Origin of the sequence: Trichocoleus sp. DQ-A3 (assembly GCF_039961975.1) — a bacterium.
Lineage (GTDB): Bacteria > Cyanobacteriota > Cyanobacteriia > Cyanobacteriales > FACHB-T130 > FACHB-T130.
In genome coordinates this window covers 1-57671 of record NZ_JAMPKC010000028.1, presented here as the reverse complement: position 1 = coordinate 57671, position 57671 = coordinate 1, and the positions used below count along the sequence as shown (strand labels likewise).

The window sequence follows — 57671 nt, the reverse complement described above, 5'->3', positions numbered from 1 at the left end:
GCAGCAGAAGACTGCACCCCATCTAGCATTTAACTTTGTTGCGGTAGAGTAAGAGACAGTTCTTCTGCTCACTTCGCATCTTCGTCCCGTTCAAGAACATCCAACGCTTGCTGCAACGGCTCTACCGTTAGCAGTTATGACTACTATTTCGATTGACGGCAAAACTTAGCTTCATCTCAGGAGAATGAGGGATGTCGTCTTCCCTCCCTAACACGATAGGATAGCCATCCGCTAACTCTCTTTTGTCAGTTTATCCAACTCATCCAACAATCTAGCAATCCGCTCTCTCTTCTTTCTCTCACCCCAAGTCTTGCTCTTCTGTAAACGCTTACTGATTTCACTCAACCGCTCAAGCATAATCCTCTGTGGAGTTGATTCTGATTGAGGCTTGAGTTCTTTAATATGTGCCTTGATTTCGTTGAGCGATAAGTTCTCAGCAATTGCCAACGAAAGCAAATCAGACCGAAGCTTTTCATCCTTCACCCGTGCAATCGCCATCGCTTTTGTGTACTCAAGCTCTCCCTTCCGTAGCGCTTCTAGCACATCATCAGGAAGATTCAGTAGGGGAAGACGACTAGAACGAAAGGTTCCAGCATTGAAACGTCCTATTGAAGATAGGAGCGACTCAATCTTCTCCAACTGAATCAGAACGTTCTGATTCAACTCAATTCCTCGTTGTTTAGCGTTATAGGACTGGTGGAGAACAGACACCACCTCGCGAGTGTCTAATTCCAGAACAATCGCCAGCAGCTCCAGCACAGCCTCCGTCTCTTCCAATGGGTTCAGGTCTTCTCGCTGAAGATTCTCCATTAAGGCAATTTGGAGAGCCTGCTTATCATCCAGAGCGCGGGAAACGATGGGAACTTCTGTTAATCCGGCATCGCGAGCAGCTCGGAGCCGTCGTTCCCCGGCAACCAGCTCGTACTCCCCAGCCTCAAGAGGACGAACTAACAAAGGTTCTAAAATGCCATGCTCCTTAACTGACTCCACGAGCTGAGCCAGCTTGTCAGGTGCAAAATAGCGACGGGGTTGCTTCAAGGGGTGGCGAATCTTATCGATTGGCGCTTTTGAAGTGGATGGCTCTGGAGGTTTACTAAGGTAAGCATCCAGCGTCTTTAGCTCTGGAGCCGTTCGCCCGGACTTCTTGACAGCCATTAATCTTTCTCCAATCTCTGAGCAATAAATTCAAGGAGCGGCACAGCCGGATGCTTAGGGTCATAAACGGCTAGTGGTTTTCGCTCCATCGAAGCATCAGCAAAAGCGATCGCTCTGGGAATAGCCGGAAAGATGGGCGCTACCCTGCCGAGTTGCTCTTTTATACCATCTAGAATGACTTTCCCCTGGCTAGTGCGGCTCTCGTGCATCATCGGAACTACACCAATAATAGCCAGTTCTGGATTAATACGTTCTCTTACCTGACGAATAGAGTCGAGAAGGAGTTCTACACCCAGAAACGCTTTGAAGTGAGTCTGAATCGGGACAAGTACATGGGTTGAAGCCACCAGGCTCACAATACTGAAAATTCCCAGTGTAGGAGGGCAATCAACCAGTATGAAATTATAGTTGTTCTGAACAGACGAGAGAACTTGCTTAAGTCTCCATTCACGAGCGAGCGCGGAGTGAAGCTGTACCTCGACGGCGGAAAGGAGAATGTTTGAGGGAACTAAATCCATGTCATGAAGCTGTCGATGAACTGGGAGTGGAGCATCTTTAAGTAATGCGTCCGCGATCGTTTGCTCCAACTCAAACGGTTCTAAACCCATGAATGCAGTTAGCGATGCCTGTGGATCAATATCAACTAGCAACACATTATGCCCCCGTTGGGTAAGCTGATAACCTAAGTTCTGTGTCAGGGTGGTTTTACCTGTTCCACCCGCCTGATTAAACAGGGAGATAATCTTGGGCACAGGCTGATACAGTAGCAACACAGGGTAGTTTAAGGCAGTTTCCCCCCTTTCCTCTATTATTAGTTACGCTTCTTTAGCATTGATATCTACCTCTCCCCAATTTCACAATAATCGGCTATTCAGAAAGCCCCGGCAAGTCCAAAAGTTCCACCGCCCGTCGCTTCACCGCTTCAGGTCTTCTGTCGTAGCGGGAACTGGTACTGGGGTCGGAGTGCCCCGCAAGGCGTTGAACCGTTACCAGGTCCACACCCGCATCTAGCAGGTCAGAGATAAAAGTTCGGCGGAAATCGTGGGTGCTGAAATCAGCAATACCCGCCTCTTCTCCCCGTTTTTGCAGAATGAATAACACGGACTGAGAGGTGAGCCGTCTGATGGTGACTCGCTTGCCTTTATTAACCGGACACAACAGCGGTCCAGGGGCGTCGCCCCGAACCGTTAGCCAATTTAACACCACCTTCAGCGCTTGACTCGACAGGTACACCGTCCGGTCTTTCCCTCCCTTCCCATCGCGAACTTCAATCGCTCCCTTTGAGGAGTAAAAATCACTCAAATCCAGATTGACTAACTCCCGGCGACGCACTCCAGACCCCCGCAAGATGGCAATCAATGCCGCGTCCCTTGTCCCAGTGGGCGTGGAATCGTTTTGGCAGACTTTAACAAGAGCCGCAATCTCGTCCCGACTCAAAGCGCGACCTCTCAAACCTTTGCTGCCGGGAACTGGGCGCAGGTCAGTCGCTAACTTATAGTCTTTTTCCGAGAGTAACTCCAACTTGAGAGCCTCCTGCAACACTCTTTTCAATGCCGTTAGCATTTTGTTGACTGTGGCGGGGCTATACTTCTCTATTAAAACAGCCCTCACAGCTGCCGTATGGTGGTAGCGCAACTTGGTCCAATCGAGAGTCATCGCATCACACTCTCCAGATGTCAGGATTGATGCGATCGCCGACAGAGACCCCCGCATCGTCTGTCTTGACCCCATCCCCAAAGAAGCCAGGTATACATAAGCTGGGTGTCGGGTGAGCGGCAGCGGTATCGTCAGTGCCAATTCTGACTCATTGGGTGAAGAAGCAGTTTCAGAAAGGTGACTCATAATTACTTGCTCGGAAAGCCTTTCTAGAAAGCTATTTAATCATGGAGTTAGTTCGCTTGGGATAACTCTATTGAGTGCGATCGCACTCTAGAATCTTTGACATAGTGCTACAGCAGTTTATTCAAGTTTCCCCTAGAACTCCTAAGACTGAGAGCGATCGCACTCTCCATCTGTCACTTTTTTTCTAGGGGATTTATCATTAGCTGGTTGGTATGCGCGGTAGTGCTAAGTAAGTAATGATGCATTGTAATAATGGATGAAATACTAAATAGCACCGGTATTGGTTATCTAACGACTTTAAAAATGACTCGGTTTTCCACACCAAGCAAGACACTCGTTGTCTCAAGGTGTTATTGAAGCGCTCTTCGGTAGCTGGTGAGAGCCTGTTTCCTTGCCGACTGCTCAATGGCGTTTGCTCGACAGAACTGCCCCATAGGCTGCCCAAAAGTCTGTGTATGCGATCACGAAGACAGTGATCTTGGCGGAGGCAAAGATTCCCATAATTTGTTTATGGTGAACTGCATCCTCTGTTCGCATGGCACTCTAAATAGTTAAAACTGCCGATCATCTTATGCTAGCAGTAAGTTCATTATCAGAAGAATGGCGAAATACGCCATTAGAGCCGATGGCTTTAAGAATTTCACCCTGAACTTGCAGGGGAGCCATCGCAGCTAATTTTACTACATCTAGCTCCTCCTCAGCCATGAGGCAGTGCAAGTGAAGATAGGCATGGGGGGAAACTTGCCTTAGTCCAGAGCGAAGTTTATCAAAAATTTCGATTCCAGCGTTCTTTTTGCCTTTTCTGAAGCTGCTAATTGTTGAAGTAGGTATGCCAGCAGCCTCAGCAAGCTCTTTTGCCGTGAATTCATCCTTGTATTTGTTAAGAATCCAGTCGAAGCACTCGTGAGTCTGCATCGCAATTAATTTGTCGATTAGGTAATTTTTTGCACTATAATTCGCGGATTGACTAATTTGAGCAAATTTAATTAGTCAATACGCAAATTATAGCTCGATCTTATGGCGCAATACTACCCGTTAACCCTAGAGGATGCGATCGCTAAATATACCAGCGGCGACATTACAGCTAAGGGGTTACTTCATTTTTACATCTTGATTAGATGCAAACCTGGCTGGCAAATCAAGCTTGAGCAGGAAAAAACTTGCAACCTTTTGGGGATTAGCAAGGCAGCCTTTTATAGCGCTGTCAGCCGATTAAGAACAGAGGGCGCAATTAAATGGGAGGCACCGAGGGGAATCCTAGTGTCAATAAGCAGCTTAGTCTGCGAACGTGGACAAGAGTCCACGATCGTAGAATCAGAGTCCACGATCGTAGAATCAGAGTCCACGATCGTAGAATCAGAGTCCACGATCGTGGACTCTGAAACTTCAAAAAGCCTGCTGGGTAAAGGTTGCAGCAACCCTCCATATTCTTATCAACTTTTTATCAACTCTCTCTCAGAGGCAGAGAGAGAAAATTTTTTGGAATTTGGAAGAAAGAGGGCGGCACAGATGCCGAAGCCTCCAGAGCTTCCAGATAAATGGATCGCCGCCAACTGGGAAGAACTTAAGAAACTGTGGCTCAAGCAGCTGACACTGGCACAGATGCCAGCAGTAAATGAGGAGCGCTGGGCAAACGACCCCCGTTGCGACGAATGGATCGCCCAAATTCGGCTGGGGAAACCGCGCTGGATTGCTCAAGGAGAGCCAACACTTACCCGTGAGGAACGTAGAGCATTTGCAGACTGGGCTGATGCTAACGGGTTAATATGGGGGGCTAAATCATGAATCTCCCAAAGTTACCCCGCGACATCATTCGTCCTGAAGATGAGCCAGGACGTGACAAGGAACTATGGCAACCAAACTGGAAATGCTTCTGCTGTCATGACACCGGCACGGTTCAACCCTACCTAGCGCGGATGGTGATTGACGGCTATCGCTGGGAGTCAGACAAAATTCCCGTTTGCCAAAATCCCAGTTGTATTGCTGCGTCGGGCATTAGCCAGGGTCTGGAACCTTATTTGGATTATCGGCTAGATGCTGCTATTTGCCAGCAGCTTGATTTAATCGACCGCGACGGCTGGCGCGAGACGCTGCGAGATGCGAATCAGCGGCGGCTCAATACTCAGGCTTTGGCTCAAAAGATGAATCTGAGGCAGCGCGATCGCAGTTCAACGGAAGAAATGGAAGCACGACAGCGCCACGCCTCGGCCAGAGAGGGTTGGGGGAGTGAAGCGCAGTCTGAAGAGGAGCGGCAGTGGCTTGTTGGGAGGAATGCAGAGTGAATCCTTTTTCAAGCCCAAATGAGTATGAATTGTGCCTAAATTGTGGCGGCTTGGGCATTGTACAGGATGAGAGCGGTTGTCTGCATCAATGCGATTCCTGCGGTGGAAATGAGCTAGTTCTAAATCCTTTTTATGTAGATGAGGGGCTTGAGTGCAGCTGTGCTGATTGGGTGATTCGCCCTGAAGAGTGGGAGGTTGATGGTGATTAGTTCTGGCGAATTGAAAGACTTAAAAGTGGATTATCGCGTTGAGGGGTGGTGTCCTCCCTCACGTCACTGAGTGAAGGTTTCGGTTGTTTCTGTTGCAGTCAAATCGTTTCAGGACGTTGATAAAGAGTTTTAGGAGTGGACAGGGTTAACACTCAACTATTGTCAATACTTACTCAGCAGTCAAATTAACGGTAGTGCTGAATAGTAATGGTCACGAGCGAAGAGAAGCATTGTAGTCATGGATAAAATACCAGATGGCTCCAATGTGATTGCTTAATTTTTTGGAGAACGATAAGGTTTTACGAACCAAGCGGCCAACTCGTTGCCGCAGGGTGTTGTTGAATCGTTCGATATAGCTAGTTTTGCCTGTTTCCTTACCCACAGCCCTATGCCGTTTACTGGGCAATACTTGCTCATAGGCTGACCAAAAATCGGTGTAACAGACGGCACACTGTCGGTAAACCGCAGGTAATGATTGCCATAGCTGTTTTGCGGCTTGACGAGAGCGCTCGCCAATGAATACCCCGACAATCTCACGGGTATCCGCATCAATGGCTAACCATATCCATTGTTGGTTCTGTTTGCAGCCAACAAATGACCACATCTCGTCTAATTGAATTGTCAAGCGACCAGGTTTTTTTTAGTGACTTCCACTCTCTTGGGGGTTTGATAGTATTTCTGATTGACGTACATCTGCAACCAGCGCTTAGATACACCCGTTATTCGTGCAATGGCTGCTAATGCTAGACGTTCGAGTAAAAGTTTATCTATCGACTGACGAGTTGCTTCATCGATGGGCTGTCGAGTTGCATTTTCTACAAACTGTCGTTCACAAGCTTGACAGCGAAATCGAGGTTTACCGTAGTGAGTATGTCCGTATTTGATAATTTGGGTTGATTGGCACTTAGGACAATTCATAGACTGGAGTGGAATCCTTCAGAACACTAGCCTCCACCCTACCATTACTATGCACTACTACCAAATTAACTATACTCTTACTAATTTAGCAGAGCATCTAGGAAACATTAGTTATGAGCAAATAAATCGTTATTTGAGACGAGGAAAACTAACGCCCGCCTACTGTAGGCGAGTACTAAAAATCTAATCCAAATCTATGAAAATGCTTATGTAATTTTTGACGATACAGATTAAAAAAAAATATATAAAAATATTAAATTAGCCAGGCAACAATATAGTGGCAATGAACACAAAAAGATTTGGGAAATCGGTTTAGTTAACTGTGTTTATGTTAACCCAGAAATGTGTTGGTTTTGGGTGATTGATTACCGCATTTACAATCCAGATGGAGATAGAAAAAGTAAACTCAACCATATAGCAGAGATGCTTTAAAGCCTCGTTTATTATAAGATGCTTCTTTTTCGGAGCGTTGTGATACATAGCTGGTATGCCACCAATGACTTAATTCAATATATTGACGATATAGGCAAGTATTACTATTTTCATTTGAAGAAAAACTGCTTGGTTGATGATACAGCAGGTGTTGAAAAATACAAATTAATTGAATCACTAACTTGGAGTGATGAAGAATTTAAACAAGGTAAAACAACTAAGATAAAGACTTTTCTCAAAATAAAAAGGTAAAACTCTCCCTGGAAATTGTCTCTACCAACAAAACGGAATATATTGCAAGCAACAATTTAACTCAAGATTCTACGGATGCTGTATGAGAGGTGTGCGGTGTGCGTTGGAAAATTGAGGATTTTAACGCCCGAAGTAAAACAACTAACTGGTGTAGAAGCGATGCCTTTGTCGCCAAACCCGTATCTAGAGAAATCATATTGCTTGTGCCATCCTGGTCTGGCTAAGACTTAAAGATTTAGCATATCAAACAGGCCAAAGTGTTTATCAACTTAAACACGGATTGCTCTCAAACTATTTAATTGCTCAACTCAAGCGTCCTTCGCTAGCCATGTCCTTGGTCTACAGCTAAAAGCGCGATCGCGTGTGACATTTGCGTAAGTCCTGTTCTAAGTTCTTGAGGAGAATAGAATTGGGTAATTATCGGATTTCCAAGGCAACTTCCCTATATGCTTTATCGGCGAGGATACCAGAGCCATTAAACGATGTCTTGGATGGTACCGTAAAATAGACCCGCCGTTGTATGGGGCGGAAGATTCGCAAGGAAGTCTTGGTGTCGCTACGCTAGCGATAGAAGCTATGTTGGAACGTGTCGAGGCCACTGGAGGGTGGAGAGAACTCGCATCCGAAGAAGAACTACGAGAGTTGCTAGGATTGCAGAACGAGTGACCCAGCTCCTATAGCAACTTATCCCACACTGCTCTAAAGCATGACCAGCGTAAGAAACTAGAAACTCGAAATAAGAACCCAACTTTACTTTATTGGGAGCCAGGAAATTAACTCAGCACGTTGCCAACCAGAACAATTCCCGACCTTAACCATGACGAAAGATTTTGACGATCCCAAGACCCTAATCGATGACTGCACTCCGGTTCCTGAAGAAACTTTAGACTGGGTAACAGCTTTACAAGGTAAACAGATTACGGTGCGGGAGTTGGAGTTTGGAGAGGACATTCAGAAGCTTCTGAAACCAGCTCACTTTGAAGCGATTAAATTTTCCAACTTAAGGATAGGAGCTGATGAAAACGGAATTAAGATTGAAATCCGCGTTCGCGAGCATCTTTCCTGTCCAAAGTCAGCAAGGAAAGCTTTCGCGTTAATAAATCAAGCGAGGCAGCAGCCTATTCATTACAAGAAGGTTAATGGTGTCGATCGCCTATCTTGCAAAGGGGGAAAGCCCAACAACAAGGATAGCGATCGCGCCAAGGCAAACAGTAACGTCGCTCGCGTTGGGTGCAATGGGAAAAATTCTAACCGCAATCCCAAGAAGAATAAAAAGGCGGAAAACTACATAACAGCAGCCAAGTACCTACCAGACCTACTACGAGAGAACGGCGACATTCTGGTTAAGCCCGATCAACAAGAGAGATTTGCCCAATTCAAGAAAAAATACAGAACCCAGGCTCTATGGATGGAGTATTACCTTTTAGGAAGCTCAGACATTCTAATCGAGTCGGGGTTAAAACCTCCCACTGAAAGGCAGCATAAACCCGGCAAGATATCTGCGAATCTTCATGGGCTTATCCAGGATATGTGGTCAGAGGCAAAAACCAAGCAAAATTCACTGTGCGAATGGATATTGGCTTTCGATTGCCCATCTCAAGCCTGGTTGACTTTGGAAGCTATCTTACTACTCAAGCAATGGGACGAACACACCCCCGAAAATGGGTTCCAGCTATATCAAGCGGAGCAGACTACCCTGAAGCGGCTTAGAGAATCTGAAGGGATTAAAGCTAGTTTGCTCTACTCAGACAACGAAGACGAAAACGTTTTATCTCTTGAGGAAGCTTTGTCCGTTACCCTCATCCAATTACTGGAATCTGGAGTTGAGCTAGTCCACTACAAAGCCTACATGCAAGCCAGAACAGCACAAGCCAATGTCGCACGTAAAGGCGAAAAAGGCAAGCGTTCAAACAAAGGGTTTGGTACGTCAAAATAATTTAATGAATGCTGGTTCTGTCATTAAACTTCATATTGTAACGGTAAATTTACACAAAACTCGAAAATTGTACGCTTCTAAGACGAGCCAAAAATAGGCTGATAGTCTGAGCCAGTAACTAAAAAGAAGAGCCAATCCCTAGCTTTAAAGCCAAACGAATAAGCCTCGTTACTAGGAATTCAACGCAACCGGACTAGCAAAGTTCGGCAGAGTTTAATGCCTAGTTGCAGGGATACCCATTGGTTTGCCTTCCTAGCTCACTTGATTTGGGTGTAGGGTAGAAAACTTTGGCTCTTCAAAACCCTATTGAAGCGTACAGATAACTATGAACAAGCCAAAAAAAATCAAAAGAAAAGGTAGAGCCCGCTTAGAACACGAGAAAAAGCCAAGTTGTAAAGGAAGGAAATCAATGCGAGGTCAGCCTGAAGCCTATGACGAACTCAAAAAAATTGTTTCTTTGAGTCTTACCCCAACTGCTTTGGCAGGATTAGATGAGTCCAGTGCCCGTTTAAATATTTCTCGCAGTGAATTGGTTGAACGGATTGGCCGGGGTCTGCTTACAATCGCTGAACTAGCAACGAAGACCGAGTGAGACTTGCGTTTCCACTTGAACTAGAGGTCTGGAGCTACTAAGTAAGAGCTAAATGACTCGTCTTCCCTCGATGAGTAAAAGGTTGCTTCAATCCAAAGCCTTTAATAAACCCGGGAAAGCAGATGATTAGGATTTATTTAATACCTAAAATTTATTGGGTATTCATTAATTATTTATTAATAAATCCTAGCATTTTGGAGGTAAAACTAATACTCGAAAAGGGCTGAGCATTTATATAACTAGTTGCCGCAGGCACCGATGAATTCGATCGCTTCGATGGTAAGCAGCGCTGTTTATAATAAATAAGAGGTGAAAGGAAGCTAGAGATAAAAAATTGAGGCATTCTTAAATCATTTAAGCCATAAATTCGGAGCTTTTAAATAATAGCTCAATGGCAAGCTTAACTTTTTTGTGTACCATCAGAGGCATTTATTATGCAAGAATCTCTTACTTGTTGGTCAGTATTCGAGATGTATGAAGAACAAGTTCGAGCGATATATCCAGAGTCAAAAGCTAAACGAATTATTAATGAATTTCGTTGCGCTACCCTACGATTTTGGTTATCACAATTAGGCTTTACTCGGGCAACATCAGGTCGAAAGATGACAAAAGCCGAGGTCGAGGCAGCTAAGGAGTTTTTAAAAACGTTAAAAGTTGAAGTATTGCTCAGCGCCCGTCAAACAATACAGCAGGCTTTCCAGAGCCAACAAGCGTCTATTGCCAGCCAAAACACTTACGGAAATCGATTTAACCAATTTTTGAGTTGGAGCGAACAACAACAGTGGTGGCCAGCTAGAGGTTCGCGGCGGGCGAGAGTGAAACAGCAATCCTGTCCATCCATGAAGAGTCTTTATGGCGATACCTCCAACACTCCCTTGACCGAGCGAAGGACAATACATCAGGAATACATGCTCAAGCCTCAAGACACGCCTGCTGCTTTACAAAAGGAATTGGATGACTTTTACCGATATTTAACTGACCCAGAGTACCCGTTCCGTGTGATTGACCCAATTAGCGAATCATCCGCATTACAGTACGTCAATGATATACGTCTAATGCTTGGCTGGTTTTGTTACTGCTGCACCCCGCCAATTGCGTTAGAGCAAGTGCGTTTGTCACATTTGATTTCTGTGGTTAGGCAAGAAGACTTAGAACATCTCAATAGCAAAGAACAGGTAAAACTGTGGAAACAGCATAAGCAAACCTTTGAAACTTGGCTGTGCAGTTATTTTCGTTTCTTGAGAGAAGTCCTCCACTCGAAAAGTCCTTCTACCAAACGCAATAAGTTAGGGGCGCTTTTAGCACTGGCCAAGTTTCTCTACACCAGTGAGGTGGAGGAAGACGCGGATTACCAGCAGATTCCTCTGTTCAAATCGCTCAACAACCACTTAAGTTCAGTAAGAAAGGACATCAGCGAGTGGGTCAAAAATCGGCAGTCGGTTTCAGATTTTGAGAAGAAGTGGCCGGATACGGCAGAGGGCGAGACAGCTCTAGCAGTTGTTAGAACCAAAATTGTAGAACCGTTGCGTCTGGAGTGCCGACCTAGAAACATCCGAGGTCAATTTCGGGTCGGCTTTGCCATTGCCAAAAGCTATCAAGATTACTTAAAGTGGTCGCTGCTTGCCGACATCCCCGCAAGGCGACAACAAGAATACCGTACTTTAAGAATTGCGCTGACTTGTCCTGTCAAGCGTCCAGAATCCCTGCCGCCTGATGGCTTGTACCATCCCCTACCGCCTGCACAAGTACGTGAAAAACATTGGGATGGCACAATCAAGGACAATTATCTCTATAAAACCTATGTCCACGAGAAAAAGCACTACCCTCAAGGGGTCTGGGTACTGGACATTCAGCAGTACAAAACCCGCTCGACTCACGCCGCTCAATCGATAGTAATTCCCAACCGCCAGTTGGCTGACGGGAGTTGCTTCTATGATTACCTAGAAGGCTATTTGTACGGCAGTTGGCTCAGTGAGGGTTACAAAAATCGACAGGTCTATGATTGGTGGCAGCCGGAGTTAAAAGGGCAGCGGGGACGCTGGGTGACAAGTGGGCGAGCTGAATTCAATCCGGGGGATGCTTGCTGTCTGCCCACGGGGGTCAATTCGCCTCTGTGGTCTTGGGGCTATGTGTTTGTCCTCCCCATACTTGGCATCAAAGCGGATGGTCCGGGGTTTGGTTCCTCGTTTGAAACTACATCTCATCGTTTCCTGGGTAAGCGGATTTCACCCCATACGATGCGCTATATCTGGGCAACTTGGGCGTATCAAGTCCGACTGGATGACGCCCAAACTCGGTCATTAGCTTATGCGATGGGACATAAGGTGGAGACATTACGGGGAATGTACGAGCGCTGTACCCCCGAAGAGAAGCGCCGACCGATTGAGGAGGCGATTGAGGAGCTGTTGTTTAAGCAGCCGCCATCCCCTGAGTTGAACCAGAAAGCGAACGCCCAATGGGAAACTTTGCTTGCCCAGTTGCAGAAGTTAAGCCCGGTCGAGCGAGAGCAGCTGATGGCCATGCTGGAAAAGTAATGGGATTAGCTATCTTGACGGATGGTGGGTATTCCAGGGGGCAGGCTTGAGCGTTTGGATTGTCATTCCAGCCCCGACTTTTTTTCGTTATTGTTGGGCGTGGGCGTACTAGAAGTAAGTCCCTGGTTGGTGGGATTGAAGGCGAGCGCGCTGGTTCGCCCTTTGTATAGCAAAGGAGAAATTTGAGCCGCAGGGGCAAAGGAGCAGTCATGAAAAGCTTCTCAAATAAAGCATTCCAGCGCTCACCATCAGTTGATGTAGACTTATGCACCAAGTCAACTTAACTGTCCCGCTATCAACTGAAAATGGGACAGTTGATGTTGAAACAAGCTTGATTTTGCGTTGATATCGCCCACTGACTGTAGCTACCTCAATCACCAAAAATCGGATAGTTGCTTTTAGCGACCATTTTTCCCCCCTGCTATACAAAGGCGTAGAGGAAAAGATGCCAAGGACGAGAGCGATCGCTTACAGAGTATCATCTACCTACCCGCACTCTTAGCAATCCCAATGCACGAAGGGTGGCTTCTTCATCTCAAAGGGCATCTCACAGCAGGGACATCTGCCCGTAAACATGGGGTGATAATCTAGCAGCTCTAGCTTTGCCTCTGGTGTGAATCGTTGCTCCAGCATGGGCACTGGTCTGCCGTCATAAGTTGTCCGGCACGAGATCGGGATCGTCATCAACAAACGTTGTTCCCTTTTGTATCGACATTTCAGGAGGTTCAACAGAGGATTGAAAGTCCAGATAACGGGTGAAGCTACAATTCGGTGTACCGAATTGTAGCTTCACTAGCCAGGAGGATCGGAAGTCGAGAGGGCGATCGCCGTCTGGTTCCGTCAGATGCATGGCACAAACTATCAAAGGATTGCGAGGAGGGAGCTAGAGCGCGATCGCGCTAGAGCGAATCCCCTAGAACTGGGTAGATTACTGCTTCTCCAGATCCTTGGTGGTGTCAAACTGCTTAACGGGACTTAAACAGATATCAAGCCCAAATAAAGCCCAAAGCTGCTTTATAAGAGAAGAATACGTCCCGATTTCGATTCAGCCACTCCACAAAACGGAAAGATATTGCTGTGCGAAACGCCTCTAATGCCTCAGGAAAGGTGTTTAACGGTTTAGAAGCCCAACGTCTTCTTAATCCTCCAGTTTTGGTGTGCCATAAAATAAATGTATAGGCGCAAAAGACAAGAATGAAATGTCTGAGTAGACTTGTGTAATCTCTGACTTGATATTCAGATAGTCCTAACCATCCTTTGGCTTCCCGATAGAAAACTTCCACCCAATTCCTTTGAGCATAGGTAGTTACTATCCATTCTGCTGTGGCTTGTGTTGACTCAATATTGGTAATCAAATAGTCAATATCACTAGCTTCGTTAAAGGTTGAGGCATTCATGACGATAGCAACTCTTCTTGTTCCTTCAACCTGCGACATTTCAACTTCAACCGTTGCCACCCAAACGGTTTTTGGTTTATCTAAATTAAGTTGGATAGGAGTAAAAGCCTCAGCAGGCATTGAATCGGCTAGCTTATCTAAGCGAATCTCAACTCGTTTGTTTGCCTCTATTCCAGTTATCACCTTCCGATTTTTAGCTAATCCCCCTAGATACTTTAGTCTCCTTTTTTCTAGCTCAAGCAGAAATATTGTGTTATTGCCATACCCAGCATCAATTAATACGATACCCGGTCGATATCCTCTCTGTAAGCTGCGGTCAATTAATTCTAGCGCCAGCTCTGGCTTTTTCTTGAATTCAATGTCTTTTTTTCCCCCAGGCAAAGAACTCGCGTGTTGATATAACTCTATATCTAACGGTAGGCTTTTTTTTCCATCATATAGATGAGTCGTTACCACCACTACCCCATTCTCTGTTTTCCCGATTTCCCCTATGTATTGCCGTCCCACTCCCGCTGTGAAATTTCCACTTTTCCTATGCCCTGAATCATCGACGATTAACGTGAATCCTCTACTGATTCGAGTTTGAGAGCACTGATTCATCACGCTCAGACGACGCTCATTTACCTCTTGGGCTGACCAAGGCGCTTCCGTTAAAAAATGATGTAATCGATGGTAAGTCACTCCTACAGCGTTAGAAGCGATTTGAGATAGGTTTTTTCGTTCACTTTCCCCTAATAATCCCCCGATATAGTTCCTAAACTCTCGTTTTTGTGCTTGATGCGTCCAGAGATCATCAAAGCGTTTACACCATCTATCAAAGCATGGCGGCATAGCGGCTGGAGTTGTCTCTTTCATCCAAAAAGTCTAAACGTGAAATCTTTGCCCTACGCAGATTATACCTTTATTGCTTCTCTATTTTCGTTTAAGTCCCGTTAATCAAATTTGTAATGATACGCGGGTGATTAGTCCTGAAGCCCGCCTCTGGCTCTGTGCTTTGGGTATCTGAAAGCAAAAAGTTGGACTTCTGGGCAGTCTATGAGCGATCGGCCGAAGGTGACAAATGCGATCGCTCAGATGCTGAAGCGCGATCGCGTCTCACTCCACGAGCGGTGCCTCTTTTGGCTCCTTTGGCTCTTTTGGCTTTTTCTCGAAAACTTGGATGTTTGGCTCTACTAGCACAAAGCCGTTTTCACTCGTTTGACCCATCTTTCCGGCGATCGCCGCCACCCACATGGGGTACTCGGCTTGTGCCTGTTCTAGCTTCTTAAAGACCTTCGGTTTAACAGTAACGCTGACAAGCCGCCCGTCACAGTCAATTTCAAATGACTTCCAGCCGTTCTCAACCGTTTTTACATCGGCTGGAAATTCGCTGATTTTAATGGTGATTTCAAGCTTTCCTGAAGTTGTCATCTATCCTCCACTGATGCTGTAGGGGGTTGAACGTGCGATTTGTTCTGGTTGAGTAGCCGGGTGCGGTGAAAGTCGCAAGCTCGGTTTCGGATGGGAGGGGAGAAGTAGTAATACTCCTCCTCGACCCTACCCTTGTAGGAAGTGCAGCAAACCCGTGACTTCACCCGGAGATGCCATAAGGGCTGAAACACGAGATTTCGGCGCACCGAAATCACTGCCAACTTAGTAACTATACCGAGAGATGCCGTAAGGCGTTGAACACACTTCAGTTGTTCGTTCCTCTGTCCCATCTCCTTGCTAACGGGCTGGCATTTCTCTCACAACTAATGCTAGCCGCCCAAAAACTTCAGCCGAAATCTCGCTGATAAACCTATCCAGCGCTGTTCCTCATCCCTGTTATTTGTTTGATATCCTCAAGAGATGCCCTGGAACCTAATTAGCTTGAACTGTTCTTGGCACATCAGCTTAGTTCCGCCTGTAGACCTAATGTGCTGAAGATCGACGCTCTCCTATTTAGCCTTGCTCGCTTAAGTGAGCGATCGCCCTTCTTGGTGGTAAAACCTGGAGATTCCGGATTGGAAGAAGATCCTCTCTCAACTCCAATTGAAGGTTTTAGCTTGATCGAGCAGGATTCCTGAATTGCTGCCAAGAATTTGAGGTTTTAGGAATGCTACCAGAAGCAGAAGAGGCACGTACCTTAACGTGAGTTCGGATAAGGAAAGGACGAGCAGGTAGGCTGAAAGTGTGAAGTTCCAAGCCACCGATACTCGTCCTATGCTTAGTCTAGAAGACCTCTTTTGCTGCGTCGATGATTTTTGCCAGCAGTTTGAACCTCTTTGGCATCGCTAACTGCTTAGCAACGAATTGTCGCATCGCAATCGCCGACGCAGCTTGTGCTTAAGCGAAATCATGACGATTCTGATTGCTTTCCATCAATCCTCAAGAGCGCAATTTCAAAGCCTACTACAACAAAAAGGTGCGAGCACAGTGGCAGAGCGCTTTTCCAGGCTTGGTCAGCTATGGACGCTTCGCCCTTGTGGATGCCCAACACCCTGTTGCCCCTGAGTGCTTACTTGCGCGCTTGTTTTGGCAACTGTAGCGGCATCAGTTTCCTTTATGGCGACCAGTCTCAAGGTCTGCCACAACCGCCGCATCCAGCAGCATAAGGTGTTTAAGCACTTGGCAGCACGAGGCAAAACCTCAGTCGATTGGTTCTTTGGCTTCAAGCTGCATCTGGTGGTCAACGACAAAGGCGAGTTGCTCAACTTCACCTTGACTCCAGGGAACATCGACGACCGGACACCTGTACCCAAACTGTTGCAACAGCTATTTGGTAAGGTGTTTGCGGACAAAGGCTATGTTTCTCAAAAGTTGGCGAAGCAACTGTTGGCAATGACAGGGGTGCAACTGATTACCAAGCTACGGCGCAACATGAACAACCGCTTGATGGCGTTGAGCGACCGCCTCATGCTCCGTAAACGGGCGATCATTGAGACGGTGATTGACCAGCTCAAGAACATTTCTCAGATTGAGCATTCTCGTCACCGTTCTCCAGTCAACTGTTTGGTGAACGTGGTGTGTGGCTTAATCGCTTACTGTCACCAGCCGAAGAAGCCCTCGATTGCGATTGACCACAATTTGCTCCCCTCCGCTTAACCCGAACTCACGTTACCTTAATCCTTCAGGGGGCGACAAGCGCCCCAAAACGAGGATAAATAAAGGGTTGTAGGATTTAGACCGGGTGAAAATTTTCCCAGCTTATTGAGAACAAACTTTGTTGAGAGAAAAATAAAACTCTACTCGGTTGCCAGATTGTGGTAAAAAATAACGGTCTTATTATTTCAACAAGACCGCGATAAAAATGCTGCCTCAATTCTATCAAACCCACCTAGAAAAATATTTGAGCCAGTCTCAGCTTATTACATTAAAACTGTTAATCTGGTTACTCCAGAATCAGAAACAAGTAAAAATAGAAAGGTTGGCAGCAACGCTACCGTTACCAATTCAACAGAACAGTCGCCGTCGCCATATACAACGTTTTTTGAACTTGACGCTTGTTAAGTGTGGTTCTAGTGTGGTTTCCCCTGATTAAAGAAATTATTACTCAACACATTCACAGAGGAAAACAACTGATTATTGCCTTGGATAGAACCGCTTGGCAAGACAATAATATTTTCATGGCAAGGGCAATTTATCAAAAACGAGCTTTCCCCATTTTTTGGATTTTATTATCGAAAAAAGGGGCTAGTGATTTGAGAGAACAACAAATTGTTCTGCGACCAGTAATTAAACTATTTAAAACTTACCAAATAGTGATTGTAGGAGACAGAGAATTCCACAGCGTAGACCTAGCACAGTGGATAGACCGTCAAGGTGTCAAGTTCGTGTTAAGGCAAAAAAAGTCCACGAGTTTTCGCCAAAAGAGACGGAAATTTAATTCCTTATCAAGCGTTCAGATAGCGCCCGGTCACCGAGAATTTTTGTCAGAAATTAACATCACCCAAAAAAAAGGATTTGGTCGATTTAACTTAGCTGTCTATTGGCGAAGGAAATATAAAACTAAACAAGAAAAATCTCCTTGGTATCTGCTTACTAATTTAGGAGATTTATCAACGGCTGTGAAAGCTTATAAACAGCGATGGGGAATTGAAGCCATGTTTAAGGATTGTAAAACTGGTGGTTATAATCTGGAAGGTTCTCAAACAACACCTGCTAAATTAGTCCGTTTAGTTTTATTAATTGCCCTGGCGATGACCAGTGCTTGGTTACAAGGCGAAAAAGCCACTATTTTAGGAAAATATCCTTATATTTGTCGGACAAAAGAACCCGGACGAACTAGGCGAAGACATAGCAATTTTTGGGTCGGTGTGTATGGTCACAATTGGATAGTCGCCTTTCATGAATGTCAGGAATGGGTAGCCGAATTAGTTACTTCTGTTCGCAATAAGCGCACATTTTATCAACGAGGGTTAAAAGCCCTAAGCCTTATTCAGCAAGCTTTCTAGCTCCCTTGTTGCCCCCTCAGCCTTAATCCTCACTCTCGATACAGCTCTTTCAGGAGGCAGCTAACATTCTGGAATTTAGCCCTTCAGTTTCATCATCATTGCTGCTTCATCCCAGTAGGACGACACCTTTTGAATCTTGCCGATGTCATTAATCTCAAAGACACTGATTCCTTCAGCTGTGGCATGGCGACCGCTTTTTGCAACTACCTGCATCGTCCATTTGACGGCTGCCCCATTCTTCACAAAGAAAATGTTGTCTTTTGACAGTTCCATTTTTTCAAAGAAGTTAGACAATATTTTAAAAAACTTCTGAGAATCCTTGTGTACAAGTCTAGGGGGGTTTCCAACTGGGTCATGGATGACAGCATCCTCAGAAAAAATCTCTAGCCAGCCCTCTGTATTCATAGCTGCCATGTTGTCGAAGTAAATGGTTAGCAACGCTGCAATTTGTTCTGTAGACACTTTGTTTTTCTCCACGTTTGTGTTTCAGTAGGTTACCAATTTGAGCTGGGGTATTTGAGACTAGCTATTCTTCACTCGACAAGGTAGCAATAGGGCTTGAGGAAATCTTTGTGGCACAAATCATGCGATAGGATATGGGGTTGATCGTTCGTACCTGCCTTTAAAGTTTTACAAATATTGATACGACAACTCTGTATTTGTCCAATCGGTTTCTTTTCTAAAATCGATATTACTCTTTATCCTTCAAACATTTCGTTCACAATGCTTTGTGGCTGATTGACTTGAGAATACTCTGGCAGTGGATGTCATTGGGCTTGTAAAAACAGCCCTAGTAACGCTTGCAAACTATCGCGTTTTCCGTTCCCGATAAACTGAAGGATTTCTAGTAAGGAAAAGTCTGTTAAAGAGCCTTGAGTACTTATGGTTTTTAGTTGAATGCTAGGAGTATTTCGCAGGCAGCAGGGGCTGAATGACCCATTGCACCTCGACCAAAGGTTTTTTCAAACAGTTGTTTCGTGCGAGCGAACACCTCAAGCCATTCTGCGCGATCGCCTCGCGTTCCCAGTCCCGGAGAGTGATGTACAAAGCCACCAAATAGAGTTTGACAATCGTCCTGATATTGTCGATCAGTGGCAATATGAGCGTGCAGGACCGCATCAATTTCTTCGGTGGGTACCAGTCACATACCCGGATATTGCTGTGCTAGGAGCAGAAACAAACTGTACTGCTAGATAGCACGCGCTGCTTGCGCTGGAGTGAAGTCTCGACCCTTGTCAGAGTTGAGCAGATGATAACGGATGGTTTGCCAATTGAGGGATTGAAGCTTCTTCAGGAAACTATAGTCCACAGCTAATTGCTTGTAATTCATCATCGGTCATATCCTCTTGAACGGTGATTCGGTAATCTTGCGGTGTCCAGTTACATCTGCTCAGCTAGTCTGCATTTAACTTGTATACGAGCAACAGCTCAAATACTGAGCCATCCTGAGGTTTCTTTTTTGACTTTTGACTTATTTAGGAGTTCTCTATTCTGGCGAGCGCAGCCAATAAGCTCTCAATGTTCCAGGCATCGTTGTAACGAATACCGTTGATAAATAACGTTGGAGTAGTGGTGACACCACTGCGTAAGCCACTTTCAATGTCTTCGTTGACGCGATTGGCATAAACGTGTCTCCACATAGCTTGAAGGAACTGGGGCATATCGAGTCCTAGTTCATTGGCGGCAGCGCAGATAGTCCAAAAGAGCTTCGACCAAGCAAGTTCGCTGCGGCTTGCAGGCTGCACTATTCTGGGTGCTGGCATGGTGTTCTTGACAAACAGTTTGTAATGTTTAGATTTTAGGAAAAGCATGGTTTCTCAGTTTGGTGGTTGTTCAAAGGAACCTAACCCTGATTGCAAGTACAGAAATGGAAGGCTATTACTCAATCGATTCTCATACTCACGTAACAGGCGACCAACCAACTTACCTGTTTCATCGGTAAACACAACCATCCACACAATCTGACAAGCAGGAATTTGCTCCTCTCAGAATGACAACCACTCAAGCGAACTTGATATTATTAGTTGCTCCTTTCTTACATATTGGGGCAGGTTGGCATATCATCTCCAACGAGTAGCCTTGCGAGACTGGGCAATGCTTCACCGTAAGTTGGGTGAATGTGAACCGACTGTTCGAGTACCTGCCACGTTGCTCCAGCTTCCATCAGCGACAAAAAGACATGCACGAGTTCAGCCGTTTCGTACCCAACCAGCGTTGCTCCTAAAATCAAATTTGTGTGGGTGTCGATGACCATGCGGTAGAAGCCTAGATCGTGCCCCCACTCAATGCTGCGAGCGATATGAGCCATCGGCAGGGTGACTTCGCGGGCAGCAATGCTCTGTTTCTGAGCCTGCTCTAACGTCATACCGACTCGACCCACTTGCGGCTCTGTATAAACGGCATAGCCTAACACGCGATCGTTGCGTGTCCGCTGTTCGCCACACAGAATGGCTTTCAAGCGGCGATAGTCTTCCCAAGAAACATGCGTAAAAGCAGGCTGTTTGGCAGCGTCCCCGATCGCATAAATTCCAGAATGAGTCGTTTGAAATTGATCATCAATTTTAATAAAACCCTGTGCATCTAATTCAACGCCTGTCACAGCAGAATTTAATGCCTGAGTGTTCGGTTTGCGCCCGATCGCAATCAGCAATGCTTCCCCATCGAGTACCTCACCATTGTTTAGCGTTAGGGTAAACACACCGTTAGTATAAGCAACCTGCTGAACCGTCACATTGAAATGCAGTCCAATTCCGTCTTGCTTAAATGCATCCAAAAGCACAGCACTGACATCGGATTCTTCTTGAGCCAGCAGGCGATCGCCCCGCACAATCAATTCGGTTTGGCTCCCTAAACGCGCCATTCCCTGCCCTAACTCCAGGGCAATATAGCCACCACCGACCACGAGCAACCGGGGCGGAATCTGCTGCAAATCAAAGAAATTTCGGTTGGTGAGATAAGGCGTTCCAGCTAAACCAGGAATGTCAGGAATAGTAGAGGATGTTCCTGTATTGATGACGACAATTGGAGCTTGCACCGTCACACCGCCGCCGCTCACCGTTCGCTCTCCGGTAAAAGCAGCTTCAGCACAGACAACTCTAACCCCTGCACTCTCTAATCGCCGTTTGGTACCCTGGTTAAACTGGCTGCGAATGCCACGCACCCGCTCCATCACTGTAGAAAAATCGACTTTAACCTGCGCGTGTATGCCGAGCTTCGCGGCTTGTCGAGCGCGACCTGCGGCATGAGCAGCGGCTAAAAAGGCTTTAGAAGGAGTGCAACCATAGTTTATGCAACTGCCACCCAATGCATCGCGCTCAAATAAAACGACTTTCTTCCCTGCTTTGGCAAAGTCAGCCGCGATCGGAACTCCGCCCTGACCGCTTCCAATCACAATTACATCTGCTGTTTCCATTGTTACCTCTGTTGATAGCTGGTTATTAGAGTTTGTCGAGTACGACTGGCTTTAATTAAATCGGCTGCCTTCTCGCCAATCATGAGGGTCGGTGCGTTCGTATTGCCTGTCGTCAGCGTTGGCATGATGGAGGCATCGATGACCCGCAAGCCCTCAATTCCATGTACTCGCAGTTCAGGGTCTACCACTGCCATTGGGTCAGTACCCATTTTGCAAGTGCCCACCGGATGGTACATACTATCGCAAGCTTCTCGGACGTAAGCGGCGAGTGCCTTATCGCTAGTCACGTCAATACCGGGAGCTAGTTCCTCTCGTCGAAACTCATCAAAGGCATTCGCTGTAAATATTTGGCGGAGTCGTTTAATCCCTACCACTAGCTTTTGCACATCGATTTCACTTTGAAGATAGTTCAGTCGAATCAGCGGTGGATCTTGAGGATCGGACGAACGCAAACTGACACTCCCAATATTGTGAGGATGGGTCAAAGAGACTACTCCAAAGAATCCTGGACCAGAGCGGTTAGAGCCAGGCGGTGCCCACAGAATCGGACCTGAGAAACACTGTAAATCTGGCACAACATCCAAGTTGCTCTCACTATGCAAGAACAATCCAGCTTCAGGAATTCCGCTACTGGTGCCTACAGGGTGTACATCCTCAGTTGCCCGGTAAGTGATGGGAGCCTGAACGTGGTCTCGGAGATTTTGACCCACCCCAGGCAGATCAGCTACGACAGGAATGCCCAATGCTTGCAGGTGTTCGGCATCCCCAATCCCGGAAAGTATGAGCAGCTTGGGCGAATCGAACGCACCAGCACTAACAATCACTTCCTGGTTGACCTTGACTTGGTGCAGCGTGCCCTCGTGCAAATATTCCACCCCAACAACGCGAGTTCTCTCAAACAACAATCGAGTGACAAACGCCCCAGTTGTTACAGTCAGATTGGAACGATGGAGGATTGGCAAAAGGAAGGCAGCGGCAGCACTGTGTCGTTTGCCATCCTTGACAGTCAACTGATAGAGTCCTACACCTTCTTGTTGAGAGCCATTGAAATCAGGATTGTAGTCATAACCCAGTGCCACCGCTGCATCGACAAAGCGTTGAGACGTTACAGCAGGAGAGGCAATATCGGTGACGCTCAACTCCCCCTCATATTCAGAGGTACCGTGTTGTCGATGTTCCAATTTTTTGAAATAGGGCAACACATCCTGGTAACTCCAACCGGGATTCCCCAACCCCTGCCAATGGTCATAATCATGAGGATTGCCCCAGATATAAATCATGAAATTAATCGCACTGCTGCCCCCCAAGGCTTTGCCACGGGGAAGAAAGATTTTGCGATTATTCAGGTAGGGTTCCGGTTCAGAGAAGTAGCTCCAATCCACCTCAGAACCTAGTAAGCTCAGGTGCTCTGACGGAATTTGAATTTCTGGTTTCGTATCTGGATTACCCGCTTCGAGGAGTAACACGGTTGTTTCACGGTCTTCTGTGAGGCGATTGGTGACCACACAGCCCGCCGACCCTGCACCAATAACGATGTAATCATATTGAGTCATCCTATTCTCCTTGTCTGCTGTCCGTAGTGGATTAAGTGCGTCGCGAACGAACGAGAATTGATTGGTTTCAAGACCATTCGCTGAAACTTGTTGGAAGTGAGACCTGTAGGATACAAACACTCAAGTTGGCACCCTGTCCTAAGTCAGAATCAAGGGTTTAATTCTTTGTTTTGGGCTGCAAGGATGGTTATGTTCTTACAGCCTGTGCAAAAGATAAGGCTCCGGGTGGACCCAAAATTTCGTCACCAATTTCGGCAGAAATGCGTTCAAATAGTGCCATATCCGGTGCTGCTGTCTCATCCTGTGTGCCGACTGCTGCAATCAGCCGAGCAAAGCCACTGGGCGCAGCCACAACCAATCCACGAGCTGGTTGATTGTTGAATACGCCGATCGCATGCGGTGTGCTAGGGGAAATCAAAAAACTTTCACCAGCACTGAGTAAAAACTTGTTTTCACCTGCCCAGATCGTGAACTCTCCTTCGAGTACATAGAGTTGTTCTGAATAGCGTGTGTGACGATGGAGAGGTGTTTGTGTACTCGGTCGGAAGTAGCCTTCGATTAGATCGTACTGACCGTTAGTTGTTGTGTGGTCGGCAATGATATTGAGGTGAGAACCAAAAAGCCAGAAAGATTGTGTCATGAGATTGCTACCGATTAATGCGTAAGTTATTTATTACAGTTGCTAGATCAGCCTCAACGTTTGAGTGAGAGTACTTAAGCTTTGAATCCGCCGTTGGTCGTTAGCGTGCAGTGATTTTTTTTTATCTCTCCAACTAACGCAGTGACCTGAATGCTGCGCGGATCTCTTTGGCGAAGAGTTCCGGCTGTTCCCAGGCCGCGAAGTGGCCGCCCTTGTCGGCCTCATGGAAATAGCTCAGGTTGCGATAGGCGCGCCGAGCCCACGTCTCTGGAGCTCGATATATCTCCCCCGGAAATACCGTGATGGCCACTGGGAGCAATATCTCGGCGGTCTTCTGCGCGACTGCGTTCAAGAGGCTGTTCTTGTTCTCCCAGTACAGCCGAGCTGACGAGACTGCGCTGTTCGTCAGCCAGTACAGCGTGATGTCGTCCAGCACCTCGTCTTTCGTTGGGGACTTTTCGGAATCGCTGCTGCTTGTCCACTGCGTGAAACCTGGATGCCCGAGCAGCCACGCCGCGAGACCGATCGGCGAGTCCGTCAGTCCGTATCCGAGCGTCTGCGGCCGTGTGCCCATCATCACGGCGTAGGCCCGTTCCCTCTTATTGAACGTGTCGAGTGAGTCGAACGCCGCGCGTTCCTTCTTGGAGAGCCCTGCTGGCGCGGGTCCGCCGCTGGCGAGCACCACTGCCACGTCGGGCGGTATCGTCGCCGGCAAGTTGATGTGGATGCCGAGTAATCCTGTCGGTGCCTGGCGCGCCAGCGCGCTAGAGATGGGGGACCCCCAGTCGCCACCCTGGGCAACGTAACGGGTGTAGCCGAGGCGCTGCATCAGCTCTGCCCAGGCGTGGGCAATGCGATCGGGGTTCCAGCCGATGTCTTTGGGCTGCTCAGAGAAACCATAACCCGGTATCGACGGGATCACAACATCGAATGAGTCTTCAGTGCGTCCGCCGTAGGCTGTTGGGTCTGTCAGCGGGCCGATGATCTTCAGCTGTTCAAATACCGATCCGGGCCATCCGTGCGTGACGATCAACGGCAAAGAGTTAGGATTTTTGGAGCGGACGTGGATAAAGTGAATGTCCAGTCCGTCGATATTCGTTACGAACTGCGGTAAGGCATTCAGCTTCGCCTCGGCTTTCCGCCAGTCGTACCCCGTTGCCCAGTAACGGACGAGTTCCTTCATTGTCGCCAGTTGTACGCCCTGCGACTGGTCGGCGACAGTCTCCTTGTCAGACCAGCGGGTCGCCGCAATGCGCCTGCGGAGATCGACGAGTGCCTCTTGCGGGACGTGGACGCGGAAGGGGCGGATGGCGTTGTCTTCGGTCGCGATCGCCTCGGACAGTATCTGGGTTTGTGCGCGAGTCTGGGCGAATTGCTGCGCCAGCACGTGAACGGGCAGTGCCAGCAGCACCGTTGCTGCAAAGAGCGCAATGAGGAGTCGCGATAGTAGGACAAAGGCACCTGCGGTGCGGGCTTTGGTTGTGTAATGTACTTTTTTCAGCTTGGTCATGTGTTTTCTCTTTGCTGCAAATTGTCCGTTCCACGACTCAGGCTAAACACGATTAATAACCGTCAACTTCAACGACGGCATTGGCAAACTCCCGTGGCGCTTCCTGCGGGGGGTTGTGCCCAACACCACCATTGATGACCCGGTGTGCGTATCTGCCCAAGAATTTCCTGGCATAGGAACTGGCATCCGGGTGTGGTGCCCCGTTGGCGTCACCTTCAAGCGTGATGGTGGGCACGGTGATTACTGGAGCTTCGGCAAGACGCTTCTCAAGATCGTCGTATTGTGTCTCGCCCTCGGACAGCTCGAGCCGCCAACGGTAGTTGTGGATGACAATGTCAACGTGATCCGGATTATTGAAGGACGTGGCGCTGCGATCGAACGTCGCGTCATCAAAGTTCCATTTCGGTGAGGCAAGTCGCCAAATGAGCTTGTTGAAATCGTGTCGATATTTTTCGTAGCCAAGCTTGCCGCGTTCCGTCGCAAAATAGAATTGGTACCACCATTGGAGTTCGGCCTGCGGTGGCAGCGGCATCTTATTGGCTTCAGGGTTACCGATCAAATAACCACTCACGGAGACGAGCGCCTTGCAGCGTTCGGGCCAGAGTGCTGCGATAATGTTCGCGGTGCGCGCGCCCCAATCATAACCAGCAAGGATTGCCTTCTCGATCCTGAGCGCATCCATCAAAGCGATAATATCGACTGCAAGTGCAGACTGCTGCCCATTGCGGAACGTCTCACTTGAAAGAAAGCGCGTTGTACCATAGCCGCGCAGATACGGGATGATCACCCGGTATCCCGCCGACGCTAACAAAGGGGCGACATCGACATAGCTGTGAATGTCGTAGGGCCATCCATGCAGGAGAATTACCGGACGACCATTCGCGGGACCCGCCTCAGCGTATCCGACATTCAAGACACCGGCATCGATCTGCTTCAGTGAGCCGAACGACGTGTTTGTCCCCGACTTCATCATGGACAGAACTGCTGGTTTTGTTTTGCTCGACTGTGCGATCGCAGAACCGAATCGACCGAGCTGTGTAGTCGCAATGGTCATAGCCGCAGTGGCTAAGAAGCGGCGGCGCTGACGGTTGATTTTTTCGGACATTTATCTTCTTCCAATAGGATTCAACTCAACTTGCTTGTCTTCCGGCGACAAAACTCTATGCAGGATATTCCAGAGAGAGTCCAGCCCACAGAAACAGCAGATTGCCCGTCTGCATGACTTCCACATCGGCACCGAACGACTCAGGCAGCGCCGGAAGCTTGATGCCAAGTGCTTATCAACCGCTGCTCGGTGCTGACCGTCCCAAAGCTTTTGCGGGTTGCCATCTGCTCTTTCAAATCCATTTCTAATCCTGTTCGCCGAGCGTTTGGGCGTAGGTTTTGCCATACGGGTAGAAGAGTTCTTTGCGTCCTTCCTGCCACGCCGCTTTCAGTTCAGGTGTTGTAACGTCCCAGTCCGGTCGGCATTTCCTGAGAACAGCGCGCAGATCCTGGCGGAGATCTTCGAGAGTGGGTCGCCCGAAGAACCAGTAGCCCATGTAGATCTTATAAATGACCAGACCCGGTTCGAGGACAATCGTGTAGGGGATCATGGGATTGTGGAGAGGGTCCGTGTATTCGGCGATGTCGAGGTCTTTTTGGATTCTGCGTCCCGCGTCGGAGAGGAACGGCCAGTGGGCACCGACGCCACTGCGATATTCATTCGTCTCGGTGATGTTGTCGGTGCTGATCGTGATCAGCCGGCAATAGCCGACCTCAAGCTCACGATGGAATTGGACAAGTCCTTCAGCCTGTCGGCGGTCTTTGGGGCAGTACCCTCCACGGCTGAGGACGAGAATCATCGGATGTTGGCTTTGCAGCTCGGAAAGCTTCCGGCGCTTCGTGGTGTGGTCGGGCAGTTCGTAGTCGGGGAAGACCGCCCCTGGAACAATGTCAGATCGCATTTAAAAACTCCTTTCTTGTTGCAATTGACCACCTCAGCCTGAGGAATCGACAAAGTTCCTCAAGCCGCAACTGCACTGGGCGTGAATTCAGCAGCGTGCAATTTCACGAAGTCATACATACTCGTCGGCGTCTTGCCAGTAAGCTTGAACAGGTCATCTGTCAGGCGGTCATACCGCCCCTGCGCGTGAAGTTCGGCCATCACCGCGACGTGGTTGACGAGGTGCGTTGGCACCCCAAAATTACGAAGCATATCAACCCATCCAGAGAGCGGCACGTCACGATAGCGGATCGTTCGACCGAGTGCCTCGGAAAACGCGCGCGCATAGTGATCCAGATCGGCCGACTCAAATCCGGTCAGATTGTAAACCTGACCAATGTGCGAGGCAGGATCATCGAGGAGCACAGAGACGGCACGCGCTACATCAACAGCCGAGATAGGCGAAGTCTTGCCGTTACCCAGCGGCAGCGCCAGTTCGTCACTATCCCGGATACCAGCAGCGGTGAGACGCAGGAAGAAGCTCTCAAGGAAGACCGTCGGCCGCACCGTCACGACCGGCAGCCCCGACCACGCCAATGCCTGTTCCGCCAGCCAGTGCAGCTTGTGCTGCGGGCTGTCAGTGGTCTCGGTGATGCTCATCTGCGTTACCGTCATCTGCGACATATTTATGAAGGCCTCGACCCCGTGGTGACGCGCTACTGCGGCGACGTTGACCGTGGCTTCGAGATAAGCCGCCGAGACCGACATGCTGAAATAGATGCGCGCCACCCCTTCGATCGCCCGGTGCATCGAGGCAAGGTCGGTTAGATCGCCCTGCACAACCTCGGCACCGAGCTGGCGCAGGCTCTCAGCGCGTTCATCCTCCCGCCGGACCAAGGCGCGCACTTTATGCCCTTTGGCGAGCAGCATTGCGGTGAGGTGGCGGCCGATGCCACCGATATCGCCAGCCGCTCCGGTTACGAGGATTGGGCTGCCATGTGGGGATTTCATCGTCATATCATTTACCTTGCGTTCACTTTCTTGTGGTTCGTTGCGAAGGCGTATCTGTTTGCGTGATCAACCGAACGTGAACGCAAAAGCCTCCACCCCGGAATCCAGAAACTCGATCTCGAACTGTCGATCGCTGATGGGCTTCGGCTGTCGGACTAGTTGGTACAACCGCTGTGCGGTAGCCGTGCCTTCGCCTCGCTTATTGATGTCAAGTCCGCGCGCCACGACAGGCGGCTGTCCGTCTATGAACAGGCGAAACCGCACGGACGTTCCTCGCTCAGTCGGCCCCATGACGAGATGAAGGTCGCGTGCGTGGAAGCGGTACGCGAGCCGTCCGCCGGGCTTATTCAGTACAATGGCTTGTCGTCCGATTGTCCAATCGCCCGAAAGTGCCCATTGATTAAGTTTCAATTGCGCGGGGGGCGTATATAAACGAGGCTTGTTTATCACCGCACCGGGAGACGCAAAATTCTCCGTTCTTTGGTAGCCGAGGTAGTTTTCAGGCGATTTCAGGCTGTCCCAATCGGCAGCAACCTCAAAACCGCGAGGGTCAACTTCGACCATTTCCTGACCGACACGGTCAGTTCCGGACTCAGACAGTAGCTGTTGAATGACCCTTTCCGATTGCTCGTACTCGCCCTCGCCGAATTGGTGATGGCGAATGCGTCCTTGCGTGTCTATAAAATAAAGGGCTGGCCAATAACGGTTTCCGAAAGCACGCCACACAGCATAATCGTTATCTACGGCGATCGCATAGTCAATTTTCATTTCTGTTGAGGCTCGGCGGACATTATCGATATTCTTCTCGAATTCAAACTCCGGCGTATGTACACCAATTACTACTAGTCCCTGATCCTGATACTTCTCGGCCCACGCGCGAACATAAGGGAGTTGGCGCAGCCAATTGATGCAGGTATAAGTCCAGAAGTTGATAAGCACGACTTTTCCACGCAGTTCGTCAACTGTTAATGGCTGTGAATTGAGCCACGCGATCGCGCCGACAAGAGACGGTAGTTCGCCTTCAATCGGTAACTCAGCCGTTGCCGGTGTAAGGTGCTGTTTGGTGCCGCCGAGCAGGCCGAGCTGGGTGGCAGCAATAGTTGTAAGCATAGTTGTTAGAAAGTAGCGGCGATTATGATTGATTTTTTTGAACACGTGCCGACCTCCCTGTAGTTGCGTTCCGATAGGTCCGGTGGCATTAGAGTACCTCGACGGTCTTCTCCTCACGGACAGCCGCACGCGAGCTATTAGTTTTGGGGTGTGCGGTGCGTTCATGGACGGGTGACGCGGGCGTCCGATCGATCAACAGGCTAAGCAGTTCGGGGCGGCTGTAATGACCGCGCGCGTCCATGAGCCGCTTGCGGGCGTCGATCTGGGCAAAGTCAAGATCGGCAATCACTTCGCCTTCGCCCACTTTGAGAGGTTCGCCGAGCATCTGGCCGTCCGGACTCACAATGGCACTGAAGCAGCCGCCAGAAATCGGCTCGATCGCGCAACCCGTATCCTTCATGAGCTGGGACTGCTGATCGGCATCGAGCCACGCCGTCGCGCTGACGACAAAGCAAGCGGATTCGAGGGCGTGCTGGCGGATGTTAATTTCCGTCTGCTCCGCGAACAGCGGGCCGGCGAACGATCCGGGATACATCGCCGAGTGGATCTGCTCACCATCGGCGATCAGTGCGTAACGGGCGAGCGGCAGGTAATGCTCCCAACAGGCGAGTTGCCCGATGCGCCCAACGGCACTATCGACGGCACGTAGCCCCGAACCGTCACCCTGGCCCCAGATCATCCGCTCATGGTAGGTTGGCGTAATCTTGCGGCGGCGCTGGATCAGCGTCCCGTCTGCATCGAACAGAAGCTGCGTATTGTAGATTGAGCTGCCGTCGCGCTCATTGACGCCGATCGAGACGACCATGTTCGCCTCCTTCGCGGCTTCGGCGATCGCTTGGGTCTCGGCAGACGGAACCGTAACCGACTCTTCGAGCAGGCGCTGATGTTCCTTTCCCATCGCGAACGGGGGCTGCACGAAGGAGAAATAGGGGTAATAGGGAATGACGGTTTCGGGGAAGGTCGCAAACTGGACGCCTCGTTTACCCAGCTCACGGATCTTCTTCACGACCTTCTCAACGGTAGCTTGCCGGCTGTACAGCACGGGGCTAATCTGCACGGCGGCAGCTTTAATAATCTTGCTCATGGTGTTTTCCTTTCAAAAGGATGTTATTTTCTTTCTTACAAATAACCTTGTCCGTCTCAACGGCTTCCGTTCCGAAATTGAGTAACGAACAGCTGGCTGGTCACGATGGGGGATTTGCTGTCCCACGGACGAAGTCATTGCCCAGGCTGTCATTTGGACAACCGCAGGGACTTGAAGGCCGCCCGCAGTTCCTGAGCAAAAATCGTTGGCTGCTCCCACGCCGCGAAGTGGCCGCCCTTTTCCGCTCGGTTATAGTAGATGAGCTTGGGATAGGCCCGCTCGGTCCAGCTCCGCGGAGCCTGATATTGCTCGCCGGGAAAGACGGTCACCGCCACCGGAATGGAGACGCCCTTGGTGTTGAAAAAGCCACCCTTGTATTCCCAATAGAGACGGGACGCAGAGACCCCCGTGTTTGTCAGCCAATAAAGCGTGATGTTGTCGAGGATCTCGTCTCGGATCAGTTCGCCCGTGGCGCTCGTGGTTCGGTTCAGAGCCGAGGCGACCGCCGCCGCTGGCTGGCCGTCAGCATCATTATGATCCAGGAGCCAAGCGGCCAGTCCGACGGGTGAATCCGCAATGCCGTACAAGGTTTGCGGGCGCGACGCCATCAACTTGGCGTAGTCAACTTGCTTGAACGTTCTGACTAGCTGCTCATAGGCGCGCTGTTCGTCAGAGGAGAGACCCGATGGCGCTGGACTGCCTGCTTGGAGTGCCTTGTCAACGTCAGCTGGAACGGTGGCAGGCATGTTGGTGTGGATGGCGAGCAATCCCGCAGGTGCCTGCAAGCCCATCTGGTCAACGACAAACGCACCCCAATCGCCGCCTTGGGCGACGTAGCGGGTGTAGCCCAGACGCTTCATCAACACGTCCCAGGCTCGGCCCATGCGTTCGGGGCCCCAGCCGGTGCTCGTCGGCTTGCCGGAGAAGCCGTAGCCCGGCATCGACGGAATCACGACATGGAAAGCGTCCGATGCGCTTCCGCCATGTGCCGTGGGATTGGTCAGTGGATCGATAATCTTTAGCTGCTCGATGATCGAGCCGGGCCATCCGTGTGTGACGATGAGCGGCAACGCATTTTCGTGTCTCGAACGAACATGAATGAAATGAATGTCTAGTCCATCGATCTCGGTGATGAAGTGCGGTAAGGTGTTCAACTTTGCCTCGACCTTGCGCCAGTCGTAATCTGTCGCCCAATAGCGCGCGAGTTCCTGCATCGTCGCGAGTGGTAAGCCCTGCGATTGGTCGGCGACGGTTTCTTTTTCGGGCCATTGCGTCGCTGTGATGCGGCGACGGAGGTTGACAAGTGCTTCTTCCGACATGTTGACGCGGAAGGGGCGGATTGCGGTTGCGTCGGTGGGCTGCACGGTTCCGGGTTGAGTCATGGCGGTCTCCTTTGGTTTTGCGTTGCTCGATTGTGCGATCGCAGAACCGAATCGACCGAGCTGTGTAGTTGCAATGGTCATGGCTGCAATGCCCAAAAAGCGGCGGCGTTGATGATTAATTTTTTCAGACATTGCTCTTTCTCCAATTGAATTGAACTAAGGTTACGTATTGTCTGCCCACATTACTTAGCTCTGATAGTGGGGCGAGTTTTGGGTTTGAGTTCCGTTGCTTGCCCGATCCTTCAATGCAGCGGAGAAAAGGCGATCGGTACCAGCAATTTGTTAGTGATGTTCTGCACGAGTAGACTGGCCTGCCTGCTGTGCCAAAGATTGAAGCGAACTTGCGTGCCCTTCTACTGTAGCGAGGCAGGACAGACATAAAAGTTTCCTTAATGCGCGTGCGTGCTATTGTAATCAGGCACAGTGAAGGTCTGCGTCACTACCTGTCCGGGGAAGACGTTGTGGTTAGTATTAACCAACTGGATCTTCACTTTATGCTGACCAGGCGGCAGCCCAGCTATGTCAACAGTGTTGTTGTCACTCGCATCCGCCCACCACCAGGGCAGATCATCGACAATGATATGCAGGTGCCCAGCACGTGGAGATACCTGAAGGGCGCTCGTCCCAAAAACAGGTACGATATGCAAGTTCTCCACCCGGTACTGCGCCCAGTAAACACCCTGAACCAGCCCTTCAGGAAGCGGGGGGTCTACAATCAGCTTAGGTGCGGGCTCGTTCTTGATCGCGACATACGGTGAAGCGCCACGAATATTCCTTGCGCTTACCTCGGTCACATCCTGGGTTTGGGCACTGGGTTGGATAGATTGATGCGCCAGCACGCGATCAGGAGTTGTCAGCAACAGTGTTGCAGCAAAGAGCGCGATGAAGAGTCCCGAGAGCAGGACGAAGATACCCAATGTGCGGGCTTTGGTTTTGTAATGTACTTTCTTTAGTTTGATCATGCTGTTTTCTCTTTGCTGGAAATCGTCCGTTTCATGACTCAGGCTAAACACGATCAGTAACCGCTAACTCGATGAGCACTGGACATTGCTCTTGCTCCAATTAGATTGAACTGAGGTTACGTATTGTCTGCCCACATGACTTAGCTGTGATGGTGAGATGAACCATGGGTGCGACTTCCGTCGCTCGCCCCATCGCTCAATTAAGTAAGGAGAAGGTCGTTCAGAACCCGACCTGGCGAATGATCTTCTGACCGCATCATCTGGAAAGAACAGGCAAAACCTCTTCCATGTAACGGTCAGCAGCGGCGGCTGCCTCTTCTGGACTGCTGCCATTCTGACGCGCACTCAGATAGGGTGCGTACCAGTCCCACCAGTGGTGTTCGCCGTGAGTCTTCTCATAATGGTCGTGGCGCTCTGCCGTCTCGTGGAGAAGGGTTGCAAGGGTTGCAACATCTGCTTGTGGAGAGTCCCACAGACGACCGGGAAGCCGTGTTGTGATTTCTTGGAGCAGCCAGACATTCCCGTCCAGGTCCTCAAACGAGGCAAATGAAAAGTAGGAACGACCATCTGGATCGCGCCCACTTACGCGCGGGTTCTCCACGGCGTTGTTAAAGGGTCCACCAGCGTAGTGGAAGATCTCGCTCACGTTGACACCACGATCAATCAAGTCTTTGCGAGCGGCATCGAGGTCATCCACAGCGAGGACCAGATTTTGCACCGAGCCAGGATTGTTCTGAGCGACTCCCCTGCCGAAGATGATTGAGGTGTCCGAGTTGGGCGGTGTCACATGGACGTTGCGGTAGTTGCCCTCCGCGATGTCGATGTCGAGTCGCCAGCCGAGATTCTCGTAGAATGCCTTGGCGCGATCGATGTCGGAAACATTAAATACTACGACTTCGAGCTTCATGTTTGGACTGTTTAGGTGATTGCTGCTCATGTTGTTCTCCTTTTGGTTGGTAATTTTGCTGTTCAGATTGGTTACTTTTCATTCTTCGGCGATTGCTCAATGCACACCACTCAAGTTCGTTGAGTTAAACCGCAATTTAGATGGGTGTCGTCCTGGACTTTTAACATTCAAATGAGTTTAGCTTCGGTGTACCAAGGGGTGGGATGAATTGAACTGTTACCTCTCATCCAACTGATTCCAATTCATTCCTAGAATCAGTTGGCGAGCCAGTAGTAATTCACTGATGCCATCCTTTGTTAAACAGTTTCATTCCAAGAGCCAAACCTATTTCACTGAGCTTTTGATAGGTTTTGCCGGGTTTCTTGACAAATGCATCCTGTTTGAGGCGTAGGGCAAAGCATACTTTTTTGCTGCCTATAAGAAGCTGAATTGCCTTCTACAAACGTCGCATGAAGCCAAGCAAAAAAAAACAAAAAGTTGAGTTACCCTAAACGTAGAAAAATTTATCTATTACCGTGCTTGAGCCAAGACAGGCTTCCCTATGGATACAGCCTGTTCGATAATATCAGCGGCTCGACTAACCCCACCTGCTTTGCGAATGGCTTCTTGTAGCCTAGTTGCATTCTTTTTGTAAGACTCTTGAGTCAGCACCCGTTGTATAGCGCCTCGCAACCTAGGGACACTCAATCGCGATAGGGGAACGAACTCTCCTGCCCCTGTCCAAGCGATACGCGCTGCATTTCCAAGCTGGTCAAAGGCAATGGGAATCGCCACCATCGGCACCCCATCGGTGAGGCATTCTAGAGTGGTATTCAAGCCTGCATGAGTGATGGTGAGCGTTGCTTTTTTGAGCAGTTTTAGTTGAGGTGCATAGCCGACAACCAAAGGGTTTCCGGGCAGCCCTTGCAAGGATTCTGGGCTACCGGAACCCCCCAGAGAAATCACCAACTGAGCATCTAACCCAACACATGCCTCTGCGATACATTGGAAAACTTTTTGCTGACGATTTTGTAGGGTTCCCATAGAAGCGTAAATCAGCGGTTGCCCAGTCAACTTTTCATAGGGGAAATCGACAGGTACCCGCCCGCTTGAGTCATGGTACGGTCCTGTGAAATGGAAGTAATCGGGCAATGTTTGGCGCGGGAATTCAAACTCAGCAGGCTGTTGACTCACAATCGCCAGTGGGGAAAATCGCTCGTTGCTACTAGAGTGCAGAGGTAACTTCCACTGTCGGCGATACTGTTGATTTACCTGCTCGATTGAGCCTACGATGCGACTAAACAGAAGGTTAGCCGCTCGATTACGTAGACGCGCCCACCAGGCTGGGTTATAGCTCCAGGTTGTAAAAAAAGGCGGGATGGTGTCGTCTGGATTCTCGATCAAAGCATTGCATACCTCAATCAACGGTATGTCCAGAAATTCTGCAAGAGTCCCTCTCACTGGTATGACTTGATCCACCAGTAATGCTTCTACACCAGCCTCCTCGATCGCTCCTGGGGCATCCCGAAGTAACGCAGCATTCAACTGTTGTTGGAAATTACGAAAGGCGTAACGCAATGCAGCAAGTCCGCTCAGTTCCCCCAGTTGTGCACTCAATTTTGGAATCGCCCCCAAAGGATACTCAGATTCTGCGATCGCCTGAAATTCCAATCCTGCTGCTCGTGTCGTAGCTTGGGCATCGAGAACTCCGATAAAGGTAACGCGATGACCGCGCCATTGCAGTTCACGACCTAATGCAAACATCGGGTTGAGGTGACCCGTTACCGCTGGACAGATAATAGCAAAATGAGTCATATAGCTTTAACTCAGTTATCTTCATTTGCAAGCACTTGTTCAGAGATAGACTTTGGTCTGAACTCTTAACTTATTATTTGAGTTGTAAAGAAGCAGTTACAGTTTGAAATTCTTGTATCATCTTTTCGATCAGCTCACCTGCCGAGAGAGCTTCGGCTAATGCTGCTCCCTGTCCTGCCCACATAGTGGCAAAATCTGGACTTGATTGTTGAGCAGAAGCCTGATATAAAACCCGCCCTATAGACATCTGAGCTGGGAATGGCAGCACCTTACCCCTGTTATTTTCCATTTCACGTATAAATCGATTTCGGATTGCTCTGGCGGGTTTGCCAGAAAATACTTCAGTAATAACCGTATCTTCGTCCTTAGACTTGAGTACCGCCTGCCTATAGACTTCTGGGATATTGTTCTCAGGGCAAGCCAGAAAGGCGGTTCCCATCTGTACCCCGCTTGCCCCAAGTGCAAATGCAGCAACGATGCCACGAGCATCCATGATTCCGCCCGCCGCAACGACCGGAACCGATACTGCATCAGCTATCTGTGGCACTAACGCGGCTGTTCCAATCAATCCGTGTTCATAAGGTACCGCAAAGGTCCCGCGATGACCTCCGGCTTCAAAGCCCTGGGCTATGATGACATCGACTCCTGCTTCGACGAGAGCTTTGGCTTCACGGACGGTTGTTGCGGTTGCCAATACAATTGAGCCGATCGCATGTATCTCACGAATTGCTTCAATTGGCGCAGGACCAAAGTGGAAACTAAAGACAGGTATTTTCTCCTCAAGCAGGACAGCAAATTGATCTGCGAATGGTCCTAGTATCGGTATTGGTTCGGGCACAGGTCCGGCGTCTAGTTCGTTGTGCCACTTTATTAATAGCTCAGACATTGGTGTTTGCTGCTCAGGTGTAAGTTGATACGCTTCAACTGCTGGGGCAAACAAATTAACTGAAAAGGGTTGGTTCGTCAGCTCTCGAATTTGCCTGATAATCTGGCGAAGTTTGGCTGGTGGGGTGGCCGCCCCACCATACGAGCCAAGACCTCCTGCATTAGAAACAGCCGCCACCAACTCAGGTGTGGAAGCGCCAACCATCGGAGCCTGAATTATTGGATGCGTGATCTTGAGCAGATCTATCAGTTCTGTTTTAGGCCACATAAGTATCTCCCACGGTTGCTTATAGAAGCAAGATATCTGTCTTTAAGTGATTGTCTGTCCGCATTACTCAGTTGTGACGGTAAGGAGTCTGCATTGCCGGATGGTATAGGTTGGAGTTCCGGCACTCGCTCCACTGCTCACTTCACCGAGGAAAAGGCGGTCGGTACCAGCAACTCGTTACGAATGTTCTGCACGAGTGGACCGTCCTTCTCAGTTTCGGTCTTAGTCGCGATCCATTCGGGGTCAGCGAGGAATGCACTCCAACGTTCCTCACGCTCGGTCATGCTGTCCCAAGCAAGCAGGTAAGTGAGCTGGTTACTCTCGCTCTCGCCAATCAGCGTTGTCCAGAATCCAGCCTGGCGGATGCCATGCTTTTCCCAAATCCGCAGCGTGTGGTTCTGGAAGCGCGCAAGCAGCGCTGGTAATCGTCCGGGCATGGCGTGATAAATGCGTAGTTCGTAGATCTTTCCTTTTTCGAGCTGGGGCATGGTCTGTGTTCCTTTGTCAGCACGTTGGACGATTTAGCAATCTTGTTTGAGAGCGTCAGAGTCATTTTTCTGAGCGCAAGGTAGTGTTAGTGACCCGCACTCTGTCCACCATCGACGTGAAGAATTTCACCCGTCACAAAGTTGGCTGATTCGAGGTAGAGGATTGCATCGATGGCATCGGAGATCTCGCCTATATGACCGATCGGGTGCAGAGCATCGAGCTGTGCATGGGTCTCGACGGGATGCATTGGCGTCTTGATGGTACCCAGCGCCACCGCGTTCACCCGGATACCGCGCTTCGCATACTCAATCGCGAGTGATTTGGTCGCGCTATTCAGTCCACCCTTCGTCAGTGATGCGAGCACGGACGGTACGCCCGCGATCGGGTTATCAACCAGGCTCGTCGAAATCTGCACGATATGACCGCTGCCCTGCTTTTCCATCTCGGCGATGGCGAGTTGTGTCATGTGAAAAAAGCCAGTGACGTTGGTACCCAGGTACGTCTCGTAGTCTGCCTCGGTGTATTGGGTAAATGGCTTGGCGATGAAGATGCCAGCGTTGTTGATGAGCGTGTCAATGCGCCCAAATCGGGTCACACCTTCGATGATCGCACGCTCAGCAGTTTTTCGATCGGCGATGTCACCGAGTATCGTTAGGACTTCATCATCGTCCGACGGCTCGATCGAGCGCGAGGTCGCGACCACCCGATAGTTGCAATCGCGGTATGCTTTGACAAGAGCTGCGCCGATGCCCTGCGACGCGCCGGTAATAACAGCAACTTTCTGTTCAGTGCTCATAGTAAAACTCCTTTGGAAATAATGTGTGAATGTTGCAGGTCAGGCTATGGTCGAAGCCGTTATGCGGCGATCATGGTCGGTGGTGGTAGCGACTGGCAGCCATGCTTCGATTTCCTGTGCCATTTTCGCGGCGTTGCTCCGGTACAGGTCAATCGTGTCCTTCCCGACGGGCAAATGCAGCGGCGGACGTTCTGTATTGGCGAGTTGAATAATCACCTGAGCAAACTTTTTTGGATCACCGGGTTGGTTGCCATGTAGCTCATCGGCTCCGATCCGTATCGGTCCTACTGTTTCCTGGTAATCAGCGATGATAGTTTTACCAGCAACATAGGATTCAGTGCTCAGGAAGTCGGTCGTAAAAAGACCAGGAGCAACTGCTGTAACGTGAATGCCAAGCGGTGCCAATTCCACTGCGAGTCCTTTCGAGATCCCTTCGACCGCAAATTTGGTAGACCCATACAATCCCCAGCCTGGAACCGCATCGTAGCCAAACAAAGACGAGATATTGATCACCCGCCCAGATTTCTGCTGGCGTAGGTAGGGCAACACCGCACGAGTCACATTCAGTAAACCAAACACATTGGTGTCATACTGTTTGCGAACTTCAGCATCCGTGGCTTCTTCGATCGCAGCCACCATACCATATCCAGCATTGTTGACTAAGATGTCAACCCTGTCGAAACGGGCAATGCCTTGCTGGACAGCCGCTTGTACCTGGTCTTCCTGGGTGACATCCATCTGCACCACGTACAGATCCGGGTGGTTGTGCAGGGTAGTGGCGAGTTGTGCGGGCTGAGTGCGAACCGTTGCCACGACCTGGTCGCCTGCTGCCAGGGCTGCTCTAGCAATTTCTAAGCCAAAGCCCCTGGAGGCTCCGGTAATGAACCATACTTTCTGCGTTTTCATCGTGTGTCCTCGTTTTAGGTGTTGTCTAGTTTGTTGGCTTTAGCTGTTTCGGTTAGTACCTGACTGTTGCACTGATGGCGGGTATCAAAAGGAGCGAAAAGCCTGTTACGTTTGGCTCCTTGTCACTCTTAGCGGGGCTTAGACAAAAACTGACAAAAAAATGGCTTCAAACCTAGACACAAAAATAGTTTCAGCTTAAAAGAGCATAAACTCAGTATTCACAAGGGTTTCAGGCATTTTTTGGTCGGCGACCTCTTTTCCTTGCTCAGAGAGGTTTTCAGCCCTTTTAGGGGCTATAAAATGTCTAAGTCCCGTTAGTCATGTCAACCCCGGAATCGGCACCTTCACCTTCTGGAGCATCCAACCTTTACGGTCTGGATCACTGAACATTGAAATGCTCTACTTTGTTTAGATAGGGAGATTGAGTTTGGCAGTCACTGTTGCGAGTTTGCTGCCAAGTTGCAGGATACTTGTCTGTTGCGCTTCATCTTTCAAATTGCCATTCTCATCAAACGCTTGATAAGCGTTCCCAATTGTCTGCTGATCGGGCAACACCAGAACTCCAATGTTGCCAAGAAGGGAACGGACATGAACTAATCCTCGTAAGCCCCCCAACGTTCCAGGGGAAGCACTTATTAACACCGCAACCTTGTCTTTGAAACACTCCAGTGAAAGTTCGCCCAGTTCAGAACGTGATGCCCAATCGATCGCATTTTTCAGCAGTGGGGTGATCGAACCGTTGTATTCTGGGCAGGCAATCAAGAATCCCTGATGCGCTGTCAGCAGGGACTTGAGCTTGAGGACATTCTCTGGCAGCCCCTCAGCCTCCTCCAAATCCGCATCATAGAGCGGTAAGGGCAGATCGCGGAAGTCTAGATAGGTCACGTCTGCACCTACGGCTTTAACTCCCTCAACGGCAATTTTCACCAGTTTTTTGTTGAAAGAATCGTTGCGAGCACTCCCGGCAAAAGCGAGAATTTTGGCAGTAACCATGAATTCCTCCTTCATTCATCTATTCAAACCTGTGCATACTGAGCAATCTTCATCTTGCTTCTCCTTGAACGGGTTAGCTAGCCTGAGCCGCAACGGTGTTAACCATCCATTCCAAGGGTCGCGGCTGGAAATTCAGTTCGCGTTTTGCCTTGGCATTCGATGCGCCTCGCATCTGAGTTCCGTAGTAAACAATGTCCGCACCACCCTCCCTTTGGAGAGCATCTTCAACAGATACTCGTGGCGGGGGTGGAGCATTCAGCGATCGCGCAAACGCAGACAGCCAGTCGCGCACCGCTAGAGGCTGATCATCGGCAATCAGATAAACACCCCTGTTGCCCTGCTCTGCTGCTGCAACCGTAGCGATCGCTGCATCCTCAATGTGTAACCACGACCAGACACCATCACCATTGCCCACAATTGGAAACTGTTGCAGCCGCACCTGTTGCGCTACATCGCCATCTGGGTTGAACCAGGTGCCGGGTCCGTAGAAGAAACCATAGCGTAAGGCAATTCCTTCGAGATTGGACCTTTCCAATAAACGACGTTCAATCTCAGTTACGAGGCGAGCATCGGCGGCAACGGCGGGAGAGGCATCAAGCGATAACGGTGTTTCCTCGTCTGCCAATCCAGCACCGGGAATTCCCCAGAAGGCGACCGACTGTCTCAGGTAACGGCGCACCCCTGCTGCCTGTGCTGCTGCCAGCACATTGGCACCCCCTTCCAACCGAATGCGCGTATTCAAAGGCCCTGCTGCACTCATTGATTCGCGGCTGTAAGTCCTGGGTAGGGCGGTGAGTTGTTCAATCACCACCTCCGGTTGAGCGTGGGCGATAGCCGCTTTAACTGAATCTGCGTCGAATACATCTGCGATTGCAGGTTCGATTCCCTCTGCCACTAATGACTGTACTCTTTCTTGGGAGCGGGTCATCGCTACAACGTTGTGTCCTTTGGCAAGTAATTGGTCGAGTAGCGGACGACCGATAGCTCCTGTTCCCCCGGCAACAAAAATCTTCATTTGTGACTCCTCCAAAACTTGTTGCCTAGTACGGCACTACATTGCGCTGATAGCGGAAGGAGTAGAGGAGTAAGGGGATAGAGGGGATGATAAGTAACTCCTCTACTTCTCCACTCCTCTACTTCTCCACCCATTTCCTTGCCATAATCTCTGTTATGAACTTCACTTCTGTCGGATGTCTTGTTACCGTCCTGGAAGTCGCACCCTGACCTCTTGAAGTATCCAACCATTGCCGTCTGGGTCACTGAACGAGGCATACGAGGCATAGTCGCGACGTTCCGGATCGGGACCCGGTACCCGTCCTTCGGTTCCGGCGTGGTGGAAGATCCCTGCGATGTCGTGAAATATCTCACTCACCTCGACACCCCGCTCAACCAGTTCGGCGCGGGCTGCCTCAATGTCGTAAACGATGAGGTACAGACCCTGAACTGAACCTGGCTCGGCTAACGATACTCCTTTACCAAAGATGATTGAGCACTCCGATCCAGGAGGAGTCAGTTGCACCACCCGGAAGCCATTCTCGCCAGGAAAGTCGGCATCCAATCGCCATCCCAACGTTTTATAGAAGTCTATGGAGCGATCGACATCGGCAACAGGTATTACCACAATCTCGAGTTTCATGTTTTGGCTGTTTACAGTATTGCTGGTCATCTTGTTCTCCTTTAGGTTGGTGGATTTGATGTTCAGATTAGTTGCTTTTTATTCTTCTGTGATCGCGATTGGGCAAACCACTCAAGTTCTTTGAGTTAAAACGCGACTTAATCATTCGGCATGGAGGAAAGCAGCAGGAAATGAACCGGAAGTAGTTAGACCTGAGAAATGGCTACTGTTAATTGCTCAATAGTCCAACGCTCGCGATAACGAATCTCATTAACAAACAAAGCTGGTGCAGCTTCTACCCCACTTTGATATCCACCTTCAATGTCTGCAATGATGCGATCGGCATAAACTCCTTTGGATAAGTCTTGCAAAAATCGAGGAATATCAAGTCCCAGACGATTCGCATATTCCACGAGGTACCCGTTTTCTAACGCTTGTTGATGGATAAAGAGCATCTCATGCATCTGCCAAAACTGACCTTGCATTGCTGCTGCTTCCGCTGCTTCCGCTGCCCGTTGAGCATGAGGATGAATCTGTATCTGGGGAAAATGACGAAAGATAAAACACACATCATTCTCCTGGAAAGAAGGACTTAACTGCTGTTGAGCGGCTTTAATCAACCGATAGGCGTTTGCACTTTGAAAACATTCATAATCTCCATACATAATGAGTACAACACTGGCACTTAGCACACCTTGAATGTGATCCTGAATTAAAGGCGGGGCAAACAAGGAATGATGCTCGCGATCGTCAGCCATCTTTCAGACCTGTCAAGCAAACTTAAACCCTGCAACTAAATTGCTGTTAGCGTTTGCATGAATTCAATATAGGTAATTGATTCCTACATGTCGTCCACTGAAAGTCCATAATTTGGCACGACATAAGGATGGACGAAGTCATCCACCAAAAGCAGTAGCTTGTCTCCGACTAAAGTCGCAATCCAAGTCTCAACTAAAGTGAAACCTATAAACTAACAAGCCCACGTTTAACAGCCGCAATGACGGCTTGCGTGCGATCGCTAACTCCCAGCTTGCTCAAAATACGAGTCACATGCGATTTAACAGTGCTTTCACCAATATTTAGAGCAGTTCCAATGTCTTGATTACTCAATCCCTGCGCCATTAAACGGAGCACTTCTAGCTCTCGTTCACTGAGTACTGGATTGCTCATCCGTTCTACCAATTTTCTTCCCACGGTCGGAGAAACATACTGCTGACCATTATGAACGATGCGGATCGCATTCAAAAGTTCATTTGGTTTTGCATCTTTAAGCAGATAGCCCTGAGCACCTGCTCGCAATCCTCGATAAATATCTTCATCGCCATCGTATGTGGTTAACACAATAATGCGAGCTGACTTAAATTCAGCACAAATCGCAGTAATAGCTTCAACCCCTGTCATTCTCGGCATTCGTAAATCCATGAGGGTGACATCAGGCTGATGTTCACGATAACGATCGATCGCCTGTTGTCCATCTTCCGCTTGAGCAACCACTGTCATTTCTGGATCATAGTTAATAATGTTTGCCAATCCTTCTGTAACAAGGGAGTGATCATCAACAATCAGAACCCGAATTTTAGTGGATTGACTCATGGTGATTTTCACTCCCGGTTGACAATAACAACAATTTCTGTTCCTTGCCCAGGTTGGCTTTGAATCGCTAGGTGTGCATCAATCCGTTCTGCTCGCTCGCTCATTCCCAACAAACCAAAACCACTAAGTGATGAAATGCTCCCAACCCCAAAGCCCTGTCCATCATCTTTAATGCGCAGAAGACATTGAGCATCGTCGTACACTAGTTCAACCAGAATTTTACTAGCATTGGCGTATTTGATGGCGTTTGTTAAAGCTTCCTGTCCAATGCGAAGTAAGTGATTTTCCACTTCTGTCGGTAGGGAATAAATTACACCCTTGCTTTCGTAGATTAAAGTGGTCTTGGTAGTTGACCGCATTTGAGTCACGAGGCGATGTAGAGCACTCTGTAAAGTACTCTCTTCTAACAACTGGGGACGGAGCGCTACCACTGAACGACGAGCTTCAGCAAGTCCGGTTCGAGCTAATTCATTAATCTTTTCCAGCCTTTCCAGATATATCTGAGCAGAGCCCGAATTATTTGCCAGCATTTGTGTTACAGATCCTATATGGAGCAAAATGCCTGTAAAAGCCTGCGCTAATGTATCGTGAATTTCTCGTGCCATGCGGTTGCGTTCTTCCAGAATCGAGGCTTGTTCGGCTCGTTTGCGATCGCTAATGTCGCGGATTGAAGCGATTCTAACCACACGCTCACCATAAGTGGTCACTTTTGCTCGGATTTCTGCTGGAAATGTCGTGCCATCTTTTCGGAGACCAACAGTCTCATAAGACCCTTCATAGCCAGATTGCATATTCTGAACAACAATCTCGCGAGAGTCTGGAGAGACAAGATTGCTCGCTCTCATCCCAACTGTCTCAAATAATAGGTAGCCAAACATTTGGATAAAGGCTTCGTTAGCATCGATAATTTTGCCCTGCTCTGTAATGGCGATCGCCTCAACCGTTGCTCCTGCAAGCTGTCGAAATCGTGCTTCACTCTCCACAAGGGCTAACTCGGCTTGTTTACGCTCGACAATTTCCTGTTGTAATTTCAATGTCCGCTCTTCTACCTTTTGTTCTAGCGTGCGGGCATAGTCCTTCAGGTTTTCCCACAGTAGATAGCCGTTGCTTGTAATAGCAGATGCTACCAGAGCAAATAGGGGTGGAATGATAATCAGCCACCAACCTATTAGAAACAGCACATATGCACTGCCTAAAAGAGCGATTCCCAAGAGAACAACTCTAGATGCTGTCCGTCGAGGAGAAGGAGATGTCCAACCTATGAGTGTTCCGATTGTTGACCACAAAACGATCCACAGCCACTCCAAGGGTTCTGACCAAGTGCGAAGTAGAGGGCGTTCATCTAAAGCAGCACTCAGTAATTGACTGGTTAACAAAGCGTGAACTTCAACACCAGAGGGTGCTGCAATTGAGTTAGTAGTGTAGGATGTGAAAAAGCGGTTCTCAACACTCTCTGCTGTTATCCCTATCAAGACAATGCGATCGCGCACAAAATCACGTGGCATTCGCCCCTGCAATACATCGGTTATCGAAATCGTGCGGAAGCCTTTTTGGAATTTGGGGAAGTTTGACAAAATTTGATACCCACGAGCATCAACATCAACGTAACCGCCATCATTTGATTGCAAGGGCGTAAATGTTGCTCGACCCAATCGAAACTGCATCTGTTCCCGGTTAATGGGTTGGCGGCTGATACCTTTACCTTCAAGATATGCAAACGCTAACCTTGCTCCTAGCGTAAATATCGATTGATTATCTGGAGTTCTTAAATACACTAGACTGCGACGAACCCTTCCATCTGTGTCTAACAACAGATCGCTTGCACTTGATCGATCGCGCTGTTTTAGGACTGGTGGGGCATCGATCACCTGCCCTTCAGCGGTTTTAATGACTTTCTCAATCCCAATTAAATTCGGTGTGGAGGTGAAGACGTTAACTAATTCTTGATGACCGGGTTCTACGGGTAAATCTCGAAATATATCAAGACCAATTAGTTTAGGCTGCTGTTGTTTGAGTGATAAAATTAAGCGAGCCAAGACTTCGTCAGACATGGGCCATTGCCCTAGCTCCTTAATATCTGACTCATCAACTGTAACGAGGACAATTCGAGGGTCGGTAGGTTCAGAGGGGCGTAGCCGAAACATCTGGTCAAGCGCCACTAGCTCCATGAGCTGTAGTGTTCCAACTAATCGCAAAATCAGCAATCCCCCAGCAACGCTGGGAACTGTTATTAGGACTCCACGCCATCGCCAAAGTTGCTGTTTCAGGGTTATCCACATAGCAGGAACGCGCTCACTCAACGCGAGTTCTCTTTATCATAATCGCCGGGACGACTCTATGTAGTTCACTTGACTTGCTATCTAATCATGGCATCCACGCCCCCCGATTGCAGGAATTCACGCCACATTACACTGATGCTTGGGTCATTGGGTTGGGTGCGCCGTAGCTCAAACAGGATGGTGAGGGGATCGTACCAAATGTCAGTTTTCTGGTATAGCGAAATGCGTTCTTTGGGAGACGCCTGTTCAATTTGGCTCAATCGAGTTGGATCGAGTTCGGTGCGTTGAACCATACCTGTGACAAATCGATCTTCAACGCGATCATTCGGATTACAAATCACGGCAAACGACCAGGTATATTGCTTGCCAATCTCTAAAGGTGGTGCTTGAGGTGGAAGGCTGACGCTGACAGTATCAGGAGTATTCGTTAAGGCAAGTGTTGTCCGATACACACCTCTACCGTTTCGATTGCGTATGCTAAATTCTGCGGTTTTGGCGCTGGTTTTTGGTACGTATACGAGAAATGTTGGATGCTCTGCTAGGCTTAAGCCTGGTTTGGTTGTTGGGCTGAGGGCGGTCAGGGCCGGACCAGTTGTTGTCGCTTCATCTTGAGGACAGGCCGTTGGAGCACGCCGCCCTCCTGGTGCCGAGCTATCCGGATTCTCAGGCGGAGGCGGAGGATTGCTTTGCTTGAGTTGTGCAACTTTAACTAGTGAAGCCGCACTATGAGGAATCGCCAGTTTTACGGTCAGGGCAATTCCAATGGGTACGCCACACAACAGGGATTTTATAAAATACATAATGCTTTAAAGCCAATTTCCTAAAAGAACAAACGGTGCCCAGTAGTAAGGAGAAGTATAATTGTCTTGGTGTAACAAATCTACCTGGGCGCGACGTAGGGCTTCGGCTTTTGTAATTCCAGGCTTACCTAACTCACGGTAAAACTTAATCATTAGGGATGCTGTGGAGCGATCGCTCACCGACCACAACGAGGCGAGGGTACTTCGTGCCCCCGATCGCACCGCAACACCTGCCATCCCTAAGGCAGCCCGCTTATCCCCCGTTGCTGTTTGACAGGCGCTGAGAACCAGCAGTTCGATCGGGTTGAGCTTTCCCTCTCTAGAGCGGAGCAGTTGGTCTAATTGTTTGACATTGATGCGTCCATCCCAGGCTAGGATGAAGGTATTGTCAGCATTCGAGCTAAACTGACCATGCGTTGCCAGGTGAACGATCGGCGAAGGCGTGGAATCAACCTGGGTTTGAAACGCTCGATTGGTAAATGATCGATCCAGCAGCACCTGAGCCGGAATTTCTGCTTCAATTTGGTTAATCTCAAGCACAACGTTCGGCAGTGCCGAAAAATTATCGCGGGCTTGACTTAATCCTGCCAATAACCCTTGCATCCGCTGGCGTTCGAGCGATCGGGTCTGAAGCAGTTGTAGACCAGGAGTGAGTACAATACTGTATTTTTCAATCAGATATCGCTGACCATCATGGAGAGCTGCCATCGGCAGATTGCGGAGCAAACCATCTGGCACAAACACAAGAGTTTTAACACCACTTGCCACAAATTCAGCTTCCTCAGAACGCAGGAGCAAATCGTAGACTTGCTGCGTAATGGGCAACAATTCTTCAATAAAGGCAGTAGGTCTGAGAGCTTGACGCATTTGGTCTAGGATGCGCTCTACCTCGGCTTGAGACAATAGTGTCTTGTGATAGCGCAAAGGTTGGTTAGGCAAGGACACAATAACCGCAAACTGGTGGGGCAGAATGATTGGGTAAATGACCGCAGCGTGAGGGTCGATCTGGTCAATTTCTACCGGACGAGCATTAACACATGCTTGTCGAAAAAAGTTATCGAGTTCCGCCAACTGGAGTGCTTCGATCGCTTCACGAGCTTGTTTTAGGTTTTCCTGACTGGGCGCATTGCCTTGTGATTGCAACAGCAGTTCCACAAACTGTCGATAGACAGGTTCGACGCTTTCTCGAAATGAGAACTGCACATCTTGATTAACGGCAGCTAGGTCACTACGGAGGGATTGCAGCATTTTGACGGCGTCTGCATAGGCAGAGGTCGCATTTTGCAGATTTCCTGTGGAGGCGCAGAGCTGCTGTGTGCCTTGACAGAAAATCCGTCCTAGCTGCCACTGCCACTGATAGGCAATATCGGGTGCATCAATTGACTGAGCTAAGGTGAGGGCTTGTTTGGTCAGGGTTCTAGCGCTGTCCCACTGATGGGTCATCTCATAGAGGCTGCCTAGAGTGCCAAGGGCATAAGATTCGGCACGAGCATCTCCAAGGGTGCGAACTTGCCCAACAGCCGTCGCAAGTTCCTGGGCTGAGGTGTTGAGAAGATTGGAAGATAACGCCTTCCCTGTTCCCTTACTGCTCATCTTCATAAAGCTCTGAGCTAGATTGATTCGGGCAAACGCAGCCAGACGACCAGGGGGCAAGTTGGCAAGCTGGGATTGAATTTCTGGCAATAGCGCTAAAGCGTCCGCCTGTTGATCGGCTTCCACTAGCAAACTTAACTGAACAAGTTGAACTTGAGTTTTTGCTGTAGGTGAGGCAGCGGTAGTTGCCGCCCGTTGGTAGTAGGCTAGTGCAGTATCGTTTTCTCCTTGGACGCGAGTCGTGTTCCCCAAACTTAGCAGAATGCCGCTGATGTCTGATGTAGATTGAGGTGTATCATCTCGGAGTTGGAGAGCGATCGCTAAACTCTGCTCCAAGACAACCCGAGATTGAGCCAGATTGCCAACTAACCTCAGCATCTTGCCCAGGTTTCGCAACCCTGTCACTTTAAGGCGCGAATCGGGCTGGCTTTGCAGGGACTGTTCCACCTGTGTGAGCAGGGTTGTGGCTCGTCTGTAAAGTCCCTCTGCCTGTAAAGCCCTTGCCTGGTTGATTTGGCTACCCAAGATGCCGCTGGTATCGTTGGCTTTGCGGTAAGCCGTCTCAGCCTGCTTCCAAGTTAAGAGTGCTTCTGTTGCTTTGCCCTCTCGCAGTTGCAGGTTTCCTTGAACGGTGAGAACTTGGGCGAGAACGTATGAGCTATCTGGATTGGATACTGGGTTTTGAGCGTTTAACAGCAAGATTGCCTGAGCGATCGCTCCATTCGCTTGCGTCCACTGTCCCAAGTCTTCAAAGGCTGTGGTGAGGAAACTGAGAACAAGTGCTTTATTGAGGCGATCGCCTTGGGTCTGGTAGAGGGTTACGGCTTGTTGCCAAAGAGCGATCGCGTCTGGGAGTTGTCCTGCCTGATAGCGGTCTTCTGCCTGCTGCACGAGTTGAGCTGCGGAAGAAGTTGCAGTGGGCTGAAGGGAATCTGATGTAGCGGCTATCTGTTGCCCTGTATTCTCTGCCCCAAACCAGTTGCTAGTCCCTTGTACTGCCACTGCAATCTCTGCATGAAGGCTAACGGCAATAAAAAGTCCCAACAAGGCAAATTGAAGGAATCGCAGCCATCCTCTTTTTGAAAAGACGCGATGCATAATCGATACTCCCTGATTGATTCGCCTGTTCCGATGCACCTTATTCATGTAATTACGCTGCTCCTTCCGGTGCTAATACCAAGTTGCTATCAAACGTGTAATGTAAGTCCGGGACGCAAAGCTTACGTAGGGAGACGCCTGCACTAAGGGTTTTACGGTTTGGAACGCGACTTGGTATAACATCAGCAGATGTCTTGTTCGTGGCTGAGAGCAGTATTGTTATCGAAGGTCTTGCAGAATTAAGACCAGAAAAGATAAGTAAGTTGACACTTAAGATAAGAACGTTGATTTTACTTGAGCAGTTTAGCGCCTGCTTGGGCAGGTAACTGGCTGATTCAGCCAAGGCGGCACCGTTAAGTCAGGCGTGGCGGCAAACAAGATGACCTTGCCAGTGGGAGTCATCTGCCATCCTGTTGCTTCGATAATTGGGGTGTAGGATCTGGGGTTTGAGATGCGAGCCCTTGAGGTGCGGGGTGTTGGGTGTGGAGTTTGTTGAGCAACTGTTAGCCTGCGTCGGTCAAGCCATTCGGCATCATCGTCTAATTGTTGTTCAGGAGTGGGCGGTAAGCCACCCCGACCCGTGACGACGAACGAGTTGCCTTGACTAGCAGGACAGCCTTGAGCGATTTCGTCCGACGCATCCACTACCTCTGTCGGTAATTGGGCTAGTCCTCTTGCCGGGTCAATTCCTGGTGTGATGATGTCTACTGTGCCATTAAAGTCCGAACTTACACCTGTGGCGGTGATGTCGCTTAAAGGAGCCATTTGCTCTCTAAACTCGATGCCAAAGATGCCATTCGCTCTAACGGTTACGTTACCGCCCCGGAAATCCTCAGAATTGGCGCTGATGTCACTATTTTCGGAAGGGACGGCAACCAAATTGTCTGTATTGATGCGGATGTTGCCGCCAGGAATGTTGCCGCCAGTCGCGTTGGTTGAGATGCTACTGCCATTTCGTAAGAGAATTAGGGGCGATCGCAAATTAATATTCCCACCACCACCTGTCGTATCGGCTCGAATTCTGCCCCCATTGTTGAGAAAAATGCGCTCGGCATCCACTTCCAAGTTGCCAGCAATACCCGTACCCGAACTACTGACGGTGACTTCTGCCCGATCTTGAATGTTTAAGGTTCCGGTGCGGAGGTTGAGGTTCCCCCCTGCTCCACTACTTCCCGTTCCAGCAGTAATGACGGAACCATTACCTGTGAGTGTAATCGAGTCTGGAGCAGTAATGGTCAACGTGCCACCGCGACCGCTGCCCTCCGTGGAAGCAGAAATCTGCGCCCCATCCTGTAGGGTGACTCGGACACGTTGCCCGTCGCCGAGTGGTTGAACGGTGACGTTGCCAGCATCGGCAGCCGTGGTGGTTTGAGCGAATAAACCACTGGACGCCCCGGACAATTGCAAGTCGGGTGTGTTCACTCTGATGTCGCCTGCTTGACCACCGCTAAACGTCGTGGTGAGCAACCGTCCACCACTGCTCAAACCTACTGTATCGGCACTGGTGGTGATGTTGCCTGCGTCTCCCTCTCCAAAGGTGGAAGCTGAAAGTTGAGCGTTATTGAGAACCCAGAGCGATCGCGCTGCGATCTCAATATCGCCGCCTCTACCCGATCCACTTGGCTCAAGTGTACTGATAGCATCTCCCCCATCAAACGAGACAGTACCACTTGCCTGAATCTGGATATTTCCTGCCTGCCCTTGTCCCTCAGTATTTGTGATGATTCTCCCTTGGTTGGAAACAGAGAGTGAACCTGTAGTGATGCCCACGTCTCCTCCGCTTCCCACAGCTTCTGGACTCACCGAGGTAACCACCCTACTGCGGTTGTCGATGTCGATTATAGGCACAGTGGCTGTGCCACTAATTTGTACGGAGTCACGAGCGTTAATGGTAACACGACCTGCATTGCCTATCCCACCAAAATTGCCGGTGCTTATGCTACCTCCGTTGGTTAGGGACAGCGAACCCGTTGTAATATAAACATCTCCTCCTTGACCCGTAGCTCCTGATTCCACTTGCGTCAAGATATCGCTTTTAAAGCCTCCATACGCAGCACCATCGATGGAAACGCGATCGCGGGCATTGATATTGATGCTGCCTGCATCTCCCTGTCCCAAAGTGCTGGAAGTCAGTTGAGAGCCTCCTGTGAGAGACAGTGACCCTGTCGTGATGTTGATACCACCACCATTACCAACACCAGTTGAGGTCACGAGGCTGAATATAGCACTGCTGTAGTTGCTTACTTGACCATCCAAGAAGACGCGATCGCGGGCAATAATATTCACCCTGCCTGTATTTCCCTGTCCTCTCGTGTAGGAACTCACTTGACCGCTATTGGTGAGAGACAGCGACCCCGTCGTAATGTTAATATCACCACTGTTACCGACACCCGTTGGGTCTACACCACTAGCTATAAGACTGCCGAAGCCATCCATAGAGACAGTATCGCGGGCAACAATATTCACACTGCCTGTATTCCCCTGCCCTCTCGTGACCGAACCCAGTTTCGCGCCATTTGTGATAGAAAGCGACCCTGTCGTGATGTTGAAATCGCCAGCATTACCGACAGCCGTTGGTTGCACCGCAGTGCCACCTATAACACCATCACCGCTCCAAGACACCGTATCGCGGGCATTAATATTTATACTACCTGTATTCCCCTGCCCAAACGTGTCGGAACCCAACTGAGCAGTCCCTGTGACAGAAAGCGACCCTGTCGTGATGTTGATGCTACCTGCATTACCTGTACTTCCAGAACCCACTCGGATACTGATGAGGCTGCCATCAGTTAGGTTGATTGCTTCTGTCACATCAAGCTGTATATCTCCCGTTTGCGCGCCAGCAAAGCCCAACCCGTCTTCGATTCCCACCCGAAGGGTACTTCCCCCGTTCAGGGTCAAGTTCCGAGCCGTGATTGTCATACTCCCGCCACCCCCTCCACGAACATCTATAAGAGAGCTGTTGCTGAGGAAAACATCTGCCCGCACTACACCATCGGGAAAACTCAACTGCCAATCACCTGCCGTTTCACTCAGCCCTACTGTCCCCTGTCCGGCAACGGCACCCAACTCCACGCGGCTCCCCGGACTCACGATCTGCCCACCTTCTAACCCGACATTACCACCCACTAGCAACAGGCTCTGTCCCGCTGGCACCTGAAGCCCGATTCCGTTGTTAGCCGTCGAGCGGTTGATAATTGCTTGCGCTGCCAGTTGATTGAAGAAGAACGCATTAGGATTGACGTTCAAGAGCTGACTGGGCAGAGGTTGTCCTGGATTGGCACTAAAAATATCTCCATTAGCCAATCCCATCGCATCGGCTGTGGTGGCAATAAAGGAACCGCCTACATTGAGTGAAGCATTCGCACCAAAGATAATGCCATTGGGATTGAGCAAAAACAGGTTAGCTGTACCGTTTGTCCGGATTAATCCATCAATATTAGAAATCGACCCACCTGTGACTCGCGTCAGGATGTTTTGCACATCTATGGCATTGTTGAAGAAGGCAGAACCGCCAGTCGGGATAGAAAACTGGCTCAAACTGTGGAACAGATTGGCACCCCGCCTTGCCCCACCGTCTATCTGAAAGTTTGGATTGCCTGTAACCTGCGATCGCTCTCCTATCGGCAGTGTTGTATCTCCAACCACTTGGGCGGTACTCAGGTTAGGGCTACAAAGTGCAGACAAGACACTGCTAACCGTGAGCCATTTTTCTAGATGGAACCCTTTCATCTTCATCTCAAGTTCCCCCCTGTGGCGAGTAAACAGACTCTATCATTGGAGTGGCACATAAGTTCTCCTAGATTGGACATTTTCTAGAACCTCCCCTTCAAAAAAACTAGACCAGCTCGGCAGAAGTAACCCACCAGCCTAGACAGGGGTGAAAACTGGGGTAAACTGCCAATAGCCAAATGCTTAAAAGACAAGCAAGTTGACAACTAGAGTCCATGCCCAGCTCCCAAGCGGAAAAAATTATCCTCTCCTCAAGACAACAAACCCTAGTTAGGCAAGCCGTTCAAAAATTTGAGAAGGGTTCGGTTTAGAAGCTTCAGTAAGGATGAGGTGATTGACCGTCCTAATCTGTATTCAGCGCAACCTTCAGCCTGAGAGAATGGCGCGGTATGCTTTAGGGAATCCCTTACGTTGTACCGTACACCGTTAGCTGATTTATGGATGCCAAGCCATTAAAAACTAGACGAGGTCGCTCCACCTCTGGGCGAGTGCGAGGAGCGATTCTATCGCCTCAAGGGTGGCAAAAGTTTCAGACGGCAAAACAGCAGGCGGAATCCGACGAAACCTGGGGTAAGCGCTTCAGCCAGGAAGATCTCAGCGATCGCACCGGACTCTCCCTAAATACCCTCGCTCGCATTTTCAAGCGCGAACTGGGGGTCGATCGCCAGTCATTAGAGTATCTCTTCCGGGCGTTTGGGCTGGAATTGACGCAGGCAGACCTGACATCCCCTGCCTCATCCCAAGAGACAGAGAGCCGCTGGACAAATCCCCAACAAGACTGGGACACGGCAGTCGATGGCGAGGCGTTTTATGGGCGTGAGGTAGAACTGACACAACTGTGGCAGTGGATTGTATCTGAGCGCTGCCGTCTGGTTGGAGTACTGGGCATTGGAGGCATTGGCAAAAGTACAATCGCGGTCAAAGCTGCGCTTCAGATGCAAGCGGAATTTGAGATCGTCGTATGGCGCTCCCTGGCTAACGCACCACCGTTGGATGAACTCCTGTCGAGCCTGCTGAAATTTCTCATGCCGCTTTATGGGGAAGATCCCATCATTCCCACCACGCTCGATCAGCAAATTTCCAAACTGATGCAATATCTGCGATCGCGTCGGTGTTTATTGATTCTCGATAATGCTGAGACCATTTTGCAGCGTGAGCCAGTGGGACAATGGATCTCGGGCTACGAAAGTTACGGACAATTGCTCAGAGCCATTGGCGAAGCGTCTCACCTTAGTTGTTTGTTACTCACTAGTCGAGAAAAGCCACGCGAAATAGCACTGATGGAAGGCGCACAGGCCCTGGTGCGATCGCTGACCTTGAGTGGACTAACACCTGATGACGGACGCGCCATCTTTCGGCAAAAAGGAGCGTTTACAGGTTCAGAAGCTGAATGGGAGACTTTAATCCACCACTACGGTGGCAATCCTTTGGCGCTAAAACTGGTGGCAGCCGCAACTCAGGATTTATTTAACGGCAGCATTACCGAGGTGTTGCCCTATCTCAGTCAGGGATTGGCTGTTTTTGAAGACATTCGCGATTTGCTGGATCGTCAGTTCGCTCGCCTCTCTGAAGCTGAACAGAAAACGCTGTTCTGGTTTGCAATTCATCGGGAGCCAGTCTCGATCGCAGATATTCGCGACAGCGTGGTTGATCCTGCTGCTCAACAAAGTGTACCTAATTTGATCAACTCACTACTGAGGCGATCGCTAATTGAAAAAAACGATGGGTTATTCTTCTTGCAACCCGTGGTGATGGAGTATGTCACAGAACGATTCGTGCAACAAATTTGCATTGAATTTGAGACGCAGCAGCTTAACGTTTGGCAAATGCATCCCTTACTGCGAGTACAAGCAAAAGATTACATTCGAGAGATTCAGACGCGCTTAATTGTGCAACCTGTGATGGAACGGTTGCTGTCTCGGTTTGGTAGTGTGGCAGCGATCGAGGCACAAACAAGGCACCTATTAACGCAACAGGGAAAGAAACCCGGATACGTAGCAGGCAACCTGATTAACCTGCTGGTGCAGTTTCAAGTGGACTTACGCGGCTCAGATTTTTCGGGTCTTGTGGTGCAGCAAGCCGACTTACGGCAGGTCGATTTAGCCGGGGTCAATTTTCAGAATGCTGACTTAGCGAAATCTATCTTTTCAGAAACACTCAGTATTGCCATGTCGATCGACCTGAGTCCAGACAGTCAGATGATGGCAGTGGGCGATTCCATTGGCAACATCTATCTCTGGAACATCATCACAACCCAACTCTTAGCCACCTTTGAAGGTCACATCGGCTGGGTTTGGTCGGTTGCCTTTAGTCCCGATGGCAAAACGTTAGCCAGCAGCAGTACGGATAGTTCGGTGCGCTTGTGGGATGTCGAGAGTGGACGATGCTTACAGGTGCTTACAAAACATACCGGTGGCGTTCGAGCAGTGAATTTTAGTCCCGATGGTCAGCAGTTAGCAAGCGGCAGTGAAGATAAAACGGTGCGCTTATGGAATTTGCAAGGGCAGTGTCTGCGTGTTTTGAAAGGACACACCCAGAGTGTTTATTCTGTCCACTTCGCTCCGGATCAGCAAACCTTAGCCAGTAGCAGTAATGATACAACCGTTCGGATCTGGAATGTGAGCAATGGGAACTGCTTGAGTGTCTTACAGGGGCATACCAGCGGGGTTCAGTGTGTGCGCTACAGCCCGGATGGTCAACTGCTCGCTAGCGGCTGTCGTAATGGATTGATTCGACTGTGGAGCAATTACGTCTCCCACGATCGCCATCCAAAAACCAGTTTCATAAATTCCAGTGCCAAGCTGCTGCAAGGACACACCGATTGGGTTTGGAACATTACCTTTAGCCCCGATGGTCATTGGTTAGCCAGTGCCAGTCTCGATGGCACTCTGCGCCTGTGGAGTGTTCAAGACGAGCAACCCATCCATGTACTTGAAGGTCATAAACACGATGTTTATGGGGTTGCCATCAGTGCCGACAGTCAATTGTTGGTCAGTGCAGGAAAAGACTATACGGTGCGGTTATGGAATTTGCAGGACGGACAGAACCTTAAAACGTTGCGTGGATATACGGGTGGGATTCACTCCCTGAGACTCAGTTCGGATGATCAAATGCTTGCCAGTAGTGGTCAGAATGAAACGATTCAGTTGTGGCGTGTGCAACTAGATGACTATCGGTCGCAACTTCACCCCTACAAAACGTTTTCTAGCCCAACCTGTCAGATTTCACCATTCAGCAATGTCAGCTTTAGCCCCGATAATCAAACTCTCGCGATCAATCGACACGATGAGTCGATCGCCGTGTGGAATATCCAAACTGGGCACTTCGAGCGATGGTCAGCGCACAGCGCATCCATCTGGACAGTTCTGTTTAGCCCAACGGGACAAATTTTGGCAAGCAGTAGTTATGATTGCACCGTGCGACTTTGGGATGTGCAAACGCATCACTGTTTGCATGTGTTACGCGGACATGAGAGCGGTATTCGCGCGATCGCGTTTGACCCCAGCGGTCAATGGTTGGCAAGTGGCAGTTTTGATCTCACCATTCGATTGTGGAATGTGCAAACTGGAGAATGTTTGAGGGTATTGCAGGAACATACGGGCGCAATTTTCGCACTGGCATTTGATCCCAGTGGTCACCGACTGGCAAGTGGCAGTCATGACCAAACCATTCGACTATGGGATGTACAAACTGGAAAATGTCTTTATGTTTTGCAGGGGCATACAGGAGCTGTCTGGACGGTTGCCATCAGTCCCGATGGTCAAACCCTGGCAAGTGGGGGTGATGACCAAACGGTGCGCTTGTGGGATCTACAAACGGGGCATTGCCTCCACATCCTGGATGAACATAGCGGTTGGGTTCGGTCAGTCATCTTTAGCTCTAATGGTCAAATCCTATTCAGTGGCAGTGACGATCGCACAATCAAGCTTTGGGACGTGCAAACAGGACGCTGTATCGAAACGTTGACGGTCGATCGCCTGTATGAAGACATGAATATTCAAGGCGCAACCGGGTTGACAGTAGCTCAAAGAGCTACCCTTAAAGCATTAGGGGCAATTGAGCGTTAGGGCGATCGCACGTCTAGATTCAGCGCATTCTCTTGTGGTCGATCGCTTCTAACAACTGACTAAAGGCATTGAGCGATCGCGCTATGTCCTCATTCACAAGTTGGTTAATCCGTTCATCAAAAGAAATTTCCATTCGCGATTTGCTTTCCAGAATTTGTTCAGTACTTTTATCATCAATCAGACTTGTAGGTAGCAGAGAAACCTCACGATACATTTCTAGCGTCGATGGCGATAGCGTCATCACTGTTTCAGGAGCCGCTAGCGTCTGAAGATAGCGCCATGCAGATTTAGGTGGAATATCTGTGCAATCCCACACCAGACGCAGCGGTTTTACCCCTTCAGGGAGCGATCGCCAATGTTCACTTTCACAAAGCATTCGATAGTGCTGGTACAACAGTCTGGCTTGCATGATGCCAAAAGATGTCTCTGCGCTGGCGATGAGTGGATCAATTGCAGCATCCAAACAACCAATGGAAACACTGGTAAAACAAACAACCTCACTGACCGATTCTCCCTGTTGAAGCAGTCTCTCCAGTCCCTTCAGATAACCATCAAATATCTGCTTATAAACATTTGGAGAAAATACTAACGTGGCATTCACGTTAATGCGATCTCCAATCAATTGTTCAATTATGGGCAACATCAATCGAGTGGCTGGAATTCTCAATAACAAATTACTCCACCCCACAGTCTGCCAGATTTTCTGCGCTGCGGCGATCGCCGTTTCAGATGCAAAGAGAGCGTCAGGCGGCAGATCAATTTGAACATAGCCATCGCGTCCTTGTGTCTGAGTGTGAACTTGTTTCAGCAAATCAGCCGCTAATTGAAGATCTCGCACAACCAAATAATCATAATCTGATTGTGCAGTCCGATTCATCCCTTGCTGCGCCAGAATAGTGAAGTCGCGATCGTACTCCTGACTTTCAATTGCAACCTTCAAGCTGTGAAAGTTCGCTCGGACTCCCCTCAAGCCATCTTCCTCAATATACTGCTGTAATTCATCACTGCTAATCCAGCCTCGCTCAAATCCATCGAGCCAAACTGATTGTCCATATCGACGGAGTGATTGCAACAAGTTCATAGCTGACGAACTTCACGATTAAAGGTTTAAACGTCCAATAAACCAGTCTGCGAAGTTTCTTCAAATGACACCACTCAAGATCCGCCAGTTAAGCTCCAATTTAAGTAAAGAACGTGAGTTCGGGATAAGAGAGGGGCAAAACAGATAGGCTGAAAGCGCGAATTCTCATCCATCTGCTTACCCCATGTTCAGTCTAGAAGACCTGTTCTGCTCCGTCGATGAT

The 57671-nt window shown here is 49.3% G+C and carries 47 protein-coding genes and 2 pseudogenes; 11 read left to right on the top strand and 38 right to left on the bottom strand.

The genetic code is table 11. The features are described from left to right. Positions 1 to 231: 231 nt before the first annotated feature. The 4 genes from NDI44_RS24750 to NDI44_RS24735 form a co-directional block, all read right to left on the bottom strand. On the bottom strand, positions 232 to 1155 hold the full coding sequence (locus tag NDI44_RS24750; RefSeq protein ID WP_190411100.1) for a ParB/RepB/Spo0J family partition protein: 924 nt from the start codon (positions 1153 to 1155) through the stop codon (positions 232 to 234). Beyond that, the gene (locus NDI44_RS24745; RefSeq protein ID WP_190411099.1) at positions 1155 to 1907 is read right to left on the bottom strand and encodes an AAA family ATPase; all 753 of its coding nucleotides are present in this window, start codon (positions 1905 to 1907) and stop codon (positions 1155 to 1157) included. Before NDI44_RS24745 ends, NDI44_RS24750 begins: the two co-directional genes overlap by 1 nt. Positions 1908 to 2022: 115 nt before the next feature. Further along, entirely contained in the window at positions 2023 to 2997 is a 975-nt protein-coding gene (locus tag NDI44_RS24740) for a tyrosine-type recombinase/integrase (protein ID WP_190411098.1), read from the bottom strand. A 564-nt stretch (positions 2998 to 3561) separates the two neighbouring features. Next, positions 3562 to 3912 carry a helix-turn-helix transcriptional regulator gene (locus NDI44_RS24735; protein WP_190411097.1) on the bottom strand — a complete coding sequence of 117 codons (351 nt, stop codon included), beginning with the start codon at positions 3910 to 3912 and terminating at the stop codon, positions 3562 to 3564. Positions 3913 to 4014: 102 nt separating this feature from the next. Between NDI44_RS24735 and NDI44_RS24730 the strand changes: the two genes are divergently transcribed. Genes NDI44_RS24730 through NDI44_RS24720 form a run of 3 tightly spaced genes read left to right on the top strand, consistent with a single transcriptional unit; the run spans position 4015 to position 5488 of the window. After that, positions 4015 to 4782: a hypothetical protein gene (locus NDI44_RS24730; protein ID WP_190411096.1), complete on the top strand. Its 768-nt coding sequence runs from the start codon at positions 4015 to 4017 to the stop codon at positions 4780 to 4782. Then, entirely contained in the window at positions 4779 to 5279 is a 501-nt protein-coding gene (locus tag NDI44_RS24725) for a hypothetical protein (protein WP_190411095.1), read from the top strand. Before NDI44_RS24730 ends, NDI44_RS24725 begins: the two co-directional genes overlap by 4 nt. After that, a complete protein-coding gene (locus NDI44_RS24720) occupies positions 5276 to 5488 on the top strand; it encodes a hypothetical protein (RefSeq protein WP_190411094.1) in 213 nt (70 codons plus the stop codon). Before NDI44_RS24725 ends, NDI44_RS24720 begins: the two co-directional genes overlap by 4 nt. 211 nt (positions 5489 to 5699) lie before the next feature. On the opposite strand, the gene NDI44_RS24715 is transcribed toward NDI44_RS24720, so the two are convergent. Further along, positions 5700 to 6406 (bottom strand): IS1 family transposase gene (locus tag NDI44_RS24715; protein ID WP_190411093.1). Its coding sequence is split into 2 segments (ribosomal slippage): positions 5700 to 6121 and positions 6121 to 6406, totalling 708 coding nucleotides; the frame shifts between segments, so codons are not numbered across the junction. Between the two features lie 49 nt (positions 6407 to 6455). On the opposite strand from NDI44_RS24715, the pseudogene NDI44_RS24710 reads away from it, so the two are divergent. From NDI44_RS24710 to NDI44_RS24695, 4 genes and pseudogenes are all read left to right on the top strand, one after another. Beyond that, positions 6456 to 7439 (top strand): annotated as a pseudogene (locus NDI44_RS24710) (transposase). 468 nt (positions 7440 to 7907) lie between these two features. Beyond that, positions 7908 to 9026 (top strand): hypothetical protein, encoded by a 1119-nt coding sequence (locus NDI44_RS24705; protein ID WP_190411092.1) that lies wholly within the window; start codon positions 7908 to 7910, stop codon positions 9024 to 9026. A gap of 325 nt (positions 9027 to 9351) precedes the next feature. Then, positions 9352 to 9618, top strand: a complete 267-nt coding sequence (locus NDI44_RS24700; protein ID WP_242036977.1) for a hypothetical protein — start codon at positions 9352 to 9354, stop codon at positions 9616 to 9618. 602 nt (positions 9619 to 10220) lie between these two features. Beyond that, complete coding sequence (locus NDI44_RS24695; protein WP_190411091.1) at positions 10221 to 12152, top strand: hypothetical protein; 1932 nt, start codon at positions 10221 to 10223, stop codon at positions 12150 to 12152. Between the two features lie 498 nt (positions 12153 to 12650). On the opposite strand, the gene NDI44_RS24690 is transcribed toward NDI44_RS24695, so the two are convergent. The 3 genes from NDI44_RS24690 to NDI44_RS24680 all read right to left on the bottom strand — a co-directional run bounded on the left by NDI44_RS24690 (position 12651) and on the right by NDI44_RS24680 (position 14959). Then, entirely contained in the window at positions 12651 to 12836 is a 186-nt protein-coding gene (locus NDI44_RS24690) for a hypothetical protein (RefSeq protein ID WP_190411104.1), read from the bottom strand. A 302-nt stretch (positions 12837 to 13138) separates the two neighbouring features. Then, positions 13139 to 14404 carry an IS701 family transposase gene (locus tag NDI44_RS24685; protein WP_190411090.1) on the bottom strand — a complete coding sequence of 422 codons (1266 nt, stop codon included), beginning with the start codon at positions 14402 to 14404 and terminating at the stop codon, positions 13139 to 13141. Between the two features lie 240 nt (positions 14405 to 14644). Beyond that, positions 14645 to 14959, bottom strand: a complete 315-nt coding sequence (locus tag NDI44_RS24680; RefSeq protein ID WP_190411089.1) for a fertility inhibition FinO-like protein — start codon at positions 14957 to 14959, stop codon at positions 14645 to 14647. 849 nt (positions 14960 to 15808) lie between these two features. On the opposite strand from NDI44_RS24680, the pseudogene NDI44_RS24675 reads away from it, so the two are divergent. Together NDI44_RS24675 and NDI44_RS24670 are read left to right on the top strand one after the other, a co-directional pair. Beyond that, positions 15809 to 16615, top strand: a pseudogene (locus tag NDI44_RS24675) (IS982 family transposase). A 407-nt stretch (positions 16616 to 17022) separates the two neighbouring features. After that, on the top strand, positions 17023 to 17964 hold the full coding sequence (locus NDI44_RS24670) for an IS4 family transposase (RefSeq protein WP_199304750.1): 942 nt from the start codon (positions 17023 to 17025) through the stop codon (positions 17962 to 17964). Positions 17965 to 18039: 75 nt separating this feature from the next. Here NDI44_RS24670 and NDI44_RS24665 read toward each other — a convergent pair whose 3' ends face one another. Next, entirely contained in the window at positions 18040 to 18426 is a 387-nt protein-coding gene (locus NDI44_RS24665; protein WP_190411087.1) for a nuclear transport factor 2 family protein, read from the bottom strand. A gap of 435 nt (positions 18427 to 18861) precedes the next feature. On the opposite strand from NDI44_RS24665, the gene NDI44_RS24660 reads away from it, so the two are divergent. Next, positions 18862 to 19161, top strand: coding sequence for a hypothetical protein (locus NDI44_RS24660; protein ID WP_190411086.1), 300 nt, complete (start codon positions 18862 to 18864; stop codon positions 19159 to 19161). Here the strand turns inward: NDI44_RS24660 and NDI44_RS24655 are convergent. From NDI44_RS24655 to NDI44_RS24520, 28 genes are all read right to left on the bottom strand, one after another. Beyond that, complete coding sequence (locus NDI44_RS24655; protein WP_190411085.1) at positions 19154 to 19297, bottom strand: hypothetical protein; 144 nt, start codon at positions 19295 to 19297, stop codon at positions 19154 to 19156. The two genes, NDI44_RS24660 and NDI44_RS24655, sit on opposite strands and share 8 nt — an antisense overlap. A gap of 142 nt (positions 19298 to 19439) precedes the next feature. Further along, positions 19440 to 19727 (bottom strand): thioredoxin domain-containing protein, encoded by a 288-nt coding sequence (locus NDI44_RS24650; protein ID WP_242036976.1) that lies wholly within the window; start codon positions 19725 to 19727, stop codon positions 19440 to 19442. A 272-nt stretch (positions 19728 to 19999) separates the two neighbouring features. Continuing rightward, positions 20000 to 21376, bottom strand: coding sequence for an FAD-dependent oxidoreductase (locus NDI44_RS24645; protein WP_190411083.1), 1377 nt, complete (start codon positions 21374 to 21376; stop codon positions 20000 to 20002). Positions 21377 to 21378: 2 nt separating this feature from the next. After that, positions 21379 to 22929 carry a GMC family oxidoreductase N-terminal domain-containing protein gene (locus tag NDI44_RS24640; protein WP_190411082.1) on the bottom strand — a complete coding sequence of 517 codons (1551 nt, stop codon included), beginning with the start codon at positions 22927 to 22929 and terminating at the stop codon, positions 21379 to 21381. Positions 22930 to 23116: 187 nt separating this feature from the next. Next, positions 23117 to 23569: a cupin domain-containing protein gene (locus tag NDI44_RS24635; RefSeq protein WP_190411081.1), complete on the bottom strand. Its 453-nt coding sequence runs from the start codon at positions 23567 to 23569 to the stop codon at positions 23117 to 23119. Between the two features lie 133 nt (positions 23570 to 23702). After that, positions 23703 to 25079, bottom strand: coding sequence for an epoxide hydrolase family protein (locus NDI44_RS24630; protein ID WP_190411080.1), 1377 nt, complete (start codon positions 25077 to 25079; stop codon positions 23703 to 23705). 52 nt (positions 25080 to 25131) lie between these two features. Then, positions 25132 to 26184, bottom strand: coding sequence for an alpha/beta hydrolase (locus tag NDI44_RS24625; protein ID WP_190411079.1), 1053 nt, complete (start codon positions 26182 to 26184; stop codon positions 25132 to 25134). 244 nt (positions 26185 to 26428) lie between these two features. After that, positions 26429 to 27025: a redoxin domain-containing protein gene (locus tag NDI44_RS24620; protein ID WP_190411078.1), complete on the bottom strand. Its 597-nt coding sequence runs from the start codon at positions 27023 to 27025 to the stop codon at positions 26429 to 26431. Between the two features lie 59 nt (positions 27026 to 27084). After that, entirely contained in the window at positions 27085 to 28014 is a 930-nt protein-coding gene (locus NDI44_RS24615; protein ID WP_190411102.1) for an SDR family NAD(P)-dependent oxidoreductase, read from the bottom strand. Positions 28015 to 28080: 66 nt separating this feature from the next. Further along, positions 28081 to 29169, bottom strand: coding sequence for a thioredoxin family protein (locus tag NDI44_RS24610; protein WP_199304748.1), 1089 nt, complete (start codon positions 29167 to 29169; stop codon positions 28081 to 28083). Positions 29170 to 29212: 43 nt separating this feature from the next. Next, positions 29213 to 30208, bottom strand: coding sequence for a nitrilase-related carbon-nitrogen hydrolase (locus tag NDI44_RS24605; protein ID WP_190411076.1), 996 nt, complete (start codon positions 30206 to 30208; stop codon positions 29213 to 29215). Between the two features lie 149 nt (positions 30209 to 30357). Next, a complete protein-coding gene (locus NDI44_RS24600; RefSeq protein ID WP_190411075.1) occupies positions 30358 to 31722 on the bottom strand; it encodes an epoxide hydrolase family protein in 1365 nt (454 codons plus the stop codon). A gap of 257 nt (positions 31723 to 31979) precedes the next feature. Continuing rightward, positions 31980 to 32603 carry a DUF6130 family protein gene (locus NDI44_RS24595; protein WP_199304747.1) on the bottom strand — a complete coding sequence of 208 codons (624 nt, stop codon included), beginning with the start codon at positions 32601 to 32603 and terminating at the stop codon, positions 31980 to 31982. Positions 32604 to 32808: 205 nt separating this feature from the next. Next, entirely contained in the window at positions 32809 to 33489 is a 681-nt protein-coding gene (locus tag NDI44_RS24590) for a VOC family protein (RefSeq protein WP_190411074.1), read from the bottom strand. A 480-nt stretch (positions 33490 to 33969) separates the two neighbouring features. Continuing rightward, the gene (locus NDI44_RS24585) at positions 33970 to 35253 is read right to left on the bottom strand and encodes a glycosyltransferase (protein WP_190411073.1); all 1284 of its coding nucleotides are present in this window, start codon (positions 35251 to 35253) and stop codon (positions 33970 to 33972) included. A 73-nt stretch (positions 35254 to 35326) separates the two neighbouring features. After that, complete coding sequence (locus NDI44_RS24580) at positions 35327 to 36406, bottom strand: nitronate monooxygenase family protein (RefSeq protein WP_190411072.1); 1080 nt, start codon at positions 36404 to 36406, stop codon at positions 35327 to 35329. 137 nt (positions 36407 to 36543) lie between these two features. Further along, positions 36544 to 36894: an NIPSNAP family protein gene (locus NDI44_RS24575; RefSeq protein WP_190411071.1), complete on the bottom strand. Its 351-nt coding sequence runs from the start codon at positions 36892 to 36894 to the stop codon at positions 36544 to 36546. An 86-nt stretch (positions 36895 to 36980) separates the two neighbouring features. Continuing rightward, positions 36981 to 37691, bottom strand: a complete 711-nt coding sequence (locus NDI44_RS24570) for an SDR family oxidoreductase (RefSeq protein ID WP_190411070.1) — start codon at positions 37689 to 37691, stop codon at positions 36981 to 36983. A 39-nt stretch (positions 37692 to 37730) separates the two neighbouring features. Further along, positions 37731 to 38597, bottom strand: coding sequence for an oxidoreductase (locus NDI44_RS24565; protein WP_190411069.1), 867 nt, complete (start codon positions 38595 to 38597; stop codon positions 37731 to 37733). A 408-nt stretch (positions 38598 to 39005) separates the two neighbouring features. Continuing rightward, a complete protein-coding gene (locus tag NDI44_RS24560) occupies positions 39006 to 39590 on the bottom strand; it encodes an NAD(P)H-dependent oxidoreductase (RefSeq protein WP_190411068.1) in 585 nt (194 codons plus the stop codon). A 73-nt stretch (positions 39591 to 39663) separates the two neighbouring features. Beyond that, entirely contained in the window at positions 39664 to 40605 is a 942-nt protein-coding gene (locus NDI44_RS24555) for an NAD(P)-dependent oxidoreductase (RefSeq protein ID WP_190411067.1), read from the bottom strand. 183 nt (positions 40606 to 40788) lie between these two features. Then, positions 40789 to 41226 carry a VOC family protein gene (locus NDI44_RS24550; RefSeq protein WP_199304746.1) on the bottom strand — a complete coding sequence of 146 codons (438 nt, stop codon included), beginning with the start codon at positions 41224 to 41226 and terminating at the stop codon, positions 40789 to 40791. Positions 41227 to 41411: 185 nt separating this feature from the next. After that, entirely contained in the window at positions 41412 to 41963 is a 552-nt protein-coding gene (locus NDI44_RS24545) for a thioredoxin domain-containing protein (RefSeq protein WP_190411065.1), read from the bottom strand. Between the two features lie 205 nt (positions 41964 to 42168). Then, on the bottom strand, positions 42169 to 42798 hold the full coding sequence (locus NDI44_RS24540) for a response regulator transcription factor (RefSeq protein ID WP_190411064.1): 630 nt from the start codon (positions 42796 to 42798) through the stop codon (positions 42169 to 42171). Positions 42799 to 42806: 8 nt separating this feature from the next. Continuing rightward, positions 42807 to 45098 (bottom strand): CHASE2 domain-containing protein, encoded by a 2292-nt coding sequence (locus NDI44_RS24535; RefSeq protein WP_339380915.1) that lies wholly within the window; start codon positions 45096 to 45098, stop codon positions 42807 to 42809. Between the two features lie 56 nt (positions 45099 to 45154). Further along, positions 45155 to 45877 carry a DUF928 domain-containing protein gene (locus NDI44_RS24530; RefSeq protein ID WP_190411062.1) on the bottom strand — a complete coding sequence of 241 codons (723 nt, stop codon included), beginning with the start codon at positions 45875 to 45877 and terminating at the stop codon, positions 45155 to 45157. 6 nt (positions 45878 to 45883) lie between these two features. Continuing rightward, positions 45884 to 48568: a CHAT domain-containing protein gene (locus tag NDI44_RS24525; protein WP_190411061.1), complete on the bottom strand. Its 2685-nt coding sequence runs from the start codon at positions 48566 to 48568 to the stop codon at positions 45884 to 45886. Between the two features lie 303 nt (positions 48569 to 48871). Beyond that, positions 48872 to 52306 carry a filamentous hemagglutinin N-terminal domain-containing protein gene (locus tag NDI44_RS24520; RefSeq protein WP_190411060.1) on the bottom strand — a complete coding sequence of 1145 codons (3435 nt, stop codon included), beginning with the start codon at positions 52304 to 52306 and terminating at the stop codon, positions 48872 to 48874. 431 nt (positions 52307 to 52737) lie between these two features. On the opposite strand from NDI44_RS24520, the gene NDI44_RS24515 reads away from it, so the two are divergent. After that, positions 52738 to 56367 (top strand): NB-ARC domain-containing protein, encoded by a 3630-nt coding sequence (locus NDI44_RS24515; RefSeq protein ID WP_190411059.1) that lies wholly within the window; start codon positions 52738 to 52740, stop codon positions 56365 to 56367. A 19-nt stretch (positions 56368 to 56386) separates the two neighbouring features. Here NDI44_RS24515 and NDI44_RS24510 read toward each other — a convergent pair whose 3' ends face one another. Further along, complete coding sequence (locus tag NDI44_RS24510) at positions 56387 to 57448, bottom strand: transaldolase family protein (protein ID WP_190411058.1); 1062 nt, start codon at positions 57446 to 57448, stop codon at positions 56387 to 56389. Positions 57449 to 57671: the final 223 nt, after the last annotated feature.

Coding starts and splice junctions, on each gene's coding strand:
- NDI44_RS24620 (WP_190411078.1), bottom strand. CDS start 27,025: ATGCGATCTGACATTGTTCCAGGGGCGGTCTTCCCCGACTACGAACTG.
- NDI44_RS24700 (WP_242036977.1), top strand. CDS start 9,352: ATGAACAAGCCAAAAAAAATCAAAAGAAAAGGTAGAGCCCGCTTAGAA.
- NDI44_RS24660 (WP_190411086.1), top strand. CDS start 18,862: ATGCTAGGAGTATTTCGCAGGCAGCAGGGGCTGAATGACCCATTGCAC.
- NDI44_RS24655 (WP_190411085.1), bottom strand. CDS start 19,297: ATGATGAATTACAAGCAATTAGCTGTGGACTATAGTTTCCTGAAGAAG.
- NDI44_RS24515 (WP_190411059.1), top strand. CDS start 52,738: ATGGATGCCAAGCCATTAAAAACTAGACGAGGTCGCTCCACCTCTGGG.
- NDI44_RS24605 (WP_190411076.1), bottom strand. CDS start 30,208: ATGAGCAAGATTATTAAAGCTGCCGCCGTGCAGATTAGCCCCGTGCTG.
- NDI44_RS24615 (WP_190411102.1), bottom strand. CDS start 28,014: ATGAAATCCCCACATGGCAGCCCAATCCTCGTAACCGGAGCGGCTGGC.
- NDI44_RS24690 (WP_190411104.1), bottom strand. CDS start 12,836: ATGACGATCCCGATCTCGTGCCGGACAACTTATGACGGCAGACCAGTG.
- NDI44_RS24705 (WP_190411092.1), top strand. CDS start 7,908: ATGACGAAAGATTTTGACGATCCCAAGACCCTAATCGATGACTGCACT.
- NDI44_RS24685 (WP_190411090.1), bottom strand. CDS start 14,404: ATGAAAGAGACAACTCCAGCCGCTATGCCGCCATGCTTTGATAGATGG.
- NDI44_RS24590 (WP_190411074.1), bottom strand. CDS start 33,489: ATGAGCAGCAATCACCTAAACAGTCCAAACATGAAGCTCGAAGTCGTA.
- NDI44_RS24565 (WP_190411069.1), bottom strand. CDS start 38,597: ATGAAAACGCAGAAAGTATGGTTCATTACCGGAGCCTCCAGGGGCTTT.
- NDI44_RS24635 (WP_190411081.1), bottom strand. CDS start 23,569: ATGACACAATCTTTCTGGCTTTTTGGTTCTCACCTCAATATCATTGCC.
- NDI44_RS24735 (WP_190411097.1), bottom strand. CDS start 3,912: ATGCAGACTCACGAGTGCTTCGACTGGATTCTTAACAAATACAAGGAT.
- NDI44_RS24650 (WP_242036976.1), bottom strand. CDS start 19,727: ATGCCAGCACCCAGAATAGTGCAGCCTGCAAGCCGCAGCGAACTTGCT.
- NDI44_RS24680 (WP_190411089.1), bottom strand. CDS start 14,959: ATGACAACTTCAGGAAAGCTTGAAATCACCATTAAAATCAGCGAATTT.
- NDI44_RS24645 (WP_190411083.1), bottom strand. CDS start 21,376: ATGGAAACAGCAGATGTAATTGTGATTGGAAGCGGTCAGGGCGGAGTT.
- NDI44_RS24695 (WP_190411091.1), top strand. CDS start 10,221: ATGACAAAAGCCGAGGTCGAGGCAGCTAAGGAGTTTTTAAAAACGTTA.
- NDI44_RS24750 (WP_190411100.1), bottom strand. CDS start 1,155: ATGGCTGTCAAGAAGTCCGGGCGAACGGCTCCAGAGCTAAAGACGCTG.
- NDI44_RS24575 (WP_190411071.1), bottom strand. CDS start 36,894: ATGCCCCAGCTCGAAAAAGGAAAGATCTACGAACTACGCATTTATCAC.
- NDI44_RS24600 (WP_190411075.1), bottom strand. CDS start 31,722: ATGTCTGAAAAAATTAATCATCAACGCCGCCGCTTTTTGGGCATTGCA.
- NDI44_RS24725 (WP_190411095.1), top strand. CDS start 4,779: ATGAATCTCCCAAAGTTACCCCGCGACATCATTCGTCCTGAAGATGAG.
- NDI44_RS24625 (WP_190411079.1), bottom strand. CDS start 26,184: ATGTCCGAAAAAATCAACCGTCAGCGCCGCCGCTTCTTAGCCACTGCG.
- NDI44_RS24730 (WP_190411096.1), top strand. CDS start 4,015: ATGGCGCAATACTACCCGTTAACCCTAGAGGATGCGATCGCTAAATAT.
- NDI44_RS24530 (WP_190411062.1), bottom strand. CDS start 45,877: ATGTATTTTATAAAATCCCTGTTGTGTGGCGTACCCATTGGAATTGCC.
- NDI44_RS24510 (WP_190411058.1), bottom strand. CDS start 57,448: ATGAACTTGTTGCAATCACTCCGTCGATATGGACAATCAGTTTGGCTC.
- NDI44_RS24585 (WP_190411073.1), bottom strand. CDS start 35,253: ATGACTCATTTTGCTATTATCTGTCCAGCGGTAACGGGTCACCTCAAC.
- NDI44_RS24545 (WP_190411065.1), bottom strand. CDS start 41,963: ATGGCTGACGATCGCGAGCATCATTCCTTGTTTGCCCCGCCTTTAATT.
- NDI44_RS24640 (WP_190411082.1), bottom strand. CDS start 22,929: ATGACTCAATATGATTACATCGTTATTGGTGCAGGGTCGGCGGGCTGT.
- NDI44_RS24525 (WP_190411061.1), bottom strand. CDS start 48,568: ATGCATCGCGTCTTTTCAAAAAGAGGATGGCTGCGATTCCTTCAATTT.
- NDI44_RS24540 (WP_190411064.1), bottom strand. CDS start 42,798: ATGAGTCAATCCACTAAAATTCGGGTTCTGATTGTTGATGATCACTCC.
- NDI44_RS24555 (WP_190411067.1), bottom strand. CDS start 40,605: ATGAAGATTTTTGTTGCCGGGGGAACAGGAGCTATCGGTCGTCCGCTA.
- NDI44_RS24580 (WP_190411072.1), bottom strand. CDS start 36,406: ATGTGGCCTAAAACAGAACTGATAGATCTGCTCAAGATCACGCATCCA.
- NDI44_RS24630 (WP_190411080.1), bottom strand. CDS start 25,079: ATGACCAAGCTGAAAAAAGTACATTACACAACCAAAGCCCGCACCGCA.
- NDI44_RS24570 (WP_190411070.1), bottom strand. CDS start 37,691: ATGAGCACTGAACAGAAAGTTGCTGTTATTACCGGCGCGTCGCAGGGC.
- NDI44_RS24550 (WP_199304746.1), bottom strand. CDS start 41,226: ATGAAACTCGAGATTGTGGTAATACCTGTTGCCGATGTCGATCGCTCC.
- NDI44_RS24740 (WP_190411098.1), bottom strand. CDS start 2,997: ATGAGTCACCTTTCTGAAACTGCTTCTTCACCCAATGAGTCAGAATTG.
- NDI44_RS24560 (WP_190411068.1), bottom strand. CDS start 39,590: ATGGTTACTGCCAAAATTCTCGCTTTTGCCGGGAGTGCTCGCAACGAT.
- NDI44_RS24520 (WP_190411060.1), bottom strand. CDS start 52,306: ATGAAGATGAAAGGGTTCCATCTAGAAAAATGGCTCACGGTTAGCAGT.